Annotated in this window: 45 protein-coding genes; 16 read left to right on the top strand and 29 right to left on the bottom strand. The window is 65.6% G+C overall.

The annotated features are described in order from the left end of the window. The 6 genes from HV681_RS26610 to flhD form a co-directional block, all read right to left on the bottom strand. Positions 1-463: Hpt domain-containing protein (locus tag HV681_RS26610; protein ID WP_175126094.1), on the bottom strand; the 463-nt coding region annotated here is incomplete at its 3' end. Positions 464-491: 28 nt separating this feature from the next. Next, positions 492-872, bottom strand: a complete 381-nt coding sequence (locus HV681_RS26605; protein WP_175126093.1) for a response regulator — start codon at positions 870-872, stop codon at positions 492-494. After that, a complete protein-coding gene (gene motB / locus HV681_RS26600; RefSeq protein WP_175126092.1) occupies positions 869-1,864 on the bottom strand; it encodes a flagellar motor protein MotB in 996 nt (331 codons plus the stop codon). Before motB ends, HV681_RS26605 begins: the two co-directional genes overlap by 4 nt. An 11-nt stretch (positions 1,865-1,875) precedes the next feature. Then, a complete protein-coding gene (motA, locus tag HV681_RS26595; protein WP_056570169.1) occupies positions 1,876-2,745 on the bottom strand; it encodes a flagellar motor stator protein MotA in 870 nt (289 codons plus the stop codon). A 116-nt stretch (positions 2,746-2,861) separates the two neighbouring features. Further along, a complete protein-coding gene (gene flhC / locus HV681_RS26590; RefSeq protein WP_175126091.1) occupies positions 2,862-3,440 on the bottom strand; it encodes a flagellar transcriptional regulator FlhC in 579 nt (192 codons plus the stop codon). Between the two features lie 33 nt (positions 3,441-3,473). Beyond that, positions 3,474-3,797 (bottom strand): flagellar transcriptional regulator FlhD, encoded by a 324-nt coding sequence (flhD, locus tag HV681_RS26585; RefSeq protein ID WP_046806433.1) that lies wholly within the window; start codon positions 3,795-3,797, stop codon positions 3,474-3,476. A 425-nt stretch (positions 3,798-4,222) separates the two neighbouring features. On the opposite strand from flhD, the gene HV681_RS26580 reads away from it, so the two are divergent. The 5 genes from HV681_RS26580 to HV681_RS26560 all read left to right on the top strand — a co-directional run bounded on the left by HV681_RS26580 (position 4,223) and on the right by HV681_RS26560 (position 10,405). Then, positions 4,223-4,978 carry an RNA polymerase sigma factor FliA gene (locus tag HV681_RS26580; protein ID WP_175126090.1) on the top strand — a complete coding sequence of 252 codons (756 nt, stop codon included), beginning with the start codon at positions 4,223-4,225 and terminating at the stop codon, positions 4,976-4,978. Positions 4,979-5,246: 268 nt separating this feature from the next. Then, positions 5,247-6,845, top strand: a complete 1,599-nt coding sequence (locus HV681_RS26575) for a methyltransferase regulatory domain-containing protein (RefSeq protein ID WP_175126089.1) — start codon at positions 5,247-5,249, stop codon at positions 6,843-6,845. A 221-nt stretch (positions 6,846-7,066) separates the two neighbouring features. Next, positions 7,067-8,791: a FliC/FljB family flagellin gene (locus HV681_RS26570; protein WP_175126088.1), complete on the top strand. Its 1,725-nt coding sequence runs from the start codon at positions 7,067-7,069 to the stop codon at positions 8,789-8,791. Positions 8,792-9,121: 330 nt separating this feature from the next. Beyond that, a complete protein-coding gene (locus HV681_RS26565) occupies positions 9,122-10,006 on the top strand; it encodes a hypothetical protein (RefSeq protein WP_175126087.1) in 885 nt (294 codons plus the stop codon). Between the two features lie 204 nt (positions 10,007-10,210). Then, on the top strand, positions 10,211-10,405 hold the full coding sequence (locus HV681_RS26560) for a putative motility protein (RefSeq protein WP_056316520.1): 195 nt from the start codon (positions 10,211-10,213) through the stop codon (positions 10,403-10,405). Positions 10,406-10,579: 174 nt separating this feature from the next. On the opposite strand, the gene HV681_RS26555 is transcribed toward HV681_RS26560, so the two are convergent. Then, a complete protein-coding gene (locus HV681_RS26555) occupies positions 10,580-11,083 on the bottom strand; it encodes a MarR family winged helix-turn-helix transcriptional regulator (RefSeq protein ID WP_175126086.1) in 504 nt (167 codons plus the stop codon). Positions 11,084-11,192: 109 nt separating this feature from the next. On the opposite strand from HV681_RS26555, the gene HV681_RS26550 reads away from it, so the two are divergent. After that, complete coding sequence (locus tag HV681_RS26550) at positions 11,193-12,380, top strand: MFS transporter (protein WP_175126085.1); 1,188 nt, start codon at positions 11,193-11,195, stop codon at positions 12,378-12,380. 204 nt (positions 12,381-12,584) lie between these two features. Here the strand turns inward: HV681_RS26550 and lpdA are convergent, their stop codons facing one another. The 3 genes from lpdA to aceE are packed head-to-tail and all read right to left on the bottom strand — an operon-like array spanning position 12,585 to position 18,797. Then, positions 12,585-14,384: a dihydrolipoyl dehydrogenase gene (gene lpdA, locus HV681_RS26545; protein ID WP_175126084.1), complete on the bottom strand. Its 1,800-nt coding sequence runs from the start codon at positions 14,382-14,384 to the stop codon at positions 12,585-12,587. Positions 14,385-14,396: 12 nt separating this feature from the next. Continuing rightward, complete coding sequence (gene aceF / locus HV681_RS26540) at positions 14,397-16,076, bottom strand: dihydrolipoyllysine-residue acetyltransferase (RefSeq protein ID WP_175126083.1); 1,680 nt, start codon at positions 16,074-16,076, stop codon at positions 14,397-14,399. Positions 16,077-16,088: 12 nt separating this feature from the next. Continuing rightward, complete coding sequence (gene aceE, locus HV681_RS26535) at positions 16,089-18,797, bottom strand: pyruvate dehydrogenase (acetyl-transferring), homodimeric type (protein ID WP_175126082.1); 2,709 nt, start codon at positions 18,795-18,797, stop codon at positions 16,089-16,091. 352 nt (positions 18,798-19,149) lie between these two features. On the opposite strand from aceE, the gene HV681_RS26530 reads away from it, so the two are divergent. The 6 genes from HV681_RS26530 to HV681_RS26505 all read left to right on the top strand — a co-directional run bounded on the left by HV681_RS26530 (position 19,150) and on the right by HV681_RS26505 (position 25,840). Further along, positions 19,150-20,904 carry a PAS domain-containing sensor histidine kinase gene (locus tag HV681_RS26530; protein WP_105238467.1) on the top strand — a complete coding sequence of 585 codons (1,755 nt, stop codon included), beginning with the start codon at positions 19,150-19,152 and terminating at the stop codon, positions 20,902-20,904. After that, complete coding sequence (locus tag HV681_RS26525) at positions 20,901-21,527, top strand: response regulator transcription factor (RefSeq protein WP_056570132.1); 627 nt, start codon at positions 20,901-20,903, stop codon at positions 21,525-21,527. The genes HV681_RS26530 and HV681_RS26525 overlap by 4 nt, the downstream gene beginning before the upstream one ends. Then, positions 21,524-22,375, top strand: a complete 852-nt coding sequence (gene folD, locus HV681_RS26520) for a bifunctional methylenetetrahydrofolate dehydrogenase/methenyltetrahydrofolate cyclohydrolase FolD (protein WP_175126081.1) — start codon at positions 21,524-21,526, stop codon at positions 22,373-22,375. Before HV681_RS26525 ends, folD begins: the two co-directional genes overlap by 4 nt. Before the next feature lie 239 nt (positions 22,376-22,614). Further along, positions 22,615-24,681, top strand: coding sequence for a M3 family metallopeptidase (locus HV681_RS26515; RefSeq protein WP_175126080.1), 2,067 nt, complete (start codon positions 22,615-22,617; stop codon positions 24,679-24,681). Between the two features lie 180 nt (positions 24,682-24,861). After that, positions 24,862-25,476 carry an SCO family protein gene (locus tag HV681_RS26510; RefSeq protein ID WP_175126079.1) on the top strand — a complete coding sequence of 205 codons (615 nt, stop codon included), beginning with the start codon at positions 24,862-24,864 and terminating at the stop codon, positions 25,474-25,476. Positions 25,477-25,588: 112 nt separating this feature from the next. After that, on the top strand, positions 25,589-25,840 hold the full coding sequence (locus HV681_RS26505; RefSeq protein ID WP_008158223.1) for a GlsB/YeaQ/YmgE family stress response membrane protein: 252 nt from the start codon (positions 25,589-25,591) through the stop codon (positions 25,838-25,840). Between the two features lie 126 nt (positions 25,841-25,966). Here the strand turns inward: HV681_RS26505 and adeC are convergent, their stop codons facing one another. The 3 genes from adeC to HV681_RS26490 are packed head-to-tail and all read right to left on the bottom strand — an operon-like array spanning position 25,967 to position 31,831. After that, the gene (adeC, locus tag HV681_RS26500) at positions 25,967-27,445 is read right to left on the bottom strand and encodes an AdeC/AdeK/OprM family multidrug efflux complex outer membrane factor (RefSeq protein WP_175126078.1); all 1,479 of its coding nucleotides are present in this window, start codon (positions 27,443-27,445) and stop codon (positions 25,967-25,969) included. Further along, entirely contained in the window at positions 27,445-30,624 is a 3,180-nt protein-coding gene (locus HV681_RS26495) for an efflux RND transporter permease subunit (protein ID WP_175126077.1), read from the bottom strand. The genes adeC and HV681_RS26495 overlap by 1 nt, the downstream gene beginning before the upstream one ends. A 13-nt stretch (positions 30,625-30,637) precedes the next feature. Next, positions 30,638-31,831 (bottom strand): efflux RND transporter periplasmic adaptor subunit, encoded by a 1,194-nt coding sequence (locus HV681_RS26490; RefSeq protein WP_175126097.1) that lies wholly within the window; start codon positions 31,829-31,831, stop codon positions 30,638-30,640. 349 nt (positions 31,832-32,180) lie between these two features. Between HV681_RS26490 and HV681_RS26485 the strand changes: the two genes are divergently transcribed. Beyond that, entirely contained in the window at positions 32,181-33,092 is a 912-nt protein-coding gene (locus HV681_RS26485) for a LysR family transcriptional regulator (RefSeq protein WP_175126096.1), read from the top strand. Positions 33,093-33,193: 101 nt separating this feature from the next. Here the strand turns inward: HV681_RS26485 and HV681_RS26480 are convergent, their stop codons facing one another. Next, positions 33,194-33,925, bottom strand: coding sequence for a pseudouridine synthase (locus HV681_RS26480; RefSeq protein ID WP_175126076.1), 732 nt, complete (start codon positions 33,923-33,925; stop codon positions 33,194-33,196). A 159-nt stretch (positions 33,926-34,084) separates the two neighbouring features. Between HV681_RS26480 and HV681_RS26475 the strand changes: the two genes are divergently transcribed. Further along, the gene (locus tag HV681_RS26475; RefSeq protein WP_175126075.1) at positions 34,085-34,708 is read left to right on the top strand and encodes a chorismate--pyruvate lyase family protein; all 624 of its coding nucleotides are present in this window, start codon (positions 34,085-34,087) and stop codon (positions 34,706-34,708) included. A 117-nt stretch (positions 34,709-34,825) separates the two neighbouring features. On the opposite strand, the gene HV681_RS26470 is transcribed toward HV681_RS26475, so the two are convergent. From HV681_RS26470 to HV681_RS26405, 14 genes are all read right to left on the bottom strand, one after another. Further along, positions 34,826-35,689, bottom strand: a complete 864-nt coding sequence (locus tag HV681_RS26470; RefSeq protein ID WP_175126074.1) for an isocitrate lyase/PEP mutase family protein — start codon at positions 35,687-35,689, stop codon at positions 34,826-34,828. A 10-nt stretch (positions 35,690-35,699) separates the two neighbouring features. Then, positions 35,700-37,097: an FAD-dependent oxidoreductase gene (locus tag HV681_RS26465; protein WP_175126073.1), complete on the bottom strand. Its 1,398-nt coding sequence runs from the start codon at positions 37,095-37,097 to the stop codon at positions 35,700-35,702. After that, the gene (locus HV681_RS26460) at positions 37,094-37,702 is read right to left on the bottom strand and encodes a cysteine hydrolase family protein (RefSeq protein ID WP_175126072.1); all 609 of its coding nucleotides are present in this window, start codon (positions 37,700-37,702) and stop codon (positions 37,094-37,096) included. The genes HV681_RS26465 and HV681_RS26460 overlap by 4 nt, the downstream gene beginning before the upstream one ends. Before the next feature lie 9 nt (positions 37,703-37,711). Next, positions 37,712-39,760 carry a hydantoinase/oxoprolinase family protein gene (locus HV681_RS26455; RefSeq protein ID WP_175126071.1) on the bottom strand — a complete coding sequence of 683 codons (2,049 nt, stop codon included), beginning with the start codon at positions 39,758-39,760 and terminating at the stop codon, positions 37,712-37,714. After that, positions 39,757-41,427 carry a hydantoinase B/oxoprolinase family protein gene (locus HV681_RS26450; protein ID WP_175126070.1) on the bottom strand — a complete coding sequence of 557 codons (1,671 nt, stop codon included), beginning with the start codon at positions 41,425-41,427 and terminating at the stop codon, positions 39,757-39,759. Before HV681_RS26450 ends, HV681_RS26455 begins: the two co-directional genes overlap by 4 nt. Positions 41,428-41,437: 10 nt before the next feature. Next, the gene (locus HV681_RS26445; RefSeq protein WP_175126069.1) at positions 41,438-41,938 is read right to left on the bottom strand and encodes a LeuD/DmdB family oxidoreductase small subunit; all 501 of its coding nucleotides are present in this window, start codon (positions 41,936-41,938) and stop codon (positions 41,438-41,440) included. After that, on the bottom strand, positions 41,935-43,203 hold the full coding sequence (locus HV681_RS26440) for a 3-isopropylmalate dehydratase large subunit (protein ID WP_175126068.1): 1,269 nt from the start codon (positions 43,201-43,203) through the stop codon (positions 41,935-41,937). Before HV681_RS26440 ends, HV681_RS26445 begins: the two co-directional genes overlap by 4 nt. A gap of 2 nt (positions 43,204-43,205) precedes the next feature. Beyond that, positions 43,206-43,916: an ABC transporter ATP-binding protein gene (locus HV681_RS26435; RefSeq protein WP_175126067.1), complete on the bottom strand. Its 711-nt coding sequence runs from the start codon at positions 43,914-43,916 to the stop codon at positions 43,206-43,208. Further along, the gene (locus tag HV681_RS26430) at positions 43,913-44,668 is read right to left on the bottom strand and encodes an ABC transporter ATP-binding protein (protein WP_056570099.1); all 756 of its coding nucleotides are present in this window, start codon (positions 44,666-44,668) and stop codon (positions 43,913-43,915) included. The genes HV681_RS26435 and HV681_RS26430 overlap by 4 nt, the downstream gene beginning before the upstream one ends. Further along, a complete protein-coding gene (locus HV681_RS26425) occupies positions 44,661-45,632 on the bottom strand; it encodes a branched-chain amino acid ABC transporter permease (protein ID WP_175126066.1) in 972 nt (323 codons plus the stop codon). The genes HV681_RS26430 and HV681_RS26425 overlap by 8 nt, the downstream gene beginning before the upstream one ends. Positions 45,633-45,634: 2 nt before the next feature. Continuing rightward, the gene (locus HV681_RS26420; RefSeq protein WP_175126065.1) at positions 45,635-46,507 is read right to left on the bottom strand and encodes a branched-chain amino acid ABC transporter permease; all 873 of its coding nucleotides are present in this window, start codon (positions 46,505-46,507) and stop codon (positions 45,635-45,637) included. A gap of 8 nt (positions 46,508-46,515) precedes the next feature. Continuing rightward, entirely contained in the window at positions 46,516-47,721 is a 1,206-nt protein-coding gene (locus HV681_RS26415) for an ABC transporter substrate-binding protein (RefSeq protein ID WP_175126064.1), read from the bottom strand. 20 nt (positions 47,722-47,741) lie between these two features. Then, the gene (locus HV681_RS26410) at positions 47,742-48,539 is read right to left on the bottom strand and encodes a GntR family transcriptional regulator (protein ID WP_175126063.1); all 798 of its coding nucleotides are present in this window, start codon (positions 48,537-48,539) and stop codon (positions 47,742-47,744) included. A gap of 62 nt (positions 48,540-48,601) precedes the next feature. Beyond that, the gene (locus HV681_RS26405; RefSeq protein WP_175126062.1) at positions 48,602-50,290 is read right to left on the bottom strand and encodes a sensor domain-containing diguanylate cyclase; all 1,689 of its coding nucleotides are present in this window, start codon (positions 50,288-50,290) and stop codon (positions 48,602-48,604) included. A 113-nt stretch (positions 50,291-50,403) separates the two neighbouring features. Between HV681_RS26405 and HV681_RS26400 the strand changes: the two genes are divergently transcribed. Further along, complete coding sequence (locus tag HV681_RS26400; RefSeq protein WP_254595076.1) at positions 50,404-51,072, top strand: hypothetical protein; 669 nt, start codon at positions 50,404-50,406, stop codon at positions 51,070-51,072. After that, positions 51,065-52,189 carry a hypothetical protein gene (locus tag HV681_RS26395; protein ID WP_175126061.1) on the top strand — a complete coding sequence of 375 codons (1,125 nt, stop codon included), beginning with the start codon at positions 51,065-51,067 and terminating at the stop codon, positions 52,187-52,189. The genes HV681_RS26400 and HV681_RS26395 overlap by 8 nt, the downstream gene beginning before the upstream one ends. A gap of 61 nt (positions 52,190-52,250) precedes the next feature. Here HV681_RS26395 and HV681_RS26390 read toward each other — a convergent pair. Beyond that, a partial coding sequence (locus tag HV681_RS26390) for a DHA2 family efflux MFS transporter permease subunit (RefSeq protein ID WP_254595075.1) occupies positions 52,251-53,674 on the bottom strand: 1,424 nt, incomplete at its 5' end.

Raw genomic sequence — 53,674 nt, 5'->3', positions numbered from 1 at the left:
CGACCGGCGCAGCAGCGGGTGCATGCGCAGCGGGCGCGGGCGCGGCGGCCGCGGCGGGATCCTTATGCTCCAGCGCAAGCTGCCTCAATACGGCGCAAATACGCTCAAACACGGCATCATCGGGCTCTTCGGAGGCCCGATAGGCATCCAGTTGGCTTTTGAGCACGTCTTTCGTTTCCAAGAAAATATCAATCATGTCCGTGCGCAGCGCCATTTCGCCACGCCGGATCGCGTCCAGAAGGTTCTCAAGCAGATGGGTCGTGCCCGCCAGCTGGTTGAAACAGCCGAACGTCGCCGCACCGCCCTTGATCGAATGCGCCGCGCGGAAAATGGCGTTGAGCTGCTCGATGTCGGGCGCGCCCACATCGAGCTCGAGCAACAGCTGCTCCATTTGCGCGAGCAGCTCGTCCGCCTCGTCGAAAAAGGTCTCGTAAAACTGACTGAGGTCCAAACCAGAACTCATGACCCGTACGCCTTTCTAAATGAACCTGCTACGCGCCGGCCTGCTCGTCGAGCAGTTCGGTCGCCAATTCCACCAGCACATCGGGATCCACCGGCTTGGAAAGCCAGCCGCAAACACCCAGATCCCGGGCTGCCATCTTGCTGTCCACGTCGTCCTCGGTGGTCAGCACCAGCACCGGCACGTCCATGTACCGGTCCTCTTCGCGCAACCCCTGGATCAACTCCAGACCGCCCTTCACCGGCATGTTCCAGTCGCTGACGACCAGATCCACCGGGTTGGCCATCGCCACTTCCAGCGCTTCCTGGCCGTTGCAAGCCGTCAACACGTTCCAGCCTGCGCCGGTCAGCGTCGCCTGCACGATCATCCGCATGGTCGTGGAATCATCCGCGACGAGTATCGTTGCCGTCATTGTTGTCGAACCCCTTCAGCGGGCGGGGTGTTCTCCGCCTCGCCCTGCTTGGTTGCCGTTGCGGCCTGGCTGGCGGCTTGCACCGCCTGCACGGCCGTCCCCACCTCGCGCGCATCCTTGGCGCTCAAATCCGCGGCTGCGGCGTTCTCGCTTTCGATGCGCTTCTGGGTGCTTTGGTTGAGCACCACCAGGCTGATGCGTCTATTAACGGCTGCATACGGATCATCTTTAACCAGACTCATGCTGGAAGACAGACCCTGGATGCGCATGACCTTGCTTTCGTTCATGCCGCCCGCCACCAATTCCTGGCGCGAAGCGTTTGCGCGGTCGGCCGACAGCTCCCAGTTGCTATAGGCGCGTTCGCCGCGCGCATACTGCGACGCGTCGGTATGACCCGAGATGCTGACCTTGTTGGGCAGTTCGTTCAGCACCGGCCCCAGCTCGCGCAGGATGTCGCGCATGTACGGCTGCACTTCGGCGCGGCCGGTCGCGAACATCGGGCGGTTCTGGTTGTCGATGATCTGGATGCGCAGGCCTTCGGTCGTCAGATCGATCAGGAGCTGCGGCCGGAAGGATTTCAGGACCGGGCTCGTCTCGATGACGTTTTCGAGGCGCTTCTTGAGGTTTTCGAGGCGATGCTGCTCGCGGCGCTCGGCGTCGCCCATCGGCTGGGACTCGACCCGGTTGCCCTGGCCGCGGCGCACGTCGCCCTCGCTGCGCAGCGGGTCCTGCCCGCCGCCCGGCACGGCGCTCGTTTCCGCCGAGCTGCTGGGCCCGCCCGTAATGGCGACGCGCAGCGGCATGCGGAAATACTCCGCGATGCCCTTCAGTTCTTCCTTCGGCACGATGCTGACCAGCCACATCACCAGGAAGAACGCCATCATTGCCGTGATGAAGTCGGCGTACGCGATCTTCCAGCTGCCCCCGTGGTGCCCGCCGCCCTTGACCTTCTTGCGGCGGATCACCACACGGTGATTATTTACCGTGCTCATGGCCCGCTCCGTCAGGCCTTGCCGGTCGACTTGGTCTGGCGGACGTGCTCTTCCAGCTCACCGAAGGTGGGCCGGACCGCCGAGAACAGCACCTTGCGGCCGAATTCCACCGCGAGCTGGGGCGGGTAACCGTTCATGCTGGCCAGCAGCGTCGTCTTGATGCATTCGAGCACCTTCATGGCTTCATCGGTGCGGCGTTCCACGCGGGAGGCCAGCGGACCCACAAAGCCGTACGCCAGCAAAATACCCAGGAACGTGCCGACCATCGCCTTGGAGATCAGGTCACCCAGAATGGCGGGCGGCTGATCCACGGCGGCCAGCGCCTTGATCACACCCAGCACCGCGGCCACGATACCGAAAGCAGGCAGGCCGTCGGCCATCTGCTGCAGCGCATGCGCCGGCACTTCGCGCTCGTGGCGGTAGGTTTCGATTTCCTCGTCCATGAGCGTTTCGATTTCGAACGAGCTCATGTTGCCGCTGATCATGATGCGCAGGTAGTCCGTAATGAACTCCATGAGCTTCTCGTCTTTGGCGATACGGGGATACTCGCTGAAGATCGGGCTGGAGCCCGGGTCCTCGATATGCGATTCGATGGCCATCAGGCCTTCACGGCGCGCCTTGTTCAGCAGCACATACAGGAGCGCCATCAGCTCCATGTACACGTCCTTGCCGTAGCGCGAGCTCTTGAGCGCGTCGGGAAGCGCCTTCTTGACCAGCATCAGCGACTTCTTGCTGTTGCCCGCCAGGAAAGCCCCGAACGCCGCGCCGAAGATCAGCGTCAGCTCGAAGGGCTGGTAAAGCGCGCCCATGTGTCCGCCCAGCGCCATGAAGCTGCCGACGACCGACACGATCACCACAAGAAAACCGATAACAATCAACACAACGGGCCCCTGCCAACGAAGTCTATAACTTGCGTCAATGATCCCCTGTCCCCCCTGCCCCAAAAAGGCGGGTTAGGGGGTGTTTTCCAGGGCTTTTGATGTATTTGGACGCCCGATCAGGTCGGAGCGGCGGTCGCAATGGGGGCTGAACGGCTGCCGGCGCGTGCTTTGGCCGCCGCGCGGGTCTTGCCGGCGCGAGGTGGCGGGCGGCAGATGGCGCACACGAAATCGGACTGCGGATCGTGGGCGTGGGCGATGAAATGGCCGCCGCATTGCCGGCACGCAGAGAGCTGCAACATGCCGCTATCGAAGAATCGCACCAGCATCCACGCCCGGGTAAAGCTCAGGACGGGCTCGGCATCCGCGGTTTCCTGCCCCGCGTTTTCGAGATACAGGCGATACGCATCGATGGTGGCGCGTATGCCCTTGCTGGTGGTGCGCGTATTCAGGAACGAATACACGTTATAGAAGAGAGAGGAATGAATATTCGGCAGCCAGGTCATGAACCAGTCAACCGAAAAAGGCAGCATGCCCTTGGGTGGCGAGCAGCCGCGGATTTCGCGATACAGGCGGGCGAGGCGATCATGGCTGAGGCTTGTTTCAGCCTCAAGCACCTGAAGGCGCGCGCCCAGCGTAATCATGGAGCTAGCAAGCAGAATGTCGTCCGCTTCCTGGGAAACGCTCTTGGAGGCCATTACAGGTGTATCCGAGTGGAATTCGCGAGGCCGTCAGGCCAGTTCTTCGACAGGCTGCTTGGCGAGCAGGATGGTTGCATGCGCTTGTTGCAGCGCACCACCCAGAACGTCGTGAGTCAGCGCGGACAGCAGGCTGTAATCGTCAAAGCGGAAACGGCACAGCAGCGAGCTGGAGCTGGCCAGTTTCACCAATTGCGCCGGCGAAAGGCGCATGAGAATGTCAGCGACTTCGTTGCTGAAACCCAGGCGGAACATCGATGCGGCGAAATCGTCCCGCAACATACGCTGAGCCAGTAACAGATATGACAGATTCACTTCGCGAATGTCTGCCAGCAAAGAATTTTCGACTTGTTGCACGCCGTACTCCCTATCCCTATCCCACCCGAGGGGCTTGATTACTCATAGCGCAGGCAACGATTGTTACCTGACTGCTTGCTGCATCCTGTTTTTATGCGAAATGTATCATTTGTTCGCAAATTAAGTAAAATTTACCACAGGTGATGTCATTTTCTATGACTTATATGACAAATCTTTGTTGATGTTGCGCAACGTGCCTTTCTAGACACACCTTGACATACAACTTCGTGACAAATTTTCGCCAATTTGCCAAATAAGCATTCAAAACGTTGCGTACTTCCTGAAATGAACGGCGCCCCATTGCCGACAATGCCAACTTAGCGACTCGTAAGATTCGCCCGCCTTACCGTAGCCGCGCTTGTCGACAATGTCGCAAATTGGCAACACGACCGCGCTTCACGATGGACTCCGCCAGAATTCCCGCAATGCCCCACGCAGATGACAGCCTGGTCGAATACGCGCCGCTAGTTCGGAAGCTGGCTTTGCAATTGCTCGCCCGGCTTCCCGCCAGCGTCGAACTCGACGACTTGATACAAGCCGGCATGATCGGCCTGCTTGATGCCGTCCGCCGTTATCAGGAAACCGCGGACGCGCAATTCGAGACCTACGCCACGACGCGTATCCGTGGCGCGATGCTCGACGAGCTTCGCGGCCAGGACTGGTTGCCGCGCAGCGTGCGCACGAAGGCCCGCAAGATCGAACAGGCGATCCAGTTTCTGGAACAGCGTTTGATGCGCGCGCCGACTGAGGCCGAGATCGCCGCGCAGCTTGAACTGACGCTGGATGAATACCAGTCGCTGCTGCACGATGCGCAAGGCGTGCAGATCGTGCATTACGAAGACTTCACCACCGAACCCGATTCGGCGTCGGGGCAGGCCGATTGGTCTGCGACGTTGAATCACGGGGCGCCGAGTGGGAATCCGCTGGATTCGCTCTTGGCCGGAGATTTCCGGCAGGCGTTGGTGCATGCGATTGACGCCCTGCCCGATCGGGAGAAGCTGCTGCTGTCGTTGTGTTACGAGCAGGGGCTGAATCTGAAGGAAATCGGCGCGATCATGAATGTGACCGAGGCGCGAGTGTGCCAGCTGCGCTCGCAGGCGACGGCGCGGATCCGGGCTCGGTTGAAGGATCAGGCTTGGCAGGAGTTGCCGCAGGAGGGGCAGATCGCGCAGATTATTTGAGCGACATTCCGATAGTCAGCAACGTTAATGGCGGTTGGCCGGCTTGCGGGACAGGGTTAAGCAGTCCGTGGCCCCGTCGTCTCGGCTTACGGTTTCTGTCACCCGCAAACATCGCGCCGAGCCTTTCGATCACCCATAAAGCCCGAGATATTGGGGCGTTATTCGACCAATTTACCGCTGAGCGCTGTTGCTAGCCTGTCAGCCCGGCATCGATTCAAAGCTCATGCCGCGTGCAATTCCTCAGCATTCCATTTCACTTGAGATTTCTATGTCCGAAACCGACGTACTCAACCAGGCTCTTTCCGACGCTTATGACGAAACCCCCTACGTCTCGAACGCCTTCTCAATGAGCGCCCCAGGAAGACTCCGGGCCGTCGCCGCTCTGTACGGTCTGCCAGCACCAGCGGTGGAAAGCGCGCGAGTACTGGAAATCGGTTGCGCTGCTGGAGGAAATCTTCTTCCCTTTGCGGCCGCAAACCCTGTTGCGAAGGTCGTTGGTATCGATCTGTCGCCTCAACAGATAAAAAAGGGGCGGGCTGCCATTGAAGTCATGGACTTGCGAAACGTCGATCTGCGAGCCATGAGCGTTACGGACGTCACGCCCGAATTTGGCCAGTTTGACTACATCATCGCTCACGGGGTGTTCAGCTGGGTTCCGCCCGAGGTCCGCGCAGCAATTTTGCGGGTATGTCGAGAGAACCTCGCTCCCGAGGGCATCGCATATATCAGCTATAACACCTACCCGGGATGGAAAGCGTCTGACGTCGTTCGGGATGCGATGATCCTTAACAGTCACAGCATCTCTGACCCCCAAGAGCGGCTTGCCAGAGCTAAAGATGTCTTAGGCATGCTTGAGCACGGTTTGTCGCCGAACAATCCCATGCGCTCATCACTTCAACATGCAGCTCGTCAATTGCGCTCGCAGTCAGACTATTACTTGATGCATGAGCATCTTGAAGCAGTCAACAGCCCTTGCTACTTCTTGGAGTTTGTGGCTGCAGCTCAACAAGCAGGTCTGACGTATTTGGCTGATGCCGAACCGCAGGCATCCATGGCTTCAAATTACGGGGACAACGTCGCTGTCATGCAGAACGCACTGTCGGCGAATGAAACTCGAGAAGTGAGAGAGCAGTACCTCGATTTCGCGGTAGGGCGAACCTTTCGGAAGAGTATGCTGGTCCATTCCGACAGGGATTCAAAAATCTTAGATCGCCCGGAAGCCAACGCATTCGCGCAAATGTATCTTGCCGCGTTCTTAACCCGGCAGCCCACGCCTGCAGGGTCTCCCACCGCCGAACGCAGGTATCTTACGATTCACAATGTCGGAATCGCATCCCAAGATGCGTCTTTCGTTGCCGTTGCGGAAGTACTGCGGCAAGCTTGGCCTAAATGCGTACCTTTTTCGGATTTGGTAAAAGCCGCCCGTCCCAAAACCCGCGAACTGCCAGACTCTGAACTAGACGAACTGGTCCTCCATCACCTCGTCACATTGCTCAATGCCAATGCGCTTGAATACCGCCTAGAGCCGGTGACATACGAATCGCGGGTGCCCCCCGAGCTGATTGCGGGGCTGAAATCCCTACGCGAGTTCATTAATCTCGGCAATCATGAGATTGGACTCTACAACCTCTGGCATCACAACGTACGCTTGCCGAGCGACCCCATCTGCAAATTCATAATGGGGCACATCGATGGCACGAACACCGTATCCGGACTCCGCACTCTTCTTCGAGACGCGCTCGCGGCTGGAGAACTAGCACATCCATCAGGAAAATCACTGAAGCGCACCCGAAATCTCGACTCGGTCGCTCAGTCGCTGCTCAATGACGTTCTGACAGGGCTCCGCAATCAAGGCGTATTGATTTGACCCCTTGATTGAACCGGCTGAAGGGGCGCGAGCATCCGCACCTAAGTCACCGCTCGCGCTCCCAAACAAAAAACATGCAGCAGGCCCCTAAAGGTTGATAAAGCGCTGCCGTTATCCTGGCAACGGAAGAGATTCAGCAAGCAAGTCGATACCTCACCGTTACAGTTTGGGCGGCCTAGCTGCCCGGTTTGAAGAAGCCTTTCTCTCTTGGGAGCCTAAACATGGCTGCAGTCATCAATACCAACTACTTGTCGCTCGTTGCTCAGAACAACCTGAACAAGTCGCAATCTTCCCTGGGTACCGCCATTGAACGCCTGTCGTCGGGCCTGCGCATCAACAGCGCTAAGGACGACGCCGCCGGTATGGCCATTGCCAACCGCTTCACTGCGAACGTCAAGGGCCTGACCCAAGCCGCTCGGAATGCCAACGACGGTATCTCGCTGGCCCAGACGACGGAAGGCGCCGCTTCCGAAGTCAACACCCACCTGCAGCGTATCCGCGAACTGACCGTTCAAGCGTCGAACGGCAGCTACTCGCAAGAACAGCTGGATTCGGTTCAAGGCGAAATCAACCAGCGCATGGCTGACATCGACCGCATCTCGCAGCAAACCGACTTCAACGGCGTGAAGGTTCTGTCTGATTCGGCTAAACCGCTGACGCTGCAAGTTGGCGCTAACGACGGGGAAACGATTACGCTGAACTTGTCCGAAATCAGCGTGAAGACGCTCGGTTTGGACGGTTTCAACGTCAATGGCAAAGGCGTCACGCAAAACCGAACTGCGACTGTGACCGATATTAGCGCAGCGAAGGGCACGGAAACTGCTGCAGGCTCTGGCGTCTACAACGTCATCACCAAGCACGATGCTGTGACTAGCGCTCAAGTGTTTGACAAACTGGCCAACGGCGACAAGGTTACGACCGACACCGCTGGAACGCCGACGGTCTACACGTACGACGCCGAAAAGGGTAACTTCACCTTCACCAACAAGACTGGCGCTGTTGGCAACACCGTTGCAGACCTTGCGGCGAAGCAAATCCCCACTAGCGGCACCGTTACCGGCACGTTCACGAATGCCACCAAATCGGCCAGCTTCGAAGTCGATTCGACGGGTAAGGTGACTTTGAATGGCGAGCAGGCGTACCTGTCCGCAGCCGGTGAACTGACGACCAACAATGGAACCGGTTCGAACGTCGCTACGATGGCTAACATGTTCGCTGCCGTCGCGCAAGGCAGCGGCGCGGCTAATACGTACAAGTACGCTGGTGCATCGATTACCGTTGGCGAAACCAAGTACACCCAAGCCGGCGGCACGTTCGCCGCAGCCGCAAACGGTGAACTGCAGTTCACCGACGTGGCAACGAAGGACACGGTGCTGAACAAGTCGATGACCGGAAACACGACGGTTGACATGGGATCAGGCATTTTTGCAGCTGCCGTCACCCTGGTAAATGGGGCTTCCGCCGGAGCGAACGCTACCTACGTTGACGGAAATGGCTCGTTCACGAAGGTCGATCAATACACTACGGAATACACGGTCAACAAGGATACGGGCGAAGTTAAAGTTTCCGGTGGCAACGGCCCGGGTGAGTACGCACCGAAGATCGGTTCCACCGCCTACGTCAATTCGAAGGGTGAACTGACCACCAAGACCGAAAGCGCCGGCGACAAGACCACCGACCCCTTGAAGACCCTGGACGCCGCCTTCACCAAACTCGACAAGCTGACCGGCGAACTCGGTGCCGTGCAGAACCGTCTGGAATCGACGATCGCCAACCTGAACAACGTCGTGAACAACCTGTCCTCGGCTCGTTCGCGTATTCAAGACGCCGACTACGCCACGGAAGTGTCGAACATGTCCAAGGCTCAGATCCTGCAACAGGCTGGCACCTCGGTTCTGGCGCAAGCCAACCAAGTGCCGCAAACCGTTCTGTCGCTGCTGCGTTAATCACGCCGCAACGCCCGACGGTTGGGCAGGATCTGGTCGCAAGACCTCCCTGCCCGCCTTCCTCGCACCGGGTGCTTCGCACCTGGTCGAACAGACAAGCCGGCTCACGCCGGCTTGTTTCTTTTCAGGTCGCGGATTCTTCCGCCATGCGCAGTGGTGGCACGCGAGAACGCTCGCCGTACCAGGCGCCGAGGCATCCCCCCGCGCACCGCCGCTCGGATCGCCGATCTCACGCGAAGCCGCCTTTTTCCGGCCCTATTCCCTCATTGCCTCCATCAGTCCATCGCGCATAATTGCGACCGCACGCCTTTGTATCCATATTTTTCACCCATGACCGCCACGCCTACCGATCCACTCGCTACGCAGCACGACAGCACGCCGGATCCAGACGACCAGGGGCCTGCGGACTCGCAGACCATGCGTCTGCGCGAAGAAAACCGCGCCTTGCGGGAATTGCTGGCTGCGCAGGTGCAGGCATCCCTGCCCCGCAACGAGCCCGGATGGTTCAAGCGTTTGTGCTGGTGGTTGATATCAGCGCCGGGAGCGGCGCTTGTGGGGTGGCGAGGCCTGTTAGGCCGCGACGAGGGTGGACCCATCACGCGCCGGCGCCTCGGATGCGCTACGGTGACCGTGGTTTATACCCTCGCCATCTATGGCGCCCTGGTGTTGCTCGTGGTGTCGTGGAACTCACCGAATAGCGCGACGTCGGGAACGACGGCCGCCAGTCCGGTGCGCGTGCCGCTGACGCCTCAGCCGCCCTTGTCGTCGGGTGTGGATGCTACCGCCAATGGTGGCGCGTCAGCATCGAGCGGCGCGCAATCGGAACGGCCTTCCGAGCCCGCGCCATCGTCCCCGGAGCCGGTGGTTTCCACATCGGTCGAACCCGATCCCCAACCCGCAACGCCGCCCGCAGCCGACGCCGCGCCCTCCATCACTGCGCCATCAGAACGAGGCAGTTCCGCCGCCCCTGAACGCGTCCCTGCGCCGGTTTCTTCGGCAGAACCCGCCCCGGCCGCGCCGCAGTCCACACTGCGCATCACCGAGATCCCCGCGCCGGATCCCATGGCATGGGTTGCAGTATTGGACGGCGAACTCGCGCAATGCGCGAAACTGGGCTTCTTCGAACGTCCCGAATGCGCGTGGGCCGCCCGCAAGCAGTACTGCGAACCCAATGAAGGCTGGGGCAAAGTGAAGGAATGCCCGGCGCAGCCGTAGCCGGCCATGACCGCACGTGGCACAGGCCAATGCCGCCGTGGCAAGCAAAGACCTTACCTGTCACATGCCCGCCACGATCCCCCGCCACAATGCACTGCGCCTCGCGATCATTGCGAAATGTTTTGCATCATTCGATTGGCGTGCCCCATAATGCGACTTGCTTCGGCCGCTGATCCGGCCTCACATCACCAGGACACCTAGACCATGGATGCTTCCGTCAACAACACCGTCAATTCCGCCCTGGCCTTGCGCGACGCGAACCTCATGATGGAAGTGCAGGCATCGGTGACGAAGAAGGCGATCAACGCGCAAGCCGACTCGGTCGCCACGCTGTTGCAATCGCTGCCGGTGCTGGCCATCGACGGCACGCTGGGTTCGCGCATCAACACCCACGCCTGAATTCAAACCGCGCGGCGATCAGCCGCAACGGAATGCAAGGCAGATAAGCCGCCCACGGGCGGCTTTTTCAATTGGACGGCTGTTCGTCGGGTCAGGGCAACATCTGACGCGCACCTCGCGAGGGATGCCGGCCTCTGTATGGCTTGCGAAGCCTGCGCCAGAGCCGCCGCCCGCTCAACCCGCCGGCTTACGCTCCAACCCCACAATCAACTTCGCCAGCAATCCATCCAGCTGCGCCTGTTCCTTTTGCGTCAATGCAGCCATCGCCTGCTGTTCATTCGCCACATGCAGCGGCAGCAGCTTGTCGATGAGCGCCAGGCCCGCTGGCGTAAGCCGCACCAGCGTGCTGCGCCGGTCGTTCGGCGACGGCACACGTTCGATTAGGCCTTTTCGTTCAAGACGATCCAGCCGGCTCGTCATCGCGCCCGACGACAGCATCAGGCCCTCGTGCAGATCAGTGGGTGTCATGGCGTACGGATTGCCTGACCGCCTCAACGTGGCGATGACGTCGAACTCGCCTTGGTGCAATTCGAACTGCGCCGCCAGCGGCAGGAACCAGTTGCGCTCCAGCAGATGTGTGGCTTGCAGCAGTCGCCCGACCAGCGCCATCACGTTGGCGTCGATGTCAGGACGTTCACGCTGCCATTCTTCCTGCGCGCGCCGAGCACGATCATTCATGGTTGTCTCTACATGAAGCTATTTACATTGGCAGCCATGATATCCCGTTGCCGAACCCACTGCGCCGTCTATATACTTCGATATCAAATAACTTGATGTCGAGATATCCATGACGCGCGTGCGGTTACGCCCCTTGTTTGCCATCGTCGCCATCGTGGCCGTGGCGTTGAATCTGCGGCCCGCGCTGGCCGCCATTGGGCCGTTGCTGGACATGATCCAGGCGGCCACCGGCGCGACCAATACGCAGGCCAGCCTGCTGACGACGTTGCCCGTGTTCGTCATGGGGATCTGCGCGCTCGCGGGCGGGCGCCTCAACAAATACCTGAATGAACGCACCGGGATCGCACTGGGCGTGGCGATGGTGGCCCTTGCTTGCGCCGCGCGATATGTCGGGACGCAGACCTACGGGTTGCTGCTGACGGCGGTGTTGGCGGGCGTCGGCATTGCGCTGGTGCAGACCTTGCTGCCCGCCTTCATCAAGCGCAATTTCGCGCATGACATGGGACGCGTGTTTGGCTTGTACACCACCGGCATCATGGCGGGCGCGGCCGTCGCGGCGGCCAGCGCCGCGGGGCTTGCGGGTAGCGTCGGGTGGCCCGCCGTATTGGCGTTCTGGAGCGTGCCCGCGCTGCTGGCGTTGCCGCTGTGGCTCAACGCAGCGCAAGATCGCGCCGACGCCTCATCGCCCCTGCACCGCACCGCGCGCACGGCACCACGCAGCTTCTGGCGCAATCTGCGGGCGTGGGAGCTGATGCTGTTCTTTGGCATCGGCACCGGCGCCTACACGCTGGTGCTGGCGTGGCTGCCGCCGTTCTACACCGGTCTCGGGTGGGAACCTTCCGCCGCCGGTTTTCTGCTGGGCGGCCTGACGCTGGCCGAAGTGATGGCGGGTCTGGCCGTGTCGGCCTGGATCGGCCGCTTTCCGGATCGCCGCAAGCCGCTGGGCGCCGTGCTGACCATTCTGATCTGCGGACTGACATGCCTGATCCTTGCCCCGCTCAAGTTGGCGCTGCTGGCGTGCCTGCTGCTTGGCATCGGAATCGGCGCGCTGTTTCCGTTGTCACTGATCGTGGCGATGGACCACCTGGACGATCCGGCACAAGCGGGCATGCTGGCGGCGTTCGTGCAAGGCGGCGGCTACTTGATTGCGAGCTTCATGCCATTGCTGGCGGGCATCCTGCGCGACCGGTTTTCCAGCCTGACCGAGGCCTGGATCGTGATGCTGGGTGGCGCAGTCATGCTGCTGGCGCTGGCCCTGCGGTTTTCGCCCGCGTCGTACCGGCGAATCGACGCCTGATCACGCGCCCCTGCACTGCCCAAACAAAGGCCCCCGCAAACAACCTACGTACAGCGCTGGCACGTACAGCGTTTGCACAGACAGCCCTCGCATAAGAAGCGCGGGCAAACAGCGCACACATCCACAACGTACACGCATAAAAAAGCGCCGCCCCCTCAAAAAGGGGCGGCGCTTTTTGTTGCAACCGCAGCAAGCCGCGGCGCGTTACTTCTTCTTCATCGGCGGCAAGTCGGTGCAGACGCCTTCGGCGACTTCCGCGGCCATGCCCACCGATTCACCCAGCGTCGGGTGCGGGTGGATGGTCTTGGCGATGTCGACGACGTCGGCGCCCATTTCCACGGCCAGCGCCAGTTCGCTGATCAGGTCGCCGGCATGGGTGCCCACGATGCTGCCGCCCAGGATGCGATGCGTTTCGGCGTCGAAGATGAGCTTGGTGAAGCCCTCGTCGCGGCCGTTGGCGATGGCGCGGCCCGAGGCTGCCCACGGGAACACGCCCTTCTCGATCTTGATGCCCTGCTTCTTGGCTTCTTCTTCGGTCAGGCCGACCCACGCCACTTCCGGATCGGTGTAGGCCACCGACGGGATGACGCGTGCGTCGAAGAAGGACTTCTGGCCGGCGGCGGCTTCGGCGGCGACGTGGCCTTCATGCACGGCCTTGTGGGCGAGCATGGGTTGGCCGACGATGTCGCCGATGGCGTAGATGTGCGGCACGTTGGTGCGCATCTGGCGGTCGACCTCGATGAAACCGCGGTCGGTGACGGCGATGCCCGCCTTGTCGGCGCCGATCTTCTTGCCGTTGGGGCTGCGGCCGACAGCCTGCAGCACCAGGTCGTAGCGTTGCGGTTCCTTGGGTGCGCCCTCGCCTTCGAAGGTGACGTAGATGCCGTCCTTCTTGGCTTCGGCGCCCACCGTCTTGGTCTTCAACATGATGTTGTCGAAGCGGTAGGCGTTCTTCTTCTGCCACACCTTGACCAGGTCGCGGTCGGCGCCCTGCATCAGGCCGTCCAGCATTTCCACGACGTCCAGGCGCGCGCCCAGCGTCGAGTACACCGTGCCCATTTCCAGGCCGATGATGCCGCCGCCAATGATCAGCATCTTCTTGGGCACTTCACGCAGCAGCAAGGCGCCGGTGGAGTCGACGATGCGCTCGTCCTGGGGCAGGAACGGCAGCTTCACCGACTGGCTGCCAGCGGCGATGATGGCCTGCTTGAAACGCAGGGTCTGCGACTTGCCGTCGGCGCCCTTGACGGTCAGGTGGTTGGCGTCGGCGAATTCGCCCACGCCCGTCACCACGGTGACCTTGCGCGCCTTGGCCATGCCAGCCAGGCCGCCGGTCAGCTTGGCGACCACGCTGTCCTTGTAGCCGCGCAGCTTGTCCAGGTCGATCTTGGGCTCGCCGAAGCTGATGCCGTGGGCAGCCAGTTCGCGGGCTTCGTCGATGATGGCGGCGTTGTGCAGCAGCGCCTTGGACGGGATGCAGCCCACGTTCAGGCAGACGCCGCCCAGCGTGCTGTAGCGTTCGACCAGGACCACGGACAGGCCCAGGTCGGCGGCGCGGAAGGCGGCGGAGTAGCCGCCGGGGCCCGCGCCCAGCACCAGCATGTCGTATTCGCCATCGGCCGAACCGCTGTAGGTGGCGGCGGCAGGCGCGGCGGCCTTGGCCGCTTCGGCCTTGGGCGCTTCAGACTTGGCAGCCGGCTTGGGATCGGCATTGGACCCAGCTTTGGGAGCCGCTTCCTTGGCGGCGCCAGCGTCAGCACCCGAAGCCGCTTCCACTTCCAACACGACCGCGCCTTCAGCAACCTTGTCGCCGACCTTCACGGCGATGGACTTGACCACGCCGCCTTGCGACGCGGGGATTTCCATCGAGGCCTTGTCGGACTCAACGGTGATCAGGCTCTGTTCCGCCTTGATCGTGTCGCCCACCGCAACCAGCACTTCGATGACTTCCACTTCCTTGAAGTCGCCGATGTCCGGCACTTTGATTTGAACGGTATTGCTCATAGGGCTCCCCGTTTACAGCGCGATGCGGCGGAAGTCGGCCAGCAGCGCACCCAGATAGGCGTTGAAGCGCGCGGCCGCGGCGCCGTCGATGACGCGGTGGTCGTAGGACAGCGACAGCGGCACGATCAGGCGCGGCACGAATTGCTTGCCGTCCCACACAGGCTTGTGCGACGAGCGCGACACACCCAGGATCGCGACTTCAGGCGCGTTGATGATGGGCGTGAACGAGGTGCCGCCGATGCCGCCGAGCGACGAGATCGAGAAGCAGCCGCCCTGCATTTCGGCGGGCGAGATCTTGCCGTCGCGCGCCTTCTTGGACAGGTCGGTCATTTCCTGGGCGATCTGCAGGATGCCCTTCTTGTCGGCATCCCGGATCACCGGCACCACCAGCCCGTTGGGCGTGTCGGCGGCAAAGCCGATGTGGTAGTACTGCTTGAGCACCAGGTTGTCGCCGTCCAGCGAGGCGTTGAACTCGGGGAATTTCTTCAGGGCCGCGACCACGGCCTTGATCAGGAAGGCCAGCATCGTGACCTTGATGCCCGACTTCTCGTTTTCCTTGTTCAGCGTGACGCGCAGCGCTTCCAGGTCGGTGATGTCCGCTTCGTCGTTGTTGGTGACGTGCGGGATCATGACCCAGTTGCGGTGCAGGTTCGCGCCGGAAATCTTCTTGATGCGCGACAGCGGCTTGGCTTCGATCGGGCCGAACTTGGTGAAGTCGACCTTCGGCCACGGCAAGAGGCCCAGCGCGGCGCCATCGGCCGAACCACCGGCAGCAGCGGCCGCCGGCGCAGCCGACAGGGCCTGCTTGACGAAACCACGCACGTCGTCGGCGGTAATGCGTTCTTTGGGACCCGTGCCCTTGACCTTCGACAGGTTCACGCCCAGTTCGCGCGCAAACTTGCGCACGGACGGCGACGCGTGCGGCAACTGGCCGGGCTTGAGGTTGGCGTCTTCCAGCGCGGCGGCGGGGGCCGGACGCGAGGCGGGCGCGGCAGCCTGCGCGGGCGCCGATTCTGCCTTGGCTTCCGGCTTGGCAGCCGGGGCCGGCGCAGCTTCGGACTTCGCGGCCGGGGCGGCAGCGGCTTGCGCGCCGCCTTCCACCACCACCACGATCGAGCCCTTGGCGACCTTGTCGCCGACCTTGACCTTCACTTCCTTGACCACGCCGCCTTGCGAGGCCGGGATCTCCATCGAGGCCTTGTCGGACTCGACGGTGATCAGGCTTTGCTCGGCCTTGATGATGTCGCCGACCGCGACCATGACTTCGATAACTTCGACTTCCTTGAAGTCGCCGATGTCCGGCACTTCGATCTCGACCGGGCCGCTGGAGGCAGCCGGCGCGGGCGCCGAGGCCTCGGCCTTGGGCGCGGCGGCGGCGGCCTGCTTCGGCTCTTCCTTGACGGCCGGTTTGGATTCAGCCTTGGGGGCCTCTTCCTTGGCGGCGCCAGCGTCGGCCGCTTCCACTTCCAGCACGACCGCGCCTTCGGCGACCTTGTCGCCGACCTTCACGGCGATGGACTTGACCACGCCGCCTTGCGACGCGGGGATTTCCATCGAGGCCTTGTCGGATTCGACCGTGATCAGGCTTTGTTCCGCCTTGATCGTGTCGCCCACGGCAACCAGCACTTCAATGACTTCCACTTCCTTGAAGTCGCCGATGTCGGGAACCTTGATTTGCACGATGTTGCTCATGTCTCTTTACCCTCAGGCGTATTGCGGGTTGGCTTTGTTCGGATTGATGCCGTACTTCTTGATGGCTTCGGCCACCTTGGCAACCGGCACCTTGCCTTCGTCGGCCAGCGCCCGCAGGGCGGCGACGACGACGAAGTGGCGATCCACTTCGAAGTGCTCGCGCAGCTTGGCGCGGAAATCCGAACGGCCGAAACCATCGGTGCCCAGCACCTTGTATTCGCGGCCCTTGGGCACGAACGGACGGATCTGGTCCGCAAAGAGCTTCATGTAGTCGGTCGACGCGATGATCGGGCCTTCCGTCTTGGCCAGCTGTTCCGTGACGTAAGCGACCTGCGGCTTCTTCTCGTCGGGGTGCAGCATGTTGTGGCGTTCGGCGTCCAGGCCGTTGCGGCGCAGCTCGGTGAAGCTGGTGACGCTCCAGAGGTCGGAAGCGACATCCCAGTCGGCAGCCAGCAGTTCCTGGGCGGCCATGACTTCGCGCAGGATGGTGCCCGAACCCATGAGCTGCACGCGGTTCTTGCCCTTGCCGTGCGACTTGAGCTTGTACATGCCCTTGATGATGCCTTCCTCGTCGCCCTTGGTCAGACCGGGCTGCGGGTAGTTTTCGTTCATCACCGTCAGGTAGTAGTAGACGTTTTCCTGGTCTTCCACCATGCGCTTCAGACCGTGCTGGATGATCACGGCGAGCTCATGGCCGAACGTCGGGTCGTACGACACGCAGTTCGGGATGGTCGAGGCCAGGATGTGGCTGTGGCCGTCTTCGTGCTGCAGGCCTTCGCCGTTCAGCGTCGTGCGGCCGGCAGTGCCGCCCAGCAGGAAGCCGCGCGCCTGCATGTCGCCGGCAGCCCAGGCCAGGTCGCCGATGCGCTGGAACCCGAACATCGAGTAGTAGATGAAGAACGGGATCATGATGCGGTTGTTCGAGGAGTACGACGTGGCCGCCGCAATCCACGAGCTCATCGCGCCCGCTTCGTTGATGCCTTCCTGCAGGAGCTGGCCGTCAGCCGCTTCCTTGTAGTACATGACCTGGTCCTTGTCGACCGGGGTGTACTTCTGGCCTTCCGGCGCGTAGATGCCGATCTGGCGGAACAGGCCTTCCATGCCGAAGGTGCGCGATTCGTCGGCCAGGATCGGCACGACGCGCGGACCCAGTTCCTTGTCGCGCAGCACCTGGTTCAGGATGCGCACGAAGGCTTGGGTGGTCGAGATTTCGCGGCCTTCCGCGGTGGGTTCCAGCACGGCCTTGAAGGCGTCCAGCGCGGGGGCCTTCAGTTGCTCGTCGGCCTTGGCGCGGCGGCGCGGCAGGTAGCCGCCCAGCGCGGCGCGGCGCTCGTGCAGGTACCTCATTTCGGGCGAATCTTCGGCCGGCTTGAAGTACGGCAGATCGGCCAGCTTGTCGTCCGGGATCGGGATGCCGAAGCGGTCGCGGAATTCGCGGATGGAATCCAGTTCCAGCTTCTTTTGCTGGTGGGTCGGGTTCTTGGCCTGGCCGACGTGGCCCATGCCGTAGCCCTTGATGGTCTTGGCCAGGATGACGGTCGGCTGGCCGGTGTGGTCGGTGGCCGACTTGAAGGCCGCGTACACCTTGTGGGGATCATGGCCGCCACGGTTCAGGCGCCAGATGTCCTCGTCGCTCATGCGCGACACGGCTTCCAGCAGCTTGGGGTGCTTGCCGAAGAAATGTTCGCGGACGAACTTGCCGTCGTTGGCCTTGTACGCCTGGTACTCGCCGTCGACGGTTTCTTCCATGATCTGGCGCAGGATGCCTTCCTTGTCGTGCGCAAGCAGCGGATCCCAGTAGCCGCCCCAGATCAGCTTGATGACGTTCCAGCCCGAACCGCGGAAGTCGCCTTCCAGTTCCTGGATGATCTTGCCGTTGCCGCGCACCGGGCCGTCCAGGCGCTGCAGGTTGCAGTTGATGACGAAGATCAGGTTGTCGAGCTTTTCACGGGCCGCGAGAGCGATGGCGCCCAGCGACTCGGGTTCGTCCATTTCGCCGTCGCCGCAGAACACCCAGACCTTGCGGTTGCTGGTGTCGGCGATGCCGCGGGCGTGCAGGTACTTCAGGAAGCGGGCCTGGTAGATGGCCATCAGCGGGCCCAGGCCCATCGACACCGTCGGGAACTGCCAGAAGTCCGGCATCAGCTTCGGATGCGGGTACGAGGACAGGCCCTTGCCGTCCACTTCCTGGCGGAAGTGGTTCAGCTGGTCTTCGGTCAGGCGGCCTTCAAGGTAGGCGCGGCCGTACATGCCGGGCGAGGTGTGGCCCTGGAAATAGACCAGGTCGCCGCCGTGGCCTTCGTCTTCGGCGTGCCAGAAGTGGTTCTGGCCGCAGCCAATCATGGTGGCCAGCGAGGCGAACGACGCGATGTGGCCGCCCAGGTCGCCGCCATCGGGCGGGTTGTGCTTGTTGGCCTTGACCACCATGGCCATGGCGTTCCAGCGCACGTACGAGCGGATGCGCGTTTCCAGTTCCAGGTTGCCCGGGTGCGCCGGCTCCAGGCCGGGGGGAATCGTGTTGACGTAAGCGGTATTGGGCGAGAACGGGATGTGAGCGCCGGAGCGACGGGCTTCGTCGATCAGGCGTTCCAGCAGGTAATGGGCGCGCTGCGGTCCTTCGCGATCAAGGACGGCTGCCAGGGCTTCGAGCCACTCCTGGGTTTCAAGGGTGTCTTCGTCGTTGGCGGCCTGTACGGCGCCAGCCTGGGCGTTAGAGGACATCGTGTGTCTCCTGTTGGGGTTCGTCGTGACCACACACCCGCTTATTGATCTACTCGCGGACATTGCATGGTAGCCGGGATCATCCGGGCTACCATGCAATGCATGGGGTCGGGGTGTTCAAAGGACCTGCCAGGGGCGGGTTTCCTGTCAGGCGGCATTCTAAGAAAGAAGATTAACCGGTCGCAAGGAAAATTTCATGTTGCGGTACGGCATTTCATAATGTGGAAAGTTGAACGGAAGCTGAATCGCTGAACGCCATACTTTTTACGGTCTAGGCCGAATGGTGGACTTGATTCCCGGCAATTCCCTCCCAACACGCACTAAAATGCGCGGTCTACCGGCCCCGAATTCCATGTCCAGCGCGCCCAAGTCCAACATACCCACGCCTTTCCACGACCACGCCCGCACCCGGCGGCGCGGGGTGTACTGGGTCACGCCCGCCATGGTGCTGATCCTCTATATCTGTGTGATGGCGGTGTTCTTCTGGCTGCAGCGCATCCATGACGACAGCGTCATGTTTGTCACGATAGACCAGGAGCTGCGTCAGCAACGCCTGATCTGGGTCGTGCTGGCGCTGTCCTGCGTTATTGTCATCAGCCTGCTCATGCTGTGGCGCTACACCCGCTTCCGGTCCACCGCCGAGGCCGCGCTCATTGCCGAAACGGGTTTTCGGCGCGCCATGGAAAACTCCATGTCCACGGGCATGCGCGTGCTCGACATGGAAGGCCGCATCGCCTACGTGAACCCCGCCTTCTGCCGGATGATCGGCTGGAACGAGGCCGACCTGATCGGCCGCAGCCCGCCCTTCCCTTATTGGGTGCCTGGCCGCCACGAACAGCACCAGCACACGCTGGACGTGCTGATGTCGGGCAAGACCCCCAGCAGCGGCCTGGAAGTCGAGGCGCAGCGGCGCGACGGTTCGCGCTTCACGGCGCGCATGTATGTGTCCCCGTTGCTGGACCCTAATGGCAACCAGATCGGCTGGATGACGTCCATGACAGACATCACCGAGCCCAAGCGCATCCGCGAGGCCCTGACCGCCGCGCACGAGCGCTTCATGACCGTGCTGGAAGGCCTGGACGACGCCATCTCGGTCACGGCCGACACCCACGACGGGCTGGAACTGCTGTTCGCCAACCGCACGTACCGCCGCGTGTTCGGCGCGCAGACGGGTGGCCACGACGAACTGCTGGCCGGCCGCCGCGGCCGCTTCACCGACGAATCGGTCGAGGTCTTTGCGCCGTCGGTGCAGCGCTGGTTTGAAGTGCACCACCGCATGCTGGCCTGGACGGACGGCCGCCGCGTGCGCATGCAGGTGGCGCGCGACATCACCGAGCGCCGCGGTCACGAGGAAGCGTCGCGCGTGCAGCAGGAAAAGATCCAGCTCACCAGCCGTCTGACCACGATGGGCGAAATGGCCTCGTCGCTGGCGCACGAACTGAACCAGCCGCTGACGGCCATCGCCAACTACAGCATGGGCGCGGTGGCGCTGGTCAAGGCCGGCCACACCAGTCCCAACATGCTGCTGCCCGCGCTGGAAAAGGCGGCGTCCCAGGCCGAGCGCGCCGGCAAGATCATCAGCCGCATCCGCGAATTCGTGAAACGCAGCGAGCCGCGCCGCCAGCGCGTCGCCATCGGCCGCATCGTCGACAACGCCATCGGCTTTGCCGAAATCGACGCCCGCAAGCGCCGCATCCGCATCGACAGCTTCGTGCCGTCCAACGCGCCCGACGTCCTGGCCGACCCCATCCTGATCGAACAGGTGTTGCTGAACCTGCTCAAGAACGGGCTGGAAGCCATGGAAAAGAGCGAGTCCGACGAGCTTAAGGTTGCCGTAATTCTTCACGAGCAGCATATCGAGGTGGCCGTCGTGGACCGCGGCCACGGCCTTGCCGAACCCGAGCGCCTGTTCGAACCGTTCTTCAGCACCAAGTCGCAGGGCCTGGGCATGGGGCTGAACATCTGCCGTACCATTATCGAATCGCATCACGGCCGCCTGTGGGCTGACCCCAATCCCGCCGGCGGTACTATCTTCCGCTTCACCCTGCCCTGCGCTGCGACCCAGACGCAGGCCCAGAACGATCAGTCCGAGGAGTTGCACGCATGAACACGCCCCACCTGTCGAGCACGGTATTCATTGTCGATGACGACGAAGCGGTCCGCGATTCGCTGCGCTGGCTGCTGGAAGCCAATGGATACCGCGTTCGCGCCTACGCCAGCGGCGAGTCCTTCCTGGAAGACTACGACGCCAGCCAGATCGGCGTGCTGATCGCCGACGTGCGCATGCCCGGCATGAGCGGCCTGGAGCTGCAGGAGCAGCTCATCATCCGCAACGCGCCACTGCCCATCGTGTTCATCACGGGCCACGGCGACGTGCCGATGGCGGTGTCCACCATGAAGAAAGGCGCCGTCGACTTCCTGGAAAAGCCGTTCAACGAATCCGACCTGCGCGAAATCGTGGCGCGCATGCTGGAGCAGGCCACGCAGCGCGTGAGCAAGCACCAGGCCCAGAAGGACCACGAAGCCATGCTGGCCCGCCTGACCGCGCGCGAGCAACAGGTGCTGGAGCGCATCGTCGCCGGCCGCTTGAACAAGCAGATCGCCGACGACCTGGGCATCAGCATCAAGACCGTCGAGGCGCACCGCGCCAACATTATGGAAAAACTTGAAGTGACCACCGTTGCAGATTTGATGAAAGTGGCCCTGGCCAAACCCGAGGCACACGCATGACCGCAAGGATTATTGACGGCGCGGCCCTTTCGCAGCGCATTCGCGAAGAAGTCGCCCAGCGTGTTTCGGCCCTGGCCGAAAAAGGCACCCGCCCCGGCCTGGCCGTCGTGCTGGTCGGCGCGGACCCCGCCTCGCAGGTGTATGTGCGCAACAAGGTCGCGGCCTGCGAAAAGGCCGGACTGCATTCCGTGAAAGAGCAATACCCGGCCGAGATGACCGAGGCCGAACTGCTGGCCCGCATCGACGTGCTGAACCAGGACCCCAGCATCCACGGCATTCTGGTGCAGTTGCCCCTGCCCAAGCACATGGATGCCCACAAGGTCATCGAGGCCATCGCGGCCGAGAAGGACGTTGACGGCTTCCATATCAGCAACGCGGGCCTGCTCATGACCGGGCAACCGCTGTTCCGTCCCTGCACGCCGTACGGCGTGATGAAGATGCTGGAATCGGAAGGCGTGACGCTGCGCGGCGCTGAGGCCGTCATCGTCGGCGCCAGCAACATCGTGGGCAAGCCCATGGCCATGCTGCTGCTGCAGGCCGGCGCCACCATCACGATCTGCAACTCCAAGACGCGCGACCTGGCGGCCCAGACCCGCCGCGCCGACGTGCTGGTCGTCGCCACCGGCAAGCCCGGCATGATCGACGGCTCGATGATCAAGCCCGGCGCCGTTGTCATCGACGTGGGCATCAACCGCGGCGCGGACGGCAAGCTGTGCGGCGACGTGGATTTTGCATCCGCCAAGGAAGTGGCCGGCGCGATCACGCCCGTGCCGGGCGGCGTGGGTCCGATGACCATCGCCATGCTGCTGGTCAATACGGTCGAAGCGGCCGAACGCGCTGCCGGGTAAAGCGTAGACCTCGGTGTCTGACACCCGTGTGAGATGCGCTTCAGATTGAACGGGCGTCTCAAGGGTGTCAGACACCTGCCGCGAATTGGTGACGAACACCATCCGGACCTCGGCGCCGCCGGGCATGGCGCCATCCCCTTGGTCAGGCCTTGCGTTCAGACCGATCGCCCTCACCTGATCCTTATCGCCTTCGCCGGCGCGCCTGACGCGCCGCCCGCCACTCATAAGCCGGTAACACCATGACCCAGAACCCCCTGCTCGCTCCCGTGTCCGAACTGGTCGATTACGCGGCCGTCAAACCCGCGCATATCGTTCCCGCCGTCGAGGAACTGCTGGGCATTGCCCGCAAGGCCGTCGACCACGCCGCCGACCCCGCGCTCGCGCCCACCTGGGAAGCCGTGGCCGAGCCCCTGGACACCGCGTCCGAGCGCCTGTGGCGCGCCTGGTCGGTGGCTGGCCACCTGAATGCCGTGGTCAACACGCCCGAGCTGCGCGAGGCCTATAACGCCGCCCTGCCGCTGGTCACCGAGTTTTCGACCTGGGTCGGCCTGCACGAAGGCCTGTACAAGCAATACCAGCGGCTGGCTGCCGCACCCGACTTCGCGTCCTGGCCGCCGGTGCGCCGCCGCATCGTCGAAATGGCCTTGCGCGATTTCCGCCTGAGCGGCGTCGAACTGCAAGGCGCCGACCGCGAACGCTATGCCGCGATTTCCGACCGCGAGGCCCAGGCGTCGCAGAAGTTTTCTGAAAACGTGCTGGATTCCATCGATGCGTGGTCGCTGATCGTTGAAGACGAAAGCCGCCTGGCCGGCGTTCCGGCGGACGTGATTGCCGCCGCCCGCGCCGCGGCCGAGGAAGACGGCAAGGCCGGCTGGAAGCTCACGCTGAAGATGCCCTGCTACCTGCCCGTCATGCAGTACGCGAAGGACCGCTCGCTGCGCGAGGCGCTGTACCGTGGCTACGGCACGGTCGCGTCCGAACAGGGCGATGCCAAGTTCGACAACTCGCCGCTGATCGAAGAACTGCTGGCGCTGCGCGCCGAGGAATCGGGCCTGCTGGGTCTGGGCACCTTCGCCGCGCTGCGCCTGCAGACGCGCATGGCCCGCGACGCCAAGGAAGTCACCGTGTTCCTGCGCGATCTGGCCGCCCGCGCCAAACCGTACGCGCAGCGGGATCTGGCGGAACTTACCGCCTACGCCACCGGCGAGCTGGGGCTGGACAGCCTGCAGCCTTGGGACGTGGCCTACGCCTCGGAACGCCTGCGTGAATCGCGCTACGCGTATTCCGAAGACGAGGTGAAGCAATACTTCACCGAACCGCGCGTGCTGGCGGGCCTGTTTGACGTCATCCAGACGTTGTTTGGCGTACGCCTGACCGAAACGCCCGTGTCGTCCTGGCACGGCGACGTGCGCGGCGTGCGGGTCGAAAGCCCCGAAGGCGCGCTGATCGGCCACCTTTATCTGGACCTGTACGCGCGCGCCGGCAAGCAGAACGGCGCCTGGGTCGACAGCGAGCGCACGCGCCGCGTCGTGGCCGGCAAGGTGCAGACGCCGATCGCGTACCTGACCTGCAATTTCTCGCGTCCCAACGGCGACCGTCCGGCCGTGCTGACGCACGACGACGTCATCACCCTCTTCCACGAAACCGGCCACGCGCTGCACGCGCTGCTGTCCGAAGTCGACGAGCCCGGCGCCGCGGCGTTTGCCAGCGTGGAATGGGACGCCATTGAACTGCCCTCGCAATTCATGGAGAACTTCTGCTGGGAATGGGCCGTGGTGCAGAAGCTGTCGGCGCACGTGGACACCGGCGAGCCGCTGCCGCGCGCGCTCTACGACCGCCTGGTCGCCGCCCGCAATTACCAGAGCGGCATGCAGACCGTGCGCCAGATTGAATTCGCGCTGTTCGACATGCTGATGCACGACCGCAGCAAGGGCGCGTCAATTTCCGAGGTGCTGGCGCTGTTGCAGGAAGTGCGCAAGGAAGTTGCCGTGCTGTTCCCGCCCGAATGGCATCGCCTGCCGCACGCCTTCTCGCACCTGTTCGCGGGCGGCTACGGCGCGGGCTATTACAGCTACAAGTGGGCCGAAGTGCTGTCGGCGGATGCCTACGAGGCCTTTGAGGAAGCCGCCGCCAGGCAGGCCGGCAACGCGCTGGGCACGCTGGATCCGGAGACGGGTGCGCGCTTCCGCCGCGAAGTGCTGGCCGTGGGCGGCTCGCGCCCGGCGGCCGAATCGTTCGCCGCATTCCGCGGCCGCGCGCCGCGCATTGATGCGCTGCTGCGCCATAGCGGGATGACGGCGAGCTGATGGCGGTGTCAGACACCTGACGCCTGTCGCACGCCGCGCCTGCCAAGACGGCCCGCCATCGCGCGGGCCGTTTTTTTACTCCGGACTTGCGCGTGCACAAGGCATGGCGGCCGTATGCCACTCTCCTCAGATCCTGCAGGTAGAATCCGAAAGGTTTACCCCCTTCCGGCTACTGGACCCATGCGACACCTGATTACCGGCCGCTTCTTTCGCGGACTGCTGTTGAGCTTGTGTGTGTTTCTTGCCGCCTGCGGCGACAGGAACGTGGACTGGACGCTTTACAACGTCAAGGGCCACCTGCCCGACCTGAAGTTCTCGCTGCCCGGCGCGGGCGGCAAGACGGTCAGCAGCGACGACCTGAAGGGCAAGACGGTGCTGCTGTTTTTTGGCTACGCCAGTTGCCCGGACATCTGCCCGACGACCATGGCGCAGCTGACCGCGGTGCTGCAGAACCTGGGCGACAAGGCCAAGGACGTGCGCATCCTGTTCGTCAGCGTGGACCCGCACCGCGACACGCCGGACATCCTGCAGGCCTACGTCAACGCCTTCAACAACAACGCCATTGGCGTGACGGGCAACGAACGGCAAGTGGCTGACCTGGCGCGCCGCTATCGCGTGGCCTACCAGATCGAAAAGCCCCGGCCCGGGGACGACGCCGACATGTACGAGGTGACGCACAGCCGCGGCGTGTACATCTTCGACAAGGACGGCAAGGCGCGCCTGCTGGCCTCAGACACCGACAGCATCGAGACGCTGACCAAGGACGTGCGCCAGCTCATCGACCTGACTTCCTGACGCGGCGCGCAGGTCCGCACACCAGTTGTTACAACGGTGGCGTACGGGGTGCGGGTATCCGTGGGTATCATCAATCCACTTCGCCCCCTTTTCCCTAGTAAGGAGTACGCGCATGAGCATCATCATCATGATCATCGTCGGGTTCATCGTGGGTCTGATCGCCCGCGCCATCATGCCCGGGGACCAGAACATGGGGATCATCATGACCACCATTCTGGGCATCATCGGCGCCGTCGTTGCCGGCTTCCTGGGCCAGTCGCTGGGGTGGTACCAGCCCGGCGAACCCGCTGGCTGGATCGGATCCGTCGTCGGCGCGATCATCGTGCTGTTCGTGGTGGGCCTGATCGCCAAGAAGCGCACCTGACGTCTGCGTCCTGCACGCAAAGAAAAACGGGCCGATCGCGAGATCGGCCCGTTTTGCATTGCAGGCGCCAGGAATGGCCCGTTAAGCAGCCCATAAGCGGCGCCAAGCGCGCCGCCCCTGGTAGCGTCAGCCCGCCGGCGTGACCGGCGCAGCAGGCGCCGCCGCCGTGCGTTCCGTCCACCCGCCGCCCAGCACCTTGTACAGCGTGACCAGATTGGTCAGACGCGCCAGGCGCGTGTCGACCAGCGCCTGCTGCGAGGTATAGAGCGAGCGCTGCGAATCCAGCACGCTCAGATAGTCGTCGATGCCCTGCCGGAAACGTTGCTCCGACGCGTCATACGCGCGCTGGTTGGCGTCCACCAGCAGGCGCTGGGCCTGGATCTGCTCGTCCAGCGTGCCGCGGCCGGCCAGCGCATCCGCGACTTCGCGGAAACCCGTCTGGATCGACTTCTCGTACTGCGCCACCTGGATGTTCTTCTGCACCTTCGCCAGGTCCAGCCCCGCCAGCAGCGAGCCGCCCGCGAAGATCGGCACGGTGATCTGAGGCACGAAGCTCCACGCCCCCGAACCGCCATCGAACAAGCCGCCCAGGCTGGCGCTGGCAGTGCCGGCCGAACCCGTGAGGCTGATGGTCGGGAAGAATGCCGCCCGCGCCGCGCCGATGTTGGCGTTGGCGCCCTTGAGCTGATGCTCTGCCGCGCGGATGTCCGGGCGGCGGGTCAGCAGGTCGGACGGCAGGCCGGCGGGCAGCGTGGTCGGCAGCATGCTGTCGTCCAGTTTGACTGCGTTGTCCAGCGCCGTGGCCATCTGCGGCGACAGCGGCTGACCGACCAGCAGCACGAGCGCATTGCGGTCCTGCGCGGCTTGGCGCGTGTATTGCGACAGGTTGCGTTGGGCGGTGCGCAGCGAGACTTCGGCCTGGCTCAGGTCCAGCGCCGTGGACAGGCCCTGGTCGTAGCTCTGCTTGGTCAGGTTGTAGGAATCTTCCTGGCTCTTGAGCGTGTCGCGCGTCAGGCTGAGCAGCTCCTGGTCCGCGAGCAGCGTCAGGTAAGCATTCGCCACCTCGGCGATCAGCGTGAGCTGCGTCGCCGTGCGCGTCTCGTCCAGCGCCAGGTAGGATTCCAACGCCTGATCGCTCAGGCTGCGGATGCGGCCAAAGAGGTCCAGTTCCCAGGCGGACATGGCAGCGCCCACCTGATAGCTGTGGCTGGTGGTGGCCTGGCCGCTGGGCGACAGGTCGGCCGGCGTGCGCTGGGCAGAGCCCTGCCCCGCCACGCCGATGCTGGGCGCCAGGTCGGCGCGCTGGATGCGGTACTGCGCGCGCGCGGCCTCGACGTTCAGCGCCGCCACCCGCAGGTCGCGGTTGTTGACGAGCGACTGCTCGATCAGCTGTTGCAGCAGCGGATCGCCGAAGAAGTCGCGCCAGCCGATGTCGGCCACGGCCATGCCGCCCGGCGCGGCCACCTGGGCCGCGTTGTAGGCGGCGCCCGTGGGATACGCGGCGTCGATGGGCGCGTCAGGACGCTCGTACGTGGGGGCCAGCGAGCAGCCCGCCAGGGCCGCCGCCAGGGATACAGACAGCAAGGTTCTCATCTGGAGTTTCATTACGGTTGACCCTCCGCCGGCACGTCGTGCGGCCCCTTGGCGCTGGTGTCGTGCTTGTCGACGTTTTCGCTCATGCGCTTGACCTTGAACACGCGCAGCATGATGACGAAGAAGGCCGGGACGAAGAAGATGGCCAGGAACGTGCCGGTCAGCATGCCGCCGATCACGCCCGTGCCGATGGCGTTCTGGCTGCCCGAGCCCGCACCGCTGGAAATCGCCAGCGGGGTCACGCCCAGGATGAACGCCAGGGACGTCATCAGGATGGGACGCAGACGCTGACGGGCGGCGTGGATGGCCGACTCGGTCAGGCTGGCGCCCGCTTCATAGTGCTCCTTGGCGAACTCCACGATCAGGATGGCGTTTTTGGCCGCCAGCCCGATTGTCGTCAAGAGACCCACCTGGAAGAACACGTCGTTGGACAGACCACGCAGCAGCGTCGCCAACAGCGCGCCGATGATCCCCAGCGGCACCACCAGCATGACCGCGGACGGAATGGTCCAGCTTTCATAGAGCGCCGCCAGGCACAGGAACACCACGATGAGCGAGATCGCGTACAGCGCGGGCGCCTGGGCGCCGGACAGGCGTTCTTCGAACGACAGGCCGGTCCATTCGAAGCCGACGCCGACCGGCAACTTGGCCGCCAGGCGTTCCATTTCTTCCATGGCTGCGCCAGAGCTGTAGCCCGGCGCCGCCTGGCCCTGGATGTTGTACGACGGCACACCGTTGTAGCGGTTCAGCTTCTGCGGGCCGAAGCTCCACGTTGCGCTGGAGAACGCCGAGAACGGGACCATGTCGCCATCCTTGTTGCGCACGTACCATTTGTTCAGGTCTTCCGGCAGCATGCGCGAGGATGCCTCGCCCTGCGCAAACACCTTCTTCACGCGGCCGCGGTCGATGAAGTCGTTGACGTACGACGAACCCCATGCGGTGGCGAGCGTGCTGTTGATGTCCGACACGGCCACGCCCAGGGCGCGCGCCTTTTCGCGGTCGATGTCCAGCTGGTACTGCGGCGCGTCTTCGATGCCGTTGGGACGCACGCCCGCCAGCACCGGGCTCTGGGCGGCTTCGCCCAGCAGCTGGTTGCGCGCGGCAAGCAGCTTCTCGTGGCCCACGCCGGCGCGGTCCATCAGCTGGAAGTCAAAGCCGGTGACGTTGCCCAGTTCCATGACGGAAGGCGGCGGCACGACGAACAGTTGCGCGCGGCGTTCCGTCTTGGCGAAGTGCGCGTTGGCGCGCCCCGCCACGGCGGCAGCCTTCAGGCTGGCGTCGCCGCGCTCTTCCCAGTCGCGCAGCTTGATGAACAGGATGGACGCGTTCTGGCCGCGGCCGCCGAAGTTGAAGCCGTTGACCGCGAACACCGAGGTGACGGCGTCCTTTTCTTCGGTCAGCAGGTACTTGGTGGCGTCGTCGATGACGGCCTTGGTGGCTTCAGCGGTGGCGCCGGCCGGCGTCTGGATCTGGGCGAACAGGATGCCCTGGTCTTCGGCCGGCAGGAACGCGGTCGGGATGCGGGTGAACATCCAGCCCATCGCGATGACCAGCGCCAGGTAGACGACCATCAGGCGTTTGGTGCGGTTCAGGCCGCGGGCGACGGTATTGGCGTAACCGTTGCTGCTGCGCTCGAACGTGCGGTTGAACCACCCGAAAAAGCCCTTCTTGGCGCCGTGATGGCCCTTCGGAATGGGCTTGAGCAGCGTCGCGCAAAGCGCCGGCGTGAACACGATGGCGACGATCACGGACAGCACCATCGAGGACACGATCGTGATCGAGAACTGACGGTAGATCACGCCCGTGGAGCCGCCGAAGAACGCCATCGGCACGAACACGGCCGCCAGCACCATCGCGATGCCGATCAGGGCGCCGGTGATCTGGCTCATGGATTTGCGTGTGGCCTGCTTGGGCGTGAGCCCCTCTTCGGCCATCACCCGCTCGACGTTTTCGACCACCACGATGGCGTCGTCAACGAGCAGGCCGATGGCCAGCACCATCCCGAACATCGTCAAGGTGTTGATGGAATAGCCGAACGCCGCCAGCACGCCGAACGTGCCCAGCAGCACCACCGGCACGGCCAGCGTGGGAATGATGGTGGCGCGGAAGTTCTGCAGGAAGAGATACATCACCAGGAACACCAGGATGATGGCTTCGACCAGCGTCTTGAACACTTCATGGATCGACAGGCTGACGAACGGCGTCGTGTCGTACGGATAGACGACGTCCATGCCCGGCGGGAAATACGGCTTGAGGTTGTTGATGGTGTCGCGCACCGCCTGCGCCGTGTCCAGCGCGTTGGCGCCCGGCGCCAGCTTGATCGCCAGGCCCGAGGCCGGGTTGCCGTTGTAGAAGCTGTCGATGGCGTAGGTCTGGCCGCCCAGTTCGATGCGCGAGACATCACGCAGGCGCACCTGCGAACCGTCGGAGTTGACCTTCAGCAAGATCTGGCCGAAGTCCTCGGCCGTCTGCAGGCGCGACGGTCCGATGATGGTGGCGTTGAGCTGCTGGCCGCGCACGGACGGCAGGCCGCCCAATTGCCCGGACGAGACCTGGACGTTCTGTTCCTTGATGGCGGTGGTGACGTCGACCGTGGTCAGCCCGTAATTGACGAGCTTGGCCGGATCCAGCCAGATCCGCATCGCGTACTGCGAGCCGAAAAGCTGGAAGTCGCCCACGCCCTGCGTACGGCTGATGGGATCCTGGACGTACGACGCGACGTAGTCGGCCAGGTCGTCCTTGGTCATCGTGCCGTCGGTGGACACGAAGCCGGCCACGATCAGGAAGTTCTTCGTGGCCTTGGTGACGCGGATGCCCTGCTGCTGCACTTCCTGCGGCAGAAGCGGCTGCGCCAGCGCCAGCTTGTTCTGGACCTGCACCTGCGCGGTGTCGGGGTTGGTGCCCTGCTTGAAGGTCAGCGTGATGGACATGCTGCCGTCGGAGTTGCTTTCCGACGAGATGTACTGCAGGCCGTCAAGACCGTTCATCTGCTGTTCGATCACCTGCACCACGGTGTCCTGCACGGTCTGCGCGGACGCGCCCGGGTAGGTCACCGCGATGCCGATGGCGGGCGGCGCGATGTTGGGGTACTGGGCGACCGGAAGCTGCAGGATGGACAGCGCGCCGGCCAGCATCAGCACGATCGCGATCACCCAGGCAAAAACCGGCCTGTCGATAAAAAACTTTGCCATGCGTGGCTCCTGATTACTGCTTGGCCGGCGCGGCGGGGGCAGCCGCCCCCTGCGCATTGGCCGCTTGCGGCTGGGCCTTGGCGCCGGCTTCGGTGGCAACCACTTCAACGCCGGGGCGGACCATCTGCAGGCCTTCCACGATCACGCGGTCGCCGGCGGCCAGGCCGTCGGTGACGAGCCACTTGTCGCCGATGGCGCGGTCGGTCTTCAGGTCGCGCAGTTCAACCTGGTTCTTGGCGTTGACGACAAGCGCCGTCGGCTGGCCGCGCTGATTGCGCGTCACGCCGCGTTGCGGCACCAGCAGGCCGTCGGCGGCAACGCCGTCAGCCAGACGCGCACGCACGAACATGCCGGGCAACAGACGCCGGTCGGGGTTGGGGAACACGGCGCGCAGCGTGATCGAGCCGGTGCCCGGGTCCACGGTCACTTCGGAGAACTGCAGCTTGCCGGCCTCTTTGTATTGCGAGCCGTCTTCCAGCGTCAGCGTGACCTGCGCGGCCTGCTCGCCGTCCAGCTTCTTGAGCTGGCCGGTGGCCAGCGCGTCCTGCAGGCGCAGGAGCTGCACGCTGGACTGCGTGACGTCGACGTAGATGGGGTCGATCTGCTGCACCGCGGCAAGCGCGCTGGTCTGGTTGGCGGTCACGAGCGCGCCTTCAGTCACGGCCGAGCGGCCGATGATGCCGTCGATCGGCGACAAGACCTTGGTATAGACGAGATTGATGCGGGCCGTGTCCAGCGCCGCCTTCGCCGACAGCACGTCGGCGGCGGCCTGATCGCGCGAGGCGACGGCGTTGTCGTAGGTCTGCTGGCTGACCGCGCGGGTGGCGACCAGCGGCTTGTACCGCTCGGCCAGCAGGGCGGCGGTCTTTTGCTGCGCCTGGGCGCGAGCCAGCGCGGCCTTCTGGCTGTCGACGTTGGCTTGGTAAAGGGCAGGATCGATCTGATAGAGCTGTTCGCCCGCCTTGACCTCGCCGCCCTCGGTGAAGAGGCGCTTCTGGACAATGCCGTTGACCTGCGGGCGGACCTCGGCAACGCGGAACGCAGAGGTGCGGCCGGGCAGTTCGGTAGTCAGGGAAACGGGCTGCGTCGCCAATGTGACGACCGTCACTTGCGGCTTGCCGCCCTGAGGCGCCTCTTGCTTCTTGCCGCAGGCGGCCAGTGTGAGGGCCGATGCCGTCAGCGCGACAACGGCCGCACCGCGCCACATAGCGCTTTTCTTATTCATAGATTGCATTCCCGATTTCAATAAAGGTAGCCCCACGCCGCGCATGCGCCGCGTGCCTGATAGCCGTGAAAGGCCGTTTTGCCTGGGGCGATTCTGCGAAGAACATCAGCCCGTCAGACCGTCTTGGCGCGGTCCGTGGCGTTCGACCTGGGTGGATTCGCGTAGAACACGCAAGGCTGGACGTTTATCGCATTGCTGCATTGCAGAACTCGCATTCTGAGTTATCCCGCTTTAGAAACAAAGGGGCATGTTGAGAAAACATCATTCCATTTATGGGACAATCGTGCGATCCGCACTGTGACAAAATCGCGCCATGAAACGCCTACAGGGAATGGAACTCTTCGTCGAGGTCGCCAAAACGCACAGTTTTAGCCGCGCTGCGGCAACGCTGGGCGTCCCCAAGTCGACCTTGTCTCGCCAGGTGGCCGAATTGGAGCGGTCCGTGGGGCTGCGGCTGCTCAGCCGCACCACGCGCAAGGTGGAACTGACCGATGCCGGGCGACTGTATTTCGAGCGCTGCCAGCGCATCGTGGCCGAAGCGCAGATCGCCCATGAAGAATTGCAGAAGCTGGTCGACACGCCCACCGGGCCGCTGCGGGTCAACATGCCTGCGGATTTCGGCACGGATTTCCTGGCTGAGTCGTTCATGGAGTTCTCCCGGCGCTATCCCGATGTGACGTTTTTCCTGGACCTCGCGAACCCGGACCACGCGTCTCGCGTGTTCCAGACCTGCGACGTGTCGATCGAAATCGGCGACCTGCCTGATTCGACCCAGATTGCAAGACTGCTGGGCATGCTGCCTGCCTACCTGTATGCCTCGCGCGATTACCTGGAAAAGCACGGTGAACCGAGGCATCCCAGCGACCTGACCCGGCACGAGTGCATCGAGTTCCGCGCGGAAGGCGCCGGCCGCGTGACGCGCTGGCCGCTTACGAACGGCGAGCAGCACATCGAGTTCACGCCGGGCAACCGGTTTTCCGTCAACGGCGTCGCCATGGCCCGGCGCCTGGCCATGCTGGGCGCGGGCATTGCGGTGCTGGTGGGCGGTCAGATGTCGGAACAGCAGTCAGGCCAGTTGCAGCGCGTGCTGCCCGATTGGCAGTTGGGACCGTTTCCGGTGCATGCGGTCACGGAGACGCGGCTGCTGCCCGCCAAAACGCGGATCTTCATCGAATTCCTGATGGAGCGCCTGGGCAGCCACTGGCAAGCGAAGGATACGCCCGGTTTCATGAAATCCCGCTGAGATCGAAACAGACTGAAAAATCCTTCGGCAGCCGACAAGTGTTGTCGAGTCAGGTGACCAATGCTGCGAGCGGTGTCTCGCTGTCGGTGTCAGACACCAGCTCAGAACGATTCGTCGTCGCGCAGATAGCGCCATTGCCCCAGCGGCAGATCGCCCAGCGCCACGCGGCCGATGCGTACGCGTTTCAGGCCGATCACCTTCAGGCCCACCAGTTCGCACATGCGGCGGATCTGGCGCTTTTTGCCTTCGCGCAGCACGAAACGCAGTTGATCGTGGTTCTGCCAGCGCACCTGCGCGCGCTTGAGCGGTTTGCCGTCCAGCGATAGTCCGTGGTTCAGCAGGGCCAGGCCGTTGTCGGACAGCTCGCCCTGAACGCGGACCAGATATTCCTTGTCGACCGTGGAGTCTTCACCGATCAGCTGCTTGGCGACCCGGCCGTCCTGCGTGAGGACGAGGAGTCCTTGCGAATCGATGTCCAGGCGGCCAGCGACGGCCAGGCCTTCGAGGTGCGCGCGTTCGAAGCGCTGCGGGGCGCGGTCGTTGGCGAAGCGGGAGCGGGAATCGATCAGGGCGACGGCCGGCGTGTAGCCTTTTTCGGCCTGGCCGGAGACATAGCCCACGGGCTTGTTGATGAGGATGGTGACGCGGGAAGTCTGGCGCGCATGCGCGGCGCGCTCCAGCGTGATTTCCTGGTCGGGATAGGCCCGCGCGCCCAATTCGGACACGACGACGCCGTCGACGCGGACCCAGCCGCGCTCGATATAGCTGTCCGCCTCGCGGCGGGAACAGAGTCCGCGCTCGGACATGAGCTTGGAGATACGTACTTTTTCCATGGGCGGTATTGTATGCGGGTCGGCCGGTGCGGATCTCCAGTGCAGAGGACCAGTGCAGTCGGCCGGTGCGGCCGTCCAGCGCGGAACGGCCAGCGTCCCCTGCCCTGCGGCATTGCGACGCAGACGGCCTTCGGGCAGGGCTTGGCATAATACGCAGCCATGACGAAGCAACCCGCAGCCCATCGCCCCCCTCTCGCCGCTGGCTGGCTGGCGCAAGCCCCGGCCATTCTGTCCCCCGCCCAACGCCACTGGCTGTTCCGGCCGGGCGCGCTTACCGCTGGTCTCCGCCAGGTCGGCCAGGTGCGTCTGCGGGTGTTGGCCGAGTACGCCGACGGCGCGCCGGCTGACGAGGCGCGTGCGATGCGCATTGCGCCGGGCTCACCGGTGTGGATCCGCGAGGTGTTGATGTATGTGAACGGCGTGGACAGCGTGCCGGCGCGCAGCCTGACGCCGCTGACCGCGTCGCACGGCGCCTGGCAAGGGATGCGGCGCCTGTTGACCCGGCCGCTGGCCGACATGCTGTATCACGACAGTACGGTCATCCGGTCACCGTTCGCGTGCCGCCGCCTGGCCTCGCCCGTGCCGTTCCATGCCACCGCCTCGGACGTTCTTCCGCCGGAGGCACGCGCGCTGCAGGCCGGCCGGATCTGGGCGCGGCGCTCGGTGTTCTGGCGCCAGGGCCAGCCGCTGCTCGTGGCCGAGTGCTTCCTGCCGGACTTCTGGGATTTGATCGCCGGCCAGCCCGTGCCGCCGCTCGTGCCGCACCAGCGCACGCCGCGTTGAGGCGAGCTTGCTGAATTTGGGCCGCTGCGCAGACGTTTTGCCCACGCGGCGACCCGCTACTGCCACACCCGCTCGCACCAATCCGATACCGGAACCCTGCCCCCGCAGCCAGCGGGTTCAGCCCTCGTACCGCCGCCCCTGCTCCAGCAGTTCCGGCGTGCCGATCACGTCATTCAATCCATCGAAATCCAGCATCCTGTCCTTCCACGGCCCCGTCGTGCCGTGCTCGCGCAGGCTGCCGTAGTAGCCCTGCAGCGTGTGCGCGACCGCGCGCGCCGTGCCGCCCGGGAAGATGACGATGCGAAATCCCGCTGCGGCAAGCGCACCCGCGTCCTGCACCGGGGTCTTGCCGCCCTCCACCATGTTCGCCAGCAGCGGCACACGCGCTGCGAAGCGGTCGCACGCCGCGCGCATCTGTTCCGGCGTGCGCAGCGCCTCGATGAAGAGCGCGTCCGCGCCGGCTTCAAGATAGGCCTCGGCGCGGTCCAGCGCCGCGTCCAGGCCTTCGGAGGCCAGCGCGTCCGTGCGCGCCAGGATAAGCGTGGATGCGTTGACCCGCGCGTCGACGGCGGCGCGCAGCTTGCCGCACATCTCAGCGGCGGGAATCACGTTCTTGCCGTCCAGGTGGCCGCAGCGCTTGGGAAAGGTCTGGTCCTCAAGCTGGATCATCGCGGCACCCGCGCGCTCGAAGCCACGCACGGTGCGCTGGGTGTTCAGCGCGTTGCCGAAGCCCGTGTCCGCGTCCACGATCACCGCGGCCGACACGCGTTCGGCGATACGGGCCAGCGTGTCTTCGACTTCGGTGTACGTGGTCAGCCCGATGTCCGAGCGGCCGAGCCGCGTGTAGGCGATGGACGCGCCCGACAGGTACAGCGCGGTAAAGCCCGCCTGCTCGGCCACCAGCGCCGACAAAGCGTCGTAGACGCCGGGGGCCAGCACCGTGCCGGCCGCCAATTGCGCTTTCAGGTTCTGTGTTTGCATCTTGGGTTTCCTAATCCAGGCGGCGCCCGAGCAGCGCCGCCGCGGTGTCCGCGGCGATATGGCCGCCGGCCACCGCGCTGAGCAAGCCGTTGCCGGACAGATAGCCCGACACGTCGTTGCCCGATACGCCACGGGCGGCCCCGCCCGCAGCCAGCAGGTTGGGCAGCGCCCGGCCTGCGTGGTCCAGGACGCGGCATTGCGCGTCGATGTCCAATCCGCCTTGTGTGTGAAAGAGCGCGCCCGTCACCTTGATCGCGTGGTACGGCGCCTGCAGCGTGCGCTCGAAGCGTCGTCCCAGCGGGTCCGGCGCGCCGGGACGGACCGCGTCCAGCGTCTGGCCCAGCACGTCCGGATCGCAACCGATCAGCGCGGCCAGCGCCGCCACGTCGCCGCACGTCTTCAATGCCTGGCCTTCCTCGGCCTGCACGAAGTCGGGAAAGCCGCGCGCCAGGGCGAGTGTGCGGTCGTCAAAGACATTCCAGGCCACCGAATCCGGCTGCGCCAGCACGTGGACCGCGGCCTCGGAATAACCGTGCGTCTCGTCGTGAAAGCGGCGGCCCTCGCGGTTGATCTGCACGCCGCCGTCCATCATCACCGCCCAGGAAATCAGCGCGCCCTGCGGCGTGGCCCAGGAGCCGTGGCCCTGGTAGCCGCCCAGGTCCGCGAGGCGCGCGCCCAGCTGCGTGCCCCACTGGATGGCGCTGCCGTCGTTGCCGACGTGGCCGCCATAGACGGCCTCGCGCATGGCGGGCAAGTATTCGCCGACCATCGCGGCGTTGCCGCCAAAGCCGTTGCAGGCCAGCAGCAGGACATCGCAGCCGATCACGTCGACCGAGCCGTCCGGGCGTTCGCAGCCGACGGCGGTCACGCGGCCGGCGTCGTCCGTCCAGATTTCGCGCGCCAGCGCGCGGGTCAGCAGATAGGCGCCGGCCTCGGTGGCGGCGCGTTCCAGGGCCGCGACCAGCGCCGCGCCGGTGCGCTCGGGCAGCGTGTGCATGCGACGCGCGGTGTGGCCGGGGTACAGGAACCCGTCCAGGACTTCGAAGCGCAGGCCGTGCGCGGCAAGCCCGTCCAGGGCCGCGGCAGCCGCACCGGTGTAGGCAGCCACCAATTCAGGTGAGGCCGTGCCGTGCGCCTTGGCCTGGATGTCGGCGGCAAAGCGCGCCGCGTCATCCTCGATGCCCGCTGCCCGCTGCACGGCAGAACCGGCCGCGGGAATGAAGCCCGACGACAGTGCAGTGGATCCGCTGGGCACGGCATCGCGTTCGATCAGCACCGTTTCGATGCCGGCGCTGGCCAGGCGCAGCGCGGCGGTCAGGCCGCAGGCGCCCGCGCCGATGATGACGACCGGCACGTGCATGGCGTCTGCGCCGGGCGCGACGCCCCGGCTGACGATTGGCGCACTCACGACTTCAGCCTGTCCAGCACGTCCTGGCACGTCACCACGTCGGCCACCGTGCGCAGATCCGCCAGCGCAGCTTCGTGCATCGCAGGCGTGGGCGCGGCGCAGCCATCGGCCAGCACCGTCACGTGATAGTCGCGCATGTGGGCGTCGCGCACCGTGCTGGCAACGCCGCCGTTGGTGACGATGCCTGCCACCACCACGCTGGAAATGCCCGCGCGCCGCAGCACCCAGTCCAGCTGCGTGTTGAAGAACGCCGAATACGCGACCTTCCAGACCGACACGTCGACCAGCCCGTCCAGCTCGGCCACGTTGGCCTGCCCTGCTGAACCGGCCACGAAGTCGCCGCGGCGCAGGAACGGGCGCAATTGCTTGAGGTGCGGCGAGATCATGGGCTCGCCGTGCGCGTCGGGCCACAGCGTGAATTGGCTGGCGGCCACGAAGCCGCCCTGCCCCTTCAACGCGCGGGCCACGGGCGCCACGCGCGCCGGCAAGGCCCTGGCCTGCGGGCTGACCGCGCCGCCGCGGTCATAGGCGCCGCCCGGCGCCAGGAAGTCGTTCTGCAGATCGATGATGACCAGCGCGGTCGTGCGGGGATCGAAGGCGTGCATGGCGGGCTCCTACGATGCGGTGCGGGCGATGAGCATGTTGCCCAGGGAATCGACGCGGCCCGCGAAGCCGGGCTCGATCCAGATGGTGGTGTCCGGCTGCTCGAGGATGGCGGGTCCCGCCACCTCGGCGCCGACCGGCAGGTCCAGGCGCGCGTAGCGCACGGCGTCGTGCCATTGCCCGGCGTGAAAGACCCGCTGAGTGCCCAGCGCATCGGGCATGGCCGTACTGGTCGGCGCCAGCAAGGCCAGATCGAACTTGGGGCGCTGGCCGATGCGGGCATAGCGCAGATTCAGGATGCGGACCGGAATGCCGGTCAGGCTGCGGCCGAAGGCGGCCTGGTAGGCGCGGTCGAACGCGGCGGCGATGCCGTCGTGGGTGAGGTCCGCCCGGCCCACTTCCACGCGCACGGTGTGGCTCTGGCCCACGTACAGCATGTCCAGTTCGATGCTTTCGCGGATGCCCTCGAAGGACACGCCCGCCGAATCCAGACGCGCCTGGCACGCGTGCGCCAGCCCGTCGATGCGGGCCAGCAGGTCGGCCGCATCCAGCGCGTTCAGCGCCACGTTCAGGGTCTGCACGCCGTCGTGGCGCATGTCGGCCATGACGCAGCCCAGCGCCGAGGTCACGCCCGGATAGCGCGGGACGATGCCGTGGGCGGCGTCCACCTCGTTCATCATGGCGCACACATGCAGCGCGCCGCCGCCGCCGAACGGCATGTAGGCGAACTTGCGCGGATCGTGGCCGCGTTCGATGGAGACGACGCGGATCGCGCCCGCCATCTTGGCGTTGGCCACGGTCAGGATGGCTTCTGCCGCCGCGTGTACGTCCAGGCCCAGCGGGCGCGCCACGTGCTCGTCAATGGCGGCGCGCGCCAGCTCGACGTCCATCTTGGCCAGGAGACCGCCACCCAGCGGACGTTCCGCAGCGATGCGGCCCAGCAGCACGTTGGCGTCGGTAACCGTGGGGCGGGTGTTGCCGCGACCGTAGCAGGCCGGGCCGGGAATGCTGCCCGCGGATTCCGGGCCGACCTGCAGCAGGCCGCCGGCGTCCACGCTGGCGATCGAGCCGCCGCCCGCGCCGATGGTTTCGATCTGGATCATCGGGGCGCGCACGACCATGCCGAAGTCGATGGCGGTCTGCGCCGACAGCGAGGCCTCGCCCTCGGCCACCAGCGACACGTCGAACGAGGTGCCGCCCATGTCGCCCGTGACCACGTTGGGAAAGCCCGCGGCGCGCGCGATGGCCGCGCAGGCGATGACACCGGCCGCAGGACCCGACAGTGCGGTGCGCACGGGCACGTCGCACGCCGTCTGGCGCGACATGACGCCGCCATTGCTCTGCACCACCAGCAGCTCGCCTTCGAAGCCGTGCTGCTGCAAGTCCGATTCCAGCCGGGTCAGGTAGCTGCCCACCACGGGCTGCAGCGCCGCGTTTAGCACGGCCGTCGAGCAGCGCTCGAATTCGCGGATCTCGGGCAGCACCTCGGTGGCGGCGGTGACGTTGCCGTTGGGCCAGATGGACCGCACGCGAGCCGCGGCCTGGGCCTCATTCACCGGATTGGCGTAGGCATTGACGAAGAAGACGCAGACCGCGTCGCAGCCCGCTTCCAGCAGCGCGCGCGCCGCGGCCTCGACCTGGTCCAGATCGACGGGCGTGTGCAGCGCGCCATCGGCCAGCACGCGCTCGCGCACTTCCAGCCGCAGGTCGCGCGGCACCACGGGTTCATAGTTGCCGCGCAGGCCCCACGTTTGTGGACGGTCGCGCCGGCGCATTTCCAGCACGTCGCGAAAGCCTTCGGTCGTGATGATGCCGGTGCGCGCCACCTTGCGCTCCAGCAGTGCATTGGTGCCCACGGTGGTGCCGTGCACGATGGTCGCGATGTCGCCCGCGCCGTCTGCCACCCGCGCAATGCCGTTCATGAAGCCGCGCGCTTCCTCGCCGCGCGTGGACGGCACCTTGACCACGCGGGCGCTGCCGCCCGCCTCGTCCAGCACGAACAGATCCGTGAACGTGCCGCCCACGTCCACGCCCACCACCAAACCTTGCGCCGCGCTCATGCCGACTGCTCCTTCTGAATGTCGCTCACATAGCCCATCTTGCGGTCGTGCTCGCGCGCCGCGGCATCGCGCCGCGCGGGCTCGCCGTAGCCGCCTCCGCCCGGCGTTTCCAGGCGCACGCGGTCACCGCGTTGCAACCGGATGCCCAGCATCTTCGAGCTCATGGGCGGGGACTGCCACTGGCCGTCCTGCTGATAGCGGAAGACGTTCAGCGCGGCCTGGCCGCCGCCCGCGATGCCCTTGGGCGCGCTGCGGCCGCGTTCGCCGAAGATGAAGGCTTCGGCGCTGTCTTCCAGCAATTCGATTTCATAGATGGTGCCCAGGCCGCCCCGGTGCGCGCCGTCGCCCGCCGAATCCGGCCGCAGGGCCCATTGCGTGAAGCGCACGGGATACGCAGCTTCCAAAATTTCCAGCGGCGGAATGGTGGCGGTGGAGATCGGCGCGTTGCCGTGGCTCAGGCCGTCGCCGTCCGAATGCCCGCCGTGCCCGCCGCCGAAGAAGCTGAACATGACCCAGCGCTGGCCCTTGCGGGCGGCGTCGCTGCGGTAGCCGGCGATCGACAGCGCATTGATCGTGCCGTAGGCCTGCGCCATCGCGCGGTTCGGCGCGGCCTGAGCCATGGCGCAGAAGATCACGTCGATCATGCGCAGGATGGTTTCGGTGTAGCCGCCAACGGGACGCGGGCGGTCGGCCGAGATCACCAGGCCGTCGGGCAGCGTCACGTCCACCGCATCCAGCACGCCGGCGTTGGCCGGCACGTCCGGGAACAGGTGCTTGAGCGCCACGTAGCAGGCCGCGATGGCCGTGGCGCGCGAGATATTGACCGGACCCGCGCAGGCCGGCGACGTGCCGGTGAAGTCCAGCCCCAGCCGGTCGCCGGCGATGGTCAGCTTGAGCGCAATGCGCAGCGGCGCGTCGCGCACGCCGTCGTTGTCCAGCATGTCCTCAAAAGCGTATTCGCCATCCGGCAGGCGGGCGATGTGGTCGCGCATCAGGCGGCGCGCGCGTTCGCGCAGCGTGTCCAGGGACTCCAGCACCGTGGCGTCGCCGTATTCGTCGAGCAGGCCGTCCAGACGGCGCGCGCCCAGTTCCAGCGCGGCCAGCTGGCCGTTCAGGTCGCCCCACAGGCTGTCGGGCAGACGCGTGTTCGCCTTCAGGATGGCCAGCACGTCCTGGTCCAGCACGCCGGCGCGCACGATCCGCACGGGCGGGATCTGCACGGCTTCCTGCCAGCACTCGGTGGCGGCCGGGTTGTAGTTGCCGGGCACCGCGCCGCCCACGTCGTGCCAGTGGGCCGCGGACGCCAGAAAGCAGAACAGCTTGCCGCCGCGAAACACCGGCTTGACCAGCTTGAAGTCGTTGGCGTGCGTGCCGCCCTCGTACGGATCGTTGAACAGCCACACGTCGCCGTCCGTCATGCCGCCGCGCTCAGCCGCAGTCTTGGCAGCCGCCTTCACCGCGAACGCCATCGCGCCCACGAAGACGGGCAGGCCCGACTTGCCCTGGATCAGCGTGGCGCCGGTGGCGGCGTCGTACATGCCGTGGCAGGCGTCATGGGCCTCGGCAATGATGGGGTTGAACGCGCTGCGGTACAGCGTCGCGTCCATTTCGTCGGCGATCTGTTCCAGGCGGCCCTTCAGGACCGCCAGGGTAACGGGGTCAAGCATGATGTTGTTCCTAAGAGGTTTGACGCTGTTTCAGCAGATTCAGCAGTCCGCCGGCCTGCACCATGTCAAGCAGAAAGCCGGGCACGATCTCGCAGTGCAATTCGGCGGGCGTGCCCCCGGGACGTTGGATGCGGCCGGCGACGGGGTCGAACGTGATGCCTTCACCCTCGACCAGGGTCTCGGCCTGGCTACAGGTCAGCAGCAGGAGGCCCACGTTAAAGGCGTTGCGGAAATACAGCCCGTTGAAGGACGGCGCGATCACGGCGGCCACGCCCAGGCGCACCAGGGCGGCCGCGGCCTGCTCGCGCGACGAGCCGATGCCGAAGTTGGGGCCGGCCACCAGCACGTCGCCCGGCTGCACCTGCCCGGCGAAGTCCGGACGGACGCGTTGCAGGCAGTGGCGCGCGATTTCGTCGATGCCGAATTTCATGTAGGCGCCGGGCGCGAGCGCATCGGTGTCGATGTCCGCGCCCACGCGCCAGACGCGATGCGTCGTGGTGTCTGTGTTCATGCCAGGAACTCCCGGGGGTCGGCAACGCGCCCCGCCACGGCCGAGGCCGCCACCGTATACGGCGAGGCCAGGTAGACCTGCGCGGTCTCAGACCCCATGCGCCCCTTGAAATTGCGCGCCGTGGTGGCGATGACGCTGGCGCCGTCCGGAATGGACCCGCCATAGCCCGCACAGGCGCCGCACGACGTGGCCAGCACTTGGGCGCCCGCGTCGCGCAGCACCTGCATGACGCCTTCGCGGTCCGCCTGATCCTGGTCCTGCCGGCTGGCCGGCGCCACCATCAGCTGCATGCCGTCCGCCAGCCGGCGGCCACGCAGCACGGTGGCTGCGGCGCGCAGGTCTTCCAGCTTGGCGCCGGTGCATGCGCCGATGTAGGCCACCTGCACCGGCACGTCGCTATAGGTGTCCACGCCGCGCGCATTGGCCGGGCTGTGCGGCGCGGCAACCTGCGGGGCCAGCGCGGCGGCATCGAACTCGTGCCACTCGGCATCGGCGTCGCGATCGCTCTGCCAGCGTGCCAGATCCAGTTCCTCGGTCACGCCCGCCTCCCGCAGCCAGGCTGCGGTGGTCTCGTCCGGCGCGATGAGCCCCACTTGCGAACCGAGTTCCGCGCTCATGTTCGACAGCGTCATGCGCTCCTGCATGGACAGCGCGCGAACGGCCTCGCCGCAGAACTCCACCGCCTGATAGCGCCCGCCGTTCATGCCGTAGCGGCCGATCATGTGCAGCATCATGTCCTTGGCCGTGACGCCGGCGGCCAGCTGGCCGCGCCAATGCATCATCAGCGTCTTGGGCACCTTGACCCAGATCTGGCCGGTGACCGCCACGCCCAGCATCTCGGTGCTGCCGATGCCGAACATGTAGGCCCCGAACGCGCCGCCGGTGGGCGAATGCGAATCGCCGCCCACGCAGAACATGCCGGGCCGGATGTGTCCGTGCTGCGGCACCACCACGTGGCAGATGCCGACGGAGTCATACACGTTGGGCAGTTGCTGCTCCGCGGCCCAGTCGCGTGCAATGCGCACGATGCGGCGCGATTCGTCATCGGATTCCGGCACGTAGTGATCAATGACCAGCACGATCCGCGACGGGTCCCACAGCGTGGCGCCCAGCTCTTCCAGCATGGGCTTCAAGCGCCGCGGACCGCTGGAATCGTGGAACATCGCCAGATCAACCGCACAGGTCACGATTTCGCCCTCGGCCACCGTCTCACGCCCGCAGGCGGCGGCGATCAGCTTCTGGGCCAGGGTTTGAGGCTGGGCCATGATTACATCCCCAGATAGGCGCGGCGCACGTCGTCGCTGGCCAGCAGGTCGGGACAGCTGCCGCTGTACCGCACGGCGCCGTTTTCCAGCACATAGGCCCGCTGTCCCGTTTCCAGGGACTGACCCACGTTCTGCTCGACCAGCAGAATCGCCAGTCCGTCGCCGTGCAACCGCTTGATGAGGCCGAACAATTCCTCGACCATCAGCGGCGACAGGCCAAGCGAGGGTTCGTCGAGGATCAACAGGCGCGGCTCGGCCATGAGGCCGCGGCCGATTGCCAGCATTTGCTGTTCCCCGCCCGACATCGTGCCGGCCAACTGGTCCAGGCGTTCCCGCAGACGCGGGAAAATGTCGAGCACCTTGTCCAGATTCTGCGCGCGGCGCTCGCGCGCCCGGGTGAAGGAGCCCAGCTCCAGGTTTTCGCGCACGCTCAGGTTCGGGAATACGCGGCGGCCTTCGGGCACCTGGATCAAGCCGGCCTGCACCACCTGCCGGTAGTGACGGCCGGTCAGATCCTGGCCTTCGAAGCGCACCGTACCTCCCCACGGCCGGCACAGGCCGCATACCGTGTTGTTCAGCGTGGATTTGCCCGCGCCGTTGCTGCCCAGCAGCACCACGATCTCGCCCGCCTGCACGTCCAGGTCCACGCCGCGCAGCACCTCCATGCGACCGTAGCCCGCCCGCAGGCCCTTGACCTCCAGCAGCGCGCTCATGCCGGGGCTCCCTGCGCGGCCAACCGGGCCGCCGCGCCGTGGCCCAGATAGGCCTCGACCACCTTGGGATCGCGTGTGACCTCGCCGGGTGTGCCCGCCGCGATCAACCGGCCCTGCGCCAGCACCCACACGTGCTCGGCCAGGCTCATCACGGCGCGCATCACGTGTTCGATCATCAATACGGTGACGCCATCGTCCACCAGTTTCTTCACCACCGGAATCATCTCGTCGATCTCACTGGGATTCAGGCCCGCCAGCACCTCGTCCAGCAGCAAGAGGCGCGGCCGGGTGGCCAGCGCGCGCGCCAGTTCCAGGCGCTTGCGTCCGGCCACCGTCAGGTCGGCCGCCGGCTTGTCCAGCGAGGCCTGCAGGTTGACGCGCGCGGCCACGGCCTCGGCCGCGGCCAGCGCCTCGTCGCGATCGGCCAGACGCAGGTGCGCGCCCACGGCAATGTTCTGGCGCACCGTCTGCGCGCCGAACGGCTGCACGATCTGGAAGGTGCGGGTCAGACCAAGCCGCGCGGATTCGTGCGGCGCCTGGCCCGTGATGTCCTGCCCGGCAAAGTGCACGGAACCGGAACCGGGTTTCAGAAAGCCCGACAGCAGGCCGAACAGCGTGGTCTTGCCCGCGCCGTTGGGGCCGACCAGCGCGGTGAGCGAACCCTGCGGCACGTCCAGACTGACGTCCTGCACGGCCTTCAGGCCGCCGAAGGTGATGGAGAGGTTGCGCGCTTGCAGCAGGATCTCAGACACGGGCGCGCTCCTTCATTTTGAACAGGCGGCCCAGCGACTGACCGCCGCCGGTAATGCCGCGCGGCATGAACATCACGATGAGGATCAGCACCACGCCGTAGATGACCATGCTGATGCCCGGCAGCTCGCCGAACAGGTTGCGGGTCAGGTCGGCCAGCGCATGCAGCGTCACCGCGCCCAGCAATGGGCCCCACAGCGTGCCCATGCCCCCGACGATGGCGCCGACCAGCGCCTCCACCGACACGGCCGAGCCGAACGCGATGCCCGGATCGATGTATTGGAAAACCTGCACATAGAAGGCGCCCGCGACACTCATGAAGGCGGCGGACAGCGCGATGCCGCCCAGCTTCACGCGCAGCGGGTTCACGCCGATGGCGCGCGCCGCGTCCTCGTTGTCGCGCACGGCCTGCAAGTAGGCCCCGAAGCGCGAATGGCGCAGCCACGCGGTCACCAGCAGCGCCAGCAGCACGAAGGCGAGCAGCAGATAGATGTAGCCGCGGCGCGAACCGAACTGCATGTTGGCCACGCCTTCCTGCAGCGGCACCATCAGTCCCACGCCGCCGCCCGTGAACGACGCCGACAGCGCCAGAATGCGGAAGACTTCAGCGAATGCCAGCGTGACCAGCGCGAAGTACGAGCCCTTCAGCCCGTAACGGAACGTCAGCCCGCCCACCGCCACGCCGACCAGCGCGCCCAGCGCGATGGCCCCGGGCAGCACCAGCCACGGATTCAGGCCCAGGTTGAGCTGGCCCAGCGCCTGCGCATACGCGCCGACACCGAAGAACAGCGCATGGCCGAACGACAACTGACCGCCATACCCGCCCAGAATGTTCCAGGCCTGCGACAGCAGGGCCGCGTACAGCGACATCATCACGAACGTCAGCAGCACGCCCGATTGGGACAGCGCGGCCACGGCCACCAGCACCACCCCGAACAGCGCGATTGCGCAAAGATCCCGTTTCATCGTCAGCCCCTCGCCCCGAACAGCCCCTGCGGGCGAAACAGCAGCACCGCGATGAAGATCGCGAAGATGCCCATCTGGCCCAGCGAGTCGCCCAGGAACAGGCCTCCGATGGACTCCACCACGCCGATCAGCAGTCCGCCCACCAGCGCCCCCACGAAACTGCCCATGCCGCCCAGCACCACGATGGTGAAGGCGACCAGCACGAAGCCGCTGCCCACCTGCGGATTGACGTAGTACGCGGGCAAGAGGAAACACGCCGCCGCGCCCAGGCACGCCATGCCGATGCCGAACGACAGGGCGTAGACCTTTTCAACGTCGATGCCCATGAGCTTGGCGCCCTGCTTTTCCCGGGCGACGGCGCGGATCGCGCGGCCCAGGTCGGTGCTGCGGATGATCCAGAACAGCACCGCCGCCACCGCCAGCGCGCCGCAGAACGCGATGACCTTGGGCAGCGCAATCATGGCCGGGCCGATCTCTACCGTGGACAGCGTGTACGCCGTGTCGATGCTGCGCGTGTCGGACTTGAACCAGACCAGCGCCAGGTTCTCCAGCACGATCGCCAGGCCCAGCGTGACCAGCAGGATGTTCTCGTCCATGCCGTGGCTGGCGCGATTGATGACGAGGCGCTGCAAGGCGTAGCCCAGCACGAACATGCCGGCCACCACCAGCGGCAAGGCGGCGTAGGGGTCGATGCCCAGCCGGTCCTTGAGCAGGTAGACGGCGTACAGCGCCACCATGAGCGCCGCGCCGTGGGCGAAGTTGATGATGTGCAGCACCCCGTAGATCAGGGTCAGGCCCAGCGCGATGAGCGCGTAGACCGCGCCCGTCGTCAGGCCGTTCAGCACCGAGGAAAAGAGGATGGCGGGATCGAGCATGGGTCTGGTCAGGCCTTCAGCGGAAACACGGCGTCGGCCTGGCGGTATTCGGCCGGGAAGATCACCTTGATGTCGCCCCCGATCACCTGCGTGAGCAGCGGCTGCGCGCCGGTGTTCTGGCCGTTGACGAACTTGGTCGGGCCGTAGGGCATCAGGTTGTCCTGGAAGGTGCTGGCCGCCAGCGCCTCGATGATCGCGGCGCGGTCGGCGGACTTGGCGCGTTCCAGCGCGTCGGCCAGCAGCAGCATCGCGGTGTAGGTCATGAAGACCTCGTAGCTGAAGTACGCGCCCTTCTCTTCCACGCGAGCCTTCAGCGGCGCAACGCGCGCGTCCTTGGGGTTGAACCAGTGGTTGCAGTCGATGATGCCGTTGGCGATGTCCGGGAATTCCTTCAGGAACTTGTAGCTGGATGCCGCCCCGCCCAGCACGGAGTAGATGGCCTTGGGCTGCACCTTCTGCTGCTTCATCGCGCGCAGCAGCAAGGCGTATTCGTTGTAGTAGTTGGCCGGAATCACGATGTCCGGGTTCACCGACCGCATGCGCAGCACGATGTTGTTGAAGTCGCGCGTGGGGTTCGGGTGCTTGACGATCTCTTTGACCTCGAAGCCGTGCTGCGGCAGCGACTTGGCCAGCAGCGCCGCCGTGCCCGTGCCGAACAGCGAGTCCTCGTGCACGATCATGACGGTCTTGGCCGGCTTGCCGGCGGCGTCGTTCAGCGCGGCCAGGTCCAGGATGGCGCGTTCGCTACAGGCGCGATACCCCGGGCCAAAGCGGAACGTGTTCTTCAAGCCGCGCTCGACGATCTGGTCGGCCACGCCCACGTCCACCACATGCGGCAGGTTGTACTTGGCGGCCGTCTGCGTCGTCGCCAGGCAGATCGCCGATGCATACGCGCCCACGATGGCCGACACGCCTGCCTCGTTCATCTTCTCGACTTCGGCCGAACCCGCCTCGGGACGCGACTGCGCATCGCCCAGCACCGCCTGCAGCGGCGCGCCGCCCATCGACTTGATACCGCCCGCCTTGTTGATGTCCTCGATGGCCAGCAGCGCGCCCAGGCGGCATTGCTGGCCCGAATACGCCAGCGCGCCGGTCACCGGGTGCAGCACGCCGACCTTGATGGGCGCGGCGCCCTGCGATCGGGCCACCCACGGGGCGGACACGAGGGCCGCGGCGGCGGCGGATTGGTAGAGGAAAGTGCGGCGCGAATTCATGGGGCGAATCTCCGAAGGGTTCAATGGAATTGGGCCGACAGTTCTTCGCTGACCCAGACCTTGGCGTCGATGCTGCCGACGCGCGATAGCTGCAACTGATATTGGTAGCGATCGGGCCGGTACAGGCCCTGCAGCAATTGCACGGGCCGGTCGCCGACATCGCGCACCAGGCGCGTGACGGCCAGCAAGGCCGAGCCCACCGACACGTCCAGATGGCGCGCGACCTGCGCATCTGCCAGGCGTGCGGAAATGGTCTGCGTGGCGCCGCCGAACTCCACGCCGGCCGCTTCCAGCAGCATCAGCAGCGGCTCGCGCTCGAGGTCTTCACGCGTGAAATCGGCCACGGACTGCGGCACGTAGGTGGTGATGTGGGACAGCGGCCCCGCGTCGGTGCTGCGCACCCGCAGGCTCTTGTGCACGGGCGTGCCGGACGGAATGTGCAGCGCCTCGGCCACCGTGGGCGGCGCAAACACCAGCGTGCTGTCCAGCACCTGCACGGACGTGCGCAGGCCCATGTTGACGATGTTTTCCAGGAGGCCGGTCAGGTGCGCCTTCTGTTGCGCGCTGGGGGCCGCCGCGGCGTGGGCGCTGGGTGCGCCGCGCAGGGGCCAGGTGCCCAGGCCGGGCCGGCGCGTCACCAACCCGTCCGCGACCAGCATCTCCATTGCCTTGCGGATGGTGATGCGCGCCACGTCGAACTGGTCCGCCAGCGCATGCTCTCCGGGCACGCCGTCCTGATCGAACCGCCCCTCCTGCAATTGCTCGCGCAGGACGAGATAGATCTGGTGGTACTTCGGAAGTGGTAATGAGGTTCCCATGACGGGAACTCTAGGGGTGTCCTAATGTACGGTCAATGGAACAAATGGCGAGACGGGTTGTTCTATCGGGAAAACACCGACTCGATCCGATTGCGTCCCCGCTGCTTGGCGTAATACAGCGCGCGGTCGCTGCGGCTGAGCGCCAGCTCGGCGTCGTCGTCCTTGGTGTGGAGGGCGGAAATCCCGATGCTGACGGTCAGCGGAATGTGCCGCCCTTCCGACAGATAGGGCGTATCGGCGATGCGGCGCTGCACGTTGCGGGCAAAGACGCGGGCGCGTTCGATGTCGGTATCGGGCAGCACAACGGCGAATTCTTCTCCGCCGATGCGCCCCACCAGGTCGATCTCGCGCAACTGCGTGCGCAGCATGCTCGCAAAATGCTGCAGCACACCATCGCCGATGGCGTGGCCCCAGGTGTCGTTGATGTGCTTGAAATGATCCAGGTCGCACATCAGTACGGCCGATCCCAGCCCGCCGTGACCCTTGATCCGCGCCAGCTCCGCGGCGATGCGCGACATGAAATGGCGGCGGTTGGGCAGGGTTGTCAGCGCGTCGGTCGCGGCCAGCTCGCGCAGTTCGAGCTCGGCCCGCTTGCGGTCGGTGATGTCGGTGACGAAGCCGTGCCAGACCACGCCGCTGTCTGCGTCCCGCCTAGGACTCGCGTCGCCCTGCCGCCAGCGCACGCCCTGCAGCGGCAGGCACACGCGGAACTCCACATGCCAGGGGGTTCGCGCCGCCGCCGCGGCCTGCAGGGATGCGCGGTAGACAGGCAAGTCTTCCGGATGGATCCGCTGTTCGACGGCGGTCGTGCTGGCCCGCACGTCGTCTGCGGTGAGTTCGAACATGTCCCAGATGCCCGCGCTGACGTACGAGAAACGCGATCCGCCCTCGGGCAACGGCCGGCATTGAAAGACCAGACCGGGCACCGCGTCGGTCAGGTTGACGACAAGGTCCGCCGTGCGCTGGAGCCTTTCGGACATGGCGCGCACGGCGCTGATGTCGGTCGTGGTGCCCATCATGCGCAGCGCCCTGCCCGATTCGTCGCGGCTGACCACCTTGCCGCGGCTGCAGATCCATTTGTAGCTGCCATCCTTGCACCGGATGCGGTGTTCGACTTCGTAGCTGTCGGTCTTGCCGTCGAAGTGATCCTGCATCGCGGCCCGCACATAGACCAGGTCGTCCGGGTGCAAGCGGGTATAGGCGTCCTCGATGCGTGTGGTGAGTTCGGATTCGCCATAGCCCAGCAAAGCCTTCCAGCCGGGCGAATAAGTGATCTCCCCGGTCACCACATTGCGGTCCCACACCCCCGTACCGCTGCCCGCGATAGCCAGCGACAGCTTGCGGGCCTCATCGCGCCAGGTGTCTTCGTCGGCGCGTTCGCACGCCAGCGCGTGGCGCTTTTCGACGGCCGTGGCCGCCAGGCTGGCGAGGTCCTGCAGAGCCTTGCGGTCTTCATCTGAGAATTTGCGCGCCTGCCCGTTCCCGAGACGGAAGACGCCGAGGAGGCGGCCATCCGCGGCGCGCACCGGAAGTTCGAAGGACCACGAACTTCGGGCACCGGCGCAGGCCGGGCCGGCTGCCGCCTGCCACACGCCATCCGCATCGGTGCATACAATGGCGGCCAGATCCACGTCAAACATGCGGCAGGCCAGGCGCGCCAGCTTGTCCAGCGGGCCGTCCGGATCGCGCTGCGCGACGCCGGCGGCATCGACCGGCGATGGGGTTGGGGACACATCACCGGTAGCGGGCATGTCAGAACCTGATCAATACGACATTCATCGGTACAGCCTGGCGCAATGTGGCTGACATTCTGTCACGGTTCGCACCAAAAATGCATCATTTCGGCAGATATGATCGCGGGCCTATGAGACCCCTTATTTCCGTAACGTTGCCGTGCTGGCGGCCTCGCTGGAACGCCGCGCTGACGTATCCGCTATGGCTTGCCGCCGCAGCGGCGCTGATGGCTTTCCAGTCCGCCATCGCCGCTGCGCAGCCCTTCGATCGCCACGCGGAAAACGTGCGCTACCAGCAATGGCTGAGCGATTTCCGGGAAGATCTGCGCCGGCTGCGGCCATCGGCCGGTGGGCAGCCGGGGGACATCGACGCCCTGTTTGCCGGAACGATCGTGCCCGGCTCGCGCGCCGCGGCGTTGCTGGAAAAACTGGCGGCAGCCCAGCCGGGCGGTACATCCGGCGAAATCCATTTCGTGGGCATCCGGCGCGTCTTCCTGGCCGCGCTGTCCGACGCCGTCGTGGCGGGCGACGGCGGGATCTATCCCGAAACGCAACCGGCGTTTCAGCACCCTGCGCTACGCGTGCGGTACGTACATGTGGACGGTGGCGGGCGCCTGGAACGCTACTTCAACGACCCCGAGGTCTTCAAGCCCTACCGGCTGCCGGCACCGGGCGTTTTCGCCCGCAACGCGTATCCGTTCCTGCTGTTCGAGGAACGCGATGGAAAACTGCGCCTGGGCGGCGTATCCAAGGAATTCTGGGATCTCGTGACATTCATGGACGCGCTGCAATATGCGTGATTGTCTCGGCCGCATCGCATTTGGCGCGGCGTTGGCCTCGGCCTCGGTCATGCACGCCGACCCGGCCCTGGCCGCCTGCGGTCCGACGGACGCGGCGTTCTCCGAATCCGGCGCTTTGACGGCGGTTCGCGTTTCCGTCGATGTGACGCAATCGCGCGTCCTGCTGGGCCGCCAGGGCGAACGCGTCGCCACGCAGCCGCAACCGGTCTGGCTGACCGCGTCCGGCGATCCGCACCCGCGCACCTGGATGGACAAGGTGGACTGGACCGCCTATCGCGTGGGCAACGGCGAGGGTGCGGCCCACGCGCAACTGCTGTTCGACGCCGACGGCCGGCTTTGCCGGGTCCAGCACCTGAACCCGCGGGCTTTGGGAACGCCGACGGTATCCGGCGGCCATGCGTTCGAGTACGGCGCTGACGGGTCCCTGTTGCGCGTGGTCGAGTACACGCGCACGCAGGGCGCGGCCTACACGCTCGTCGGACAGGTCTGCCTGCGGCGCGATGCGCACGGCGCACTGCAGGCATTTATCGCAGGATCTTGCGACGATGCGATAGACGCGACCCCCGGGCGGCGCTACGTACGCGAGGCATCCGGCAGGCTGCTGCGTGTCATCGACGCCACCGCCAACGAATCCGTCGCGGTGCAAACCTACGATGAACAAGGCCGGCCCGCCGCGCGCTATGTGCGGCGGCAGTCTCCATTCCCTTCGCCGGATGGCCACGACGATCCCGGGGCGTATGCGGAACCCGTGGCCCTGCGGGACCGTCTGCACGTGATCGAGCGCGACGCGCTGTCGCGGTTGTCGACCGACGTGGCCGGCAATGCATGGCGCATCGTGCGCCTTCAGGAAGACATCGCTTTGGACGACGATGACATGGTGTCGTGGGATCCGGGCAGCCAGACGGTGCTGGCCGAGGGCGTGACCGGCGACCAGGGTCAATGCGCGCTTGATTCCGCCGCGCAGCAGAAGGTTTGGAAGGCCATGCAGGACGAGCCCGGGCGGATTCTCTGGTACACCGATCCGATGCGCCGGTTGGTGCTGGTGCCGGCCATGCCGGCCGCGACGTGGCGGGCATGCACGGACCCCGCGAACGTGTCGCCGGACGCCTGCCTGTAAACCGCAGGCGCGGAGCGTCCGTCACGGAACGCTGGCCGCGCCTGCCTGGCGCCATCGCGAGTTACGCGGACCTGGGCCGGGTATCCACCGGCAGGCACAGCAGCGCCGTCAACAGCGCCAGCCCCACGTGCGCGGTGTAGATCGGCGAGAAATCCGCGTGACTGGCGACGCCGTGCCCCAGCAGCAGCACCGTGATCGCCACGCCCAGCACGCCGCCCACCTGGCGCGTCGCCTGGTTCACCGCGCTGCCCACCGCGTAATGCTGCGCCGGCAGCCGGTTCACCGCCGCTCCCGACAGCGACGGCAGCACCATGCCCACGCCGACGCCGCTCAGCAGCAGACCCGGCAGCCATTCGGTCAGATAGGCGGGCTCCGCGCCCGGCACCAGCAGAAACCACAACCCGCTTGCCGCGTACACCAGCGCGCCGCCCACCAGAAAAGGCCGATGCCCCATCCGCGCCGCCAGCCTGCCGGTGATGATCGCCGTCGGCATCACGAGCAGCGGACCCGGCGTCACCGCCAGCCCCGCGCGCGGCAGGCTGTAATGCCACACGCCCGTCATGTAGAAGAAGAACGCGAAGAACATCATGGCAAAAGCAATGCCGAAGCTCAGCGTCGCCAGGTTCACGTAGCGGTAGGTCCGGTGCTTGAACAGGGCCAGATCCACAAGCGGATGCGGCGTCACGCGCGCCCAGGCCACGAAGGCGATCAGCGCCATCACACCCACCGCCGCCGCGATCGCCAGTTCGCTGCGCTGCCACGTCGGCGATTCCGATTGCACGATTGCCAGGGCCACTGCCCCCACGCCCACCATCAGCAGCGCCATGCCCACGCCGTCCACCCGGCGGCGCGCGTCCGGTTTCACCGACTCCTTCAGCATCCCCGCGCCGAACCACAGCGACACCGCGCCCAGCGGCAGGTTGATGTAGAACGCCCACGGCCAACCCGCCACGTCCACCACGAACGCGCCCAGGCTGGGACCCACCGCCGCCGCCAATCCGCCCACCGCGCCCCACAGGCTGACCGCGACCGACCGCTTCGACGCCGGAAAGGCTGCCAGCACGATCGACAGCGACGCCGGCGTCAAGAGCGCCGCGCCCACCGCCTGCAGCACCCGCGCGGCGATCAGCCACTGTTCCGTGGCCGCCAGCCCGCAGGCCGCCGACGCCGCCAGAAACAGCAGCACCCCGCCCATGAACATGCGCTTGCGGCCATGCGTGTCGGCCAGTCCGCCCGACGGGATCAGCATGGCGGCAAAGACCACCGTGTAGGCATTGAGCACCCAGGACATGTCCGCGGCCGAGGCTGTCGGGAATCCTTCGCGCAGCGCGCCGAACGCCGCGAACAGCATCGTGCTGTCCAGCGACACCAGGAAGACGGCGATGCTGGCGATCCAGAAAATGGGCCAGGGGGATGCGTGCGGGGCGCTGGCGGCGTGCCCGGGCGCGGCCGCCGGGCCGGGGCCGGTTGCGGCGTGCCCGGGCG

Source organism: Achromobacter animicus (genome assembly GCF_902859585.1).
Classification (GTDB): Bacteria; Pseudomonadota; Gammaproteobacteria; order Burkholderiales; family Burkholderiaceae_B; genus Achromobacter; species Achromobacter animicus.
The sequence above is the reverse complement of the archived record's forward strand: the minus strand, read 5'-3'. Positions and strand labels throughout refer to the sequence as shown.

What these genes read in the sequence shown, in the direction of transcription:
- HV681_RS26515 (WP_175126080.1), top strand. Translation starts at nt 22,615, where the DNA reads ATGACCCAGAACCCCCTGCTCGCTCCCGTGTCCGAACTGGTCGATTAC.
- HV681_RS26435 (WP_175126067.1), bottom strand. Translation starts at nt 43,916, where the DNA reads ATGAGCGCGCTGCTGGAGGTCAAGGGCCTGCGGGCGGGCTACGGTCGC.
- aceF (WP_175126083.1), bottom strand. Translation starts at nt 16,076, where the DNA reads ATGAGCAACATCGTGCAAATCAAGGTTCCCGACATCGGCGACTTCAAG.
- HV681_RS26530 (WP_105238467.1), top strand. Translation starts at nt 19,150, where the DNA reads ATGTCCAGCGCGCCCAAGTCCAACATACCCACGCCTTTCCACGACCAC.
- HV681_RS26510 (WP_175126079.1), top strand. Translation starts at nt 24,862, where the DNA reads ATGCGACACCTGATTACCGGCCGCTTCTTTCGCGGACTGCTGTTGAGC.
- lpdA (WP_175126084.1), bottom strand. Translation starts at nt 14,384, where the DNA reads ATGAGCAATACCGTTCAAATCAAAGTGCCGGACATCGGCGACTTCAAG.
- HV681_RS26550 (WP_175126085.1), top strand. Translation starts at nt 11,193, where the DNA reads ATGACGCGCGTGCGGTTACGCCCCTTGTTTGCCATCGTCGCCATCGTG.
- HV681_RS26580 (WP_175126090.1), top strand. Translation starts at nt 4,223, where the DNA reads ATGCCCCACGCAGATGACAGCCTGGTCGAATACGCGCCGCTAGTTCGG.
- HV681_RS26485 (WP_175126096.1), top strand. Translation starts at nt 32,181, where the DNA reads ATGGAACTCTTCGTCGAGGTCGCCAAAACGCACAGTTTTAGCCGCGCT.
- HV681_RS26415 (WP_175126064.1), bottom strand. Translation starts at nt 47,721, where the DNA reads ATGAATTCGCGCCGCACTTTCCTCTACCAATCCGCCGCCGCCGCGGCC.
- HV681_RS26570 (WP_175126088.1), top strand. Translation starts at nt 7,067, where the DNA reads ATGGCTGCAGTCATCAATACCAACTACTTGTCGCTCGTTGCTCAGAAC.
- HV681_RS26395 (WP_175126061.1), top strand. Translation starts at nt 51,065, where the DNA reads ATGCGTGATTGTCTCGGCCGCATCGCATTTGGCGCGGCGTTGGCCTCG.
- HV681_RS26565 (WP_175126087.1), top strand. Translation starts at nt 9,122, where the DNA reads ATGACCGCCACGCCTACCGATCCACTCGCTACGCAGCACGACAGCACG.
- motB (WP_175126092.1), bottom strand. Translation starts at nt 1,864, where the DNA reads ATGAGCACGGTAAATAATCACCGTGTGGTGATCCGCCGCAAGAAGGTC.
- HV681_RS26505 (WP_008158223.1), top strand. Translation starts at nt 25,589, where the DNA reads ATGAGCATCATCATCATGATCATCGTCGGGTTCATCGTGGGTCTGATC.
- HV681_RS26440 (WP_175126068.1), bottom strand. Translation starts at nt 43,203, where the DNA reads ATGGCCCAGCCTCAAACCCTGGCCCAGAAGCTGATCGCCGCCGCCTGC.
- aceE (WP_175126082.1), bottom strand. Translation starts at nt 18,797, where the DNA reads ATGTCCTCTAACGCCCAGGCTGGCGCCGTACAGGCCGCCAACGACGAA.
- HV681_RS26490 (WP_175126097.1), bottom strand. Translation starts at nt 31,831, where the DNA reads ATGTGGCGCGGTGCGGCCGTTGTCGCGCTGACGGCATCGGCCCTCACA.
- HV681_RS26495 (WP_175126077.1), bottom strand. Translation starts at nt 30,624, where the DNA reads ATGGCAAAGTTTTTTATCGACAGGCCGGTTTTTGCCTGGGTGATCGCG.
- HV681_RS26560 (WP_056316520.1), top strand. Translation starts at nt 10,211, where the DNA reads ATGGATGCTTCCGTCAACAACACCGTCAATTCCGCCCTGGCCTTGCGC.
- HV681_RS26525 (WP_056570132.1), top strand. Translation starts at nt 20,901, where the DNA reads ATGAACACGCCCCACCTGTCGAGCACGGTATTCATTGTCGATGACGAC.
- HV681_RS26410 (WP_175126063.1), bottom strand. Translation starts at nt 48,539, where the DNA reads ATGGGAACCTCATTACCACTTCCGAAGTACCACCAGATCTATCTCGTC.
- HV681_RS26480 (WP_175126076.1), bottom strand. Translation starts at nt 33,925, where the DNA reads ATGGAAAAAGTACGTATCTCCAAGCTCATGTCCGAGCGCGGACTCTGT.
- HV681_RS26405 (WP_175126062.1), bottom strand. Translation starts at nt 50,290, where the DNA reads ATGCCCGCTACCGGTGATGTGTCCCCAACCCCATCGCCGGTCGATGCC.
- HV681_RS26470 (WP_175126074.1), bottom strand. Translation starts at nt 35,689, where the DNA reads ATGCAAACACAGAACCTGAAAGCGCAATTGGCGGCCGGCACGGTGCTG.
- adeC (WP_175126078.1), bottom strand. Translation starts at nt 27,445, where the DNA reads ATGAAACTCCAGATGAGAACCTTGCTGTCTGTATCCCTGGCGGCGGCC.
- HV681_RS26575 (WP_175126089.1), top strand. Translation starts at nt 5,247, where the DNA reads ATGTCCGAAACCGACGTACTCAACCAGGCTCTTTCCGACGCTTATGAC.
- flhC (WP_175126091.1), bottom strand. Translation starts at nt 3,440, where the DNA reads ATGGCCTCCAAGAGCGTTTCCCAGGAAGCGGACGACATTCTGCTTGCT.
- HV681_RS26460 (WP_175126072.1), bottom strand. Translation starts at nt 37,702, where the DNA reads ATGCACGCCTTCGATCCCCGCACGACCGCGCTGGTCATCATCGATCTG.
- HV681_RS26475 (WP_175126075.1), top strand. Translation starts at nt 34,085, where the DNA reads ATGACGAAGCAACCCGCAGCCCATCGCCCCCCTCTCGCCGCTGGCTGG.
- HV681_RS26555 (WP_175126086.1), bottom strand. Translation starts at nt 11,083, where the DNA reads ATGAATGATCGTGCTCGGCGCGCGCAGGAAGAATGGCAGCGTGAACGT.
- HV681_RS26445 (WP_175126069.1), bottom strand. Translation starts at nt 41,938, where the DNA reads ATGAACACAGACACCACGACGCATCGCGTCTGGCGCGTGGGCGCGGAC.
- folD (WP_175126081.1), top strand. Translation starts at nt 21,524, where the DNA reads ATGACCGCAAGGATTATTGACGGCGCGGCCCTTTCGCAGCGCATTCGC.
- HV681_RS26455 (WP_175126071.1), bottom strand. Translation starts at nt 39,760, where the DNA reads ATGAGCGCGGCGCAAGGTTTGGTGGTGGGCGTGGACGTGGGCGGCACG.
- HV681_RS26400 (WP_254595076.1), top strand. Translation starts at nt 50,404, where the DNA reads ATGAGACCCCTTATTTCCGTAACGTTGCCGTGCTGGCGGCCTCGCTGG.
- HV681_RS26420 (WP_175126065.1), bottom strand. Translation starts at nt 46,507, where the DNA reads ATGCTCGATCCCGCCATCCTCTTTTCCTCGGTGCTGAACGGCCTGACG.
- HV681_RS26425 (WP_175126066.1), bottom strand. Translation starts at nt 45,632, where the DNA reads ATGAAACGGGATCTTTGCGCAATCGCGCTGTTCGGGGTGGTGCTGGTG.
- HV681_RS26605 (WP_175126093.1), bottom strand. Translation starts at nt 872, where the DNA reads ATGACGGCAACGATACTCGTCGCGGATGATTCCACGACCATGCGGATG.
- HV681_RS26450 (WP_175126070.1), bottom strand. Translation starts at nt 41,427, where the DNA reads ATGCTTGACCCCGTTACCCTGGCGGTCCTGAAGGGCCGCCTGGAACAG.